Source organism: Pseudomonas vranovensis DSM 16006, from assembly GCF_000425805.1.
Classification (GTDB): domain Bacteria; phylum Pseudomonadota; class Gammaproteobacteria; order Pseudomonadales; family Pseudomonadaceae; genus Aquipseudomonas; species Aquipseudomonas vranovensis.
This window is the reverse complement of record NZ_AUED01000022.1, coordinates 57,672-115,342: the sequence shown is the minus strand read 5'-3', so window position 1 is coordinate 115,342 and position 57,671 is coordinate 57,672. Positions and strand designations below refer to the sequence as shown.

The following is a 57,671-nucleotide window of genomic DNA, read 5'->3' as shown; positions in this document are numbered from 1 at the left end:
AAGCGGAACGAGGGGTGCGGATGGATCACCAGATTCTGGTCGAGCAGATTGAGCTTTCCGTCGCGTTCGAGAATGCGCTGAATGACAAACATGACATCCGGGCGGCCAGCGTCGTATTCGTCGAAGATCAGCGCCATGGGCCGGCGCAGTGCCCAGGGCAAAATGCCTTCCTGGAACTCGGTGACTTGCTTGCCGTCGCGAAGAACGATGCCGTCTTTGCCGATCAGGTCCAGGCGGCTGATGTGTCCGTCCAGGTTGACTCGCGTGCACGGCCAGTTGAGCCTTGCCGCGACCTGTTCGATATGCGTCGACTTGCCGCTGCCGTGCAGGCCTTGAAGCATTACCCGGCGATTACGGGTAAAACCCGCGAGAATCGCCAGGGTGACCTCCGGATTGAAACGATAGGCCGTGTCGATCTCCGGCACATGTTCGTTCGGCGTGAGGAACGTCGGTACGCGCATGTTGGAGTCGATACCGAACAACTCCCGGACAGGGACCAGGCGGCTGGCAGGTTCGAAGTTCAGGTCGGTCATGAATATCGCCTTTGAGGGCCGGAAAGGAAGTCTTGATTCTAGGAGGGGCTCTGGGGCGGGGGAGGGGCCAGTTAGCGCAACTCAATGCGGCCAGGCGTGGCTGGCACCATGTTCAGGTGAAGGCTGGCCCTATGGTCCAGGAACAAGGCGGCCAAGGATGGTCCCGTTAGTCAATCGCCTGGCGGTTGCCGCCAAACAACTTCGAGAGGTCTACCTGATGTCCGCCGATACCCTGACGATCACCCTGGATCCGCAACTTCTTGAACTGTTTCGCCGTTATCAGGTGCACACCCAGGTCACCCCGGCGTATTACATCGACGAATTGCTGGCCCGGACCCGGCCAACCCTGCAGGCGGTGGTCGAGGCACTGGACGAAGCCGCTGGAGATCCCGAGGCGTTGGCCCAGCTGTTTGGTCGCAGGATGGCCAACTTGATGCAGCCGTCGAGTGATCAGGCCAGTGCCTGAAAGCCAATAGCCGACGCCTGCTTGAAGGGGTAGCAAAGCCTGGGCTCGTCAGAAGTTGCTAGCTTCTGCGAGCCTCAGCGAACGTGAGGGGTCAGTTGTCGATGATCTCGTTCAACGCCTGTTCAAGCGTGCTGACCGTGCGCTCGATGTTGTGCAGCTTTTCGAGCCCGAACAACCCAATGCGAAAGGTCTGGAAGTCGACAGGTTCGTCGCATTGCAGCGGCACGCCGGCAGCAACCTGCAGGTTGTGCGAGGCAAACTTCTTGCCGCTTTTTATCTCGGCATCGTCGGTATAGCTGACCACCACGCCGGGGGCCTGGAAGCCGTCTGCAGCGACACTCTTGATACCCTTGCTGGTCAACAAGGCGCGAACTCGGTCACCCAGTGCCTGCTGTTCGTCGCGGACCTTGTCGAAGCCGTAGGCTTGGGTTTCTTTCATCACTTCGTTGAAATGCGCCAGGGCATCGCTGGGCATGGTTGCGTGGTAGGCATGCCCGCCCTGTTCGTAGGCCTGCATGATCTGCAGCCATTTTTTCAGGTCGCAGGCAAAGCTGCTGCTCTGGGTATGCTCGATGCGTTCGAGGGCCAGGGGGCTGAACATCACCAAGGCGCAGCAAGGTGATGCACTCCAGCCTTTTTGCGGCGCACTGATCAGCAGGTCGATCGCGCACTTGTGCATATCGAGCCAGAGCGCGCCCGAGGCGATGCAGTCCACCACGAACAATCCCCCCACGGCATGGACTGCGTCACCGACGGCGCGCAAGTAGTCATCGGGCAGGATGATCCCCGAGGACGTCTCGACGTGAGGCGCGAAGACAATCTGCGGTTTCTGCGCCTCGATGGCTGCCAGTACTTCCTCGAGCGGTGGCGGGGCGAAGGCGGCCTGGCGGCCGGATTCGACCGGTCGGGCCTTGAGCACCGTGGTAGCCGCCGGGATGTTTCCCATCTCAAGAATTTGGCTCCAGCGATAACTGAACCAGCCGTTGCGTATCACCAGGCATTGCTGGCCGCTGGCAAACTGCCGCGCCACTGCTTCCATGCCGAAGGTGCCGCTGCCGGGAACCACGGCAACAGCCTGGGCGTTGTACACCTGCTTCAAGGTAGTGGAAATGTTGTTCATCACCCCTTGGAACATCTGCGACATGTGGTTGAGCGAGCGGTCGGTGTAGACCACCGAGTACTCGACCAGCCCCTCGGGGTCGATGCTGGGATAAAGCTTTGACATGGATGACTCCTGCGGCAGATAAGTCAGTGTAAAGCCCTTCCCGCAATGGGTCGGGCGATGCGCCGAGTGTAGCGGCTCAGCGTGTATTCAGGAGGTGGGGGTCGGCGCCGGACTGAATTCGCCCTTCATCTGTTCACCTTTGCGCGCGCCGATCCACCAGGCGCAGTAAGCACTGACCGCGCCGGCGATCAGCACATACAAACAGGTCGTCCATGGCTGCCCAGCGCTGCTGCGCATCAATGCGGTGGCGATCATCGGGGTCAGGCCGCTGGCGAAGATGCCGGAGAATTGATAGACGAACGAGATGCCGGTATAGCGCACTTTGGCGTCGAACAGCTCACAGAACATTGCCGCCTCAGGGCCGTAGACCGCCGCATAGAGAATGCCGAAGGGCACTACGATCGCAATCCACACCATGAACATGTCGCCATTGCTGACCAACATCATCCAGAAGGCTGGAAAGGCAGACAGAGCGGTAATCAGTGATCCCCAGAAGTACACGCGAGTCCGGCCGATACGATCGGACAAGGCGCCGAACATCGGGATGGTGAAGCACATCACCACCGCCGCCACCATTACCCCGATCAATGCCTGGGAGCGTGGCAGGTTGAGCGTCTGGGTCAGGTAGCTGAGTGAAAAAACCCCGAAAACATTGAAAAATACGCCATCGATGTAACGTGCGCCCATACCGGCCAGGACGTTTTTCGGGTAACGCTTCATCATGTCCACGAACGGGATGGCGGCTTCGGCATTGGCTGTTTTGACTTTGGCGAATTCGGGGCTTTCCATCACATTCAGACGGATCCAGGTGCCGACGAACACCAGCAAGGCGCTGAGCAGAAATGCGATACGCCAGCCCCAATCGAGAAACTGAGTGTCGCTCAGGACATAGGACAGCAGCCCTACCACCCCGGAGGCCAGGCACAAACCGATGGCCAGGCCAATCTGTGGCAAGCTGGCGTAGAAGCCGCGCTTGTGTTTTGGCGCGTACTCGAAGGCCATCAGCACCGCGCCTCCCCATTCGCCTCCCAGGCCGATGCCCTGTACGACGCGCAGCAGTAGCAGCAGGATCGGCGCCCAGATGCCGATAGTGTTGTAACTGGGTACCAGACCAATGAGGAAGGTGGCCACGCCCATGATCATCATGGTCATGATCAGCATGCTTTTTCGCCCGATCTTGTCGCCGAAGTGACCGAAAATCACTCCGCCGATCGGGCGGCTGAGAAAGCCGACAGCGAAGGTGCCGTAGGCCAACATGGTCGATACCAGGGGGTCATCGCTTGGAAAGTACAACTGGTTGAACACAACGCCGGCGACGACGCCGTAAAGGAAGAAGTCGTACCATTCGATGGTAGCGCCTATAACACTGGCAATAACCACCTTGCGCACAGGGCTGGCCGTGGACATGTCATTGTTCCTATTGTTGTATTTATAAGGAAGGTGAGCGCATTTGCGCGCTGCCTTGAATGTTCCATCAGGATGCGTAGGTGCTCAGTTCCGGCATCGCTGGCGCGACGCAATGCGGCGTGCGAACGCTGGGCCGCTGACAATCTTCAAGAATCATTGTCGAGGCCTTTTCGGCGATCATTACCACCGGCACGTTGGTGTTGCCCGAGACCAGGGTCGGCATGATCGAGCAGTCGACCACTCGCAGCCCCTGCACGCCATGAACACGCAGGCGTGAATCCACCACTGCGAGCGGATCGTTACCCATCTTGCAGGTCCCGGAGGGATGAAAGATGGTCGCCCCGTACTGACGGCAGAACTCGAGAATCTGCTCATCGCTCTGGGTTTCGCTGCCGGGGCGGAACTCACGGCAAATCAGCTGCTTGAGCGGCCCGGTCTCGGCCAGCTTGCGGGTGTAGCGCACGGCGGCGATTACCGTTTTGCGATCCAGTTCGGTCGACAGGTAATTGGGCTGCATCGACGGGGGTTGCATAGGATCGGTGGAGGTAATGCGTACATAGCCACGGCTTTCGGGGCGCAATTGGCAAACCGACATGGTGAAGCCGGAGAAGGGGTGCACACTGCCGCCGGCAGAGTCGGCACTGAGCGTACCGAAGTGGTACTGGATGTCGGGGGTGGCGCTTTGCTCCAGCACCCGTGTGAACAATCCGCCCTGGTTGATACCGATGGCCAGTGGCCCGCTGCGGGTCAATAACCACTGCAGGCCCATGCGCAGTTTACGCAAGGGTGAACGCAGGTCATCGTTGGTGGTGATCGGCCTTGTGCACTCGTAGATCAAGCGAATCTGCAGATGGTCCTGCAGGTTTTCACCCACGCCCGGCAGCGCATGCACTGCGGCGATATTGAATTTTTTCAACAGTTGCGAAGGACCGACACCGGAGAGTTGCAAGAGCTGCGGTGATTGCAGCGCACCGGCACTGAGGATCACTTCGCGTCTAGCCTTGACGCTCAGCGACTGGCCGTTCTGACGGTACTGAACGCCAACTGCACGGGTGCCGTCAAAGAGTATCTTCTCGGCGTGGGCAAGCGACGCTATGGTCAGGTTTGCACGCCGCTTGGCGGGGTGCAGATAAGCCACCGCGGTGCTGCAGCGCAAACCCTTGCGGGTGGTCAGTTGGTAGTAACCGACGCCCTCCTGGTCACCGCTGTTGAAATCCTCGACATGGGGCACGCCGAGTTCTTTGGCCGCGCCGATAAAGCCTTCGGTGAGGGGATGGCGCGCCTTGATGCTGGATGCCGACAAGGGCCCGTCTGTGCCGCGTGTGGGACCCGGGCCAAGGTCGTTGCACTCGGCACGACGGAAGTACGGCAATACATCGTCCCAGCCCCAACCCACATTGCCGGCGCTGGCCCAGGCATCGTAGTCGGCGCGCTGGCCACGAATGAAAATGAGCCCGTTGATTGAACTGCAGCCGCCGAACACCTTGCCGCGCGGCCAGTAGATGCGCCGGTCGTTCATGCCGGGATCAGGATCGGTGTAGAAGCCCCAGTTGTACACCGGGTGGAACATGGTCTTGGCATAGCCTATCGGGATGTGGATCCACGGATAGCGATCCGCAGGCCCCGCCTCGAGCAGGCAAACGCTGTATCGTCCATTCTCGCTGAGTCTATTGGCTAGAACACAGCCGGCTGAGCCGGCACCGACAATGACGAAGTCATAGGCACGTGACATCCGAAATCCTCTTCTTTTTATAGTTGTGAACCCGAATTGCACTTGCAAACTAGAACAATACATTCCATTTATATGGGGCCAGATTTAACGCGTTGATAAGTCCACTGGCTTTTTTGCACGCAACGTCGGCTTAATTCATTAATAATTAATGAATTAATTCGCCATGACATTTCATCGGGTGCTTGATAATGGAACATATCAAACCGAAATTTGCAGAGGACCAGCCCGAGCCGGTCAGCGGCGAGAACCCCGATCGCAGCCTGCGCGCCTTGCTGTTACTGGAAGTGCTGGCCAACGCGGATGCGCCGTTGTCGCTTGCACAGTTGTGCGACCGGCTTGCAGCGCCCAAGGCCACGCTGCTGCGTATGCTGGTCGCGTTGGAGCGACTGGGTTTTCTGCTACGCGAAGTGGACGACAAGACCTACCTGCTCGGTCCGCGCGCCAGCCGCCTGGGGCTGGCGCTGTTGCGTAACCAAGTGGTGCTGCAACGCAGTCGGCTCGTTTTGCAGGCACTGGTGCGGCAGTTGGGTGAAACCTGCAACCTGACGGCATTGGATGGCGACAGTGTGATTTACGTCGACCGCGTGGAAACCCACGAGCCCTTGCGCCTGCATGTCGAGCCCGGGACCCATGTGCCGTTGCATTGCACTGCCAGCGGCAAGTTGTTCCTCGCCGAAATGCCTGCGCACAGGCGCAGAGACATACTCAAGCAGCTTGAGCTTACGCCGAGCTCCGATCGCAGCATCACCGATTGCGATTTGCTGGAATCCGAGCTGGAGCGTATCCGCGCCCGGGGTGTAGGGATCGACAGTGAGGAGTTTGTCAGAGGCATGGTGGCGGTCGCGGTGCCAATCAGAGGTGCCGATGGCCAGTGCCTGGCAGCATTGGCCTGCCATGCGCCCACGGCACGCAAAAGTCTCAACGAGCTGATCGAATACATTCCGCAATTGCAGGCAGCCGCCGCGCAATTGGCGCTGTCACTGGCCTTGGATTCCTCTCGCGGCTGAGCCTTCAGTGCGCTCAGCCGCGCCTTCGAGCACTTATAGAAACAGGCCGCTCAAGGGCGAGGAAGCGTCCCCACTGAGCCGGCGCGGCATCCGTCCCGCCAGGTAAGCTTCGCGGCCGGCTTCGACCGCCTTGCGCATCGCCGAGGCCATGCGGATTGGCGCGCGCGCGCGGGCAATCGCGGTATTCATCAGTACTCCGTCGCAGCCCAGCTCCATGGCAATGGCGGCATCCGAGGCGGTGCCGACACCGGCATCGACGATCACCGGGACCTTGGCGTTTTCCACGATCAAGCGGATGTTGTAGGGATTACGAATACCCAGACCGGAACCGATCGGCGCGCCCAGGGGCATTACCGCTACGCAGCCAATTTCCTCGAGGCGCCGGGCTACCAGCGGGTCGTCGCTGGTGTAGACCATCACCTTGAAGCCCAGGTCGACCAACTGTTGAGCGGCGATCAGGGTTTCACCGATATCGGGGTACAGGGTCTGGCTGTCGCCGAGCACTTCCAGTTTGACCAGGTTGTGGCCGTCCAGCAGTTCACGTGCCAGCAAACAGGTGCGTACAGCATCCTTGGCCGTGTAGCAGCCGGCGGTATTGGGCAGCAGGGTGTAGCGTTGCGGGGAGACCACGTCGAGTAGATTGGGTTGATCGGCCTCCTGGCCAAGGTTGCTGCGGCGCACTGCAAAGGTAACGATCTGCGCCGCGCTGGTCTCGATTGCTGCGCCAGTCTCGGTCAGGTCTGCGTAGTGGCCTGTGCCCACCAGCAAGCGTGAGGCGTAGGGCTGGCCGGCAATGATCAGTGGGTCGGGGGCTGTGCCAGTGCTTGTCATAGAGGCTCCAGTTGGGAGAGGGATGGCGGGTTGAGGCGCAATCAACCGCCGCCGATGGCGTGGACGATTTCCACGCGGTCGCCCTGTTTCAGGCGCAGTTCGGCGTACTCGCTGCGTGGTACCACATCGAGGTTGTACTCAATGGCCAGGCGCCGCTCCTGCAACTGCAGGCGGATGAGCAGTTGCGCCAGATTGATGTCCGCGGGCAACCACTGGGCCACCCCGTTGATCTCCACTTCAATCATTCAGGTTCTCTTGAGATGAGGGTTCTGGTGCTCGCAGGGTGAGGGGATCGACACGCCGCTTTTAGAGCCAGTCACGGCTGCTGCGCTAGTCCAGTGCGGTGATTGAGGGCTGGCATCACGAATGGACAACAACTGGATCTAACTGCGCGCGCTGCTTGTTCTTAGTTTCTTCTCCAGGGGTGGATCGGGCAGTGCTGCATTGCGATGCCGAGTACTGCTCCTGCGTATGCGACTACCTGGAGCGTGTCTGCTGCCCGGTGAGCAACAATAAAAATGCACCAGTCGAGAGGTAAGCATGAAAACAACAGCGCACGAGTTCGATGCAGTCGAAGCACTGGCCAGTGACCGCGCTCACGTCTGGCATCACCTGTCCCAGCACAAACCGCTGGAACAGAACGATCCGCTGATGATCGTTGAAGGCAAAGGCATGCGGGTCCGCGACATCAAGGGCAACGAATACCTGGATGCGGTGTCTGGGGGCGTGTGGACCGTCAACGTTGGTTATGGCCGTGAGAGCATCGCTGACGCAGTGCGCGATCAGTTGGCGAAGATGAATTTCTTCGCAGGCTCCGCAGGCAGTGTTCCAGGCGCCTTGTTCGCCAAGAAACTGATCGAGAAGATGCCGGGCCTGAGCAGGGTGTACTACTCCAACTCAGGTTCCGAGGCCAACGAGAAGGCCTACAAGATCGTCCGGCAGATTGCGCACAAAAAGTACGGCGGCAAAAAGCACAAGATTCTGTTCCGCGAACGTGACTACCATGGCACCACCATCACAGCGCTGAGTTCTACCGGTCAGTTTGAGCGCAAGAACCAGTACGGTCCCTTCACCCCCGGTTTCGTCGAGTTTCCACATTGCTGCGAATACCGCTCGCAGTTCGGTGATGTGGCTGACTATGGCATACGCGCAGCCAAGGAAATGGAGCGCGTGATTCTCGCCGAAGGGCCGGATACCGTGGGTGCCGTGGTACTCGAACCGATCACCGCGGGGGGCGGCGTCATCACGCCGCCGGAAGGCTACTGGGAGGCCATTCAGGCGATCTGTAAAAAGTACGACATCCTCCTGCACATCGACGAAGTGGTTTGTGGTCTGGGCCGTACCGGCAAATGGTTCGGTTATCAGCACTACGGCATCAAGCCCGACATCGTCACCATGGCCAAGGGTGTGGCCAGCGGTTACGCGGCGATCTCCTGCACGGTGACCACCGAGGAAGTGTTCGACGCATTCAAGGGTGAAGCTGACGACCGCATGGGCTACTTCCGTGACATCAGCACCTTTGGTGGCTGCACTGCAGGCCCGGCGGCGGCGCTGGAGAACATGCGGATCATCGAAGACGAAGGCCTGCTGGAGAATGTCACCCACATGGGCGAGTACTTCATGGGGCGCCTGCGCGAACTGCAGGATAAGTATTCGATCATTGGTGATGTGCGCGGCAAGGGCCTGTTCTGTGGCATGGAGCTGGTCAAGGACCGCAAGACCAAGGAGCCGGTGGCCGAAAGCGTAGCCATCGCCATCGTTGCTGACTGCATGCGTCAGGGCGTGATGATCGGGCGTACCAACCGAAGCTTTGAACAATTTAACAATACCCTGTGTTTTAGCCCGGCATTGATCGCGACACAGCAGGACCTGGACGTGATTATCGTCGCCCTCGACGCTGCCTTTGGCCGTCTTGCAGCTAATCCATAACGTTTCGAACCATGAGCAGACCGGCCCCGAGTTACATTGACGGGCCGGTTTTGGCGTGTCTGCGGCGCTAATAGCGGCGCGCCGAATAGTCTTGTCGAGATGTTGTTGCTAGTCTGCTTGGCGATCGCTGCGTCAGCGGTTTGCTGGCAAGAGCATTCTGAAGTGACTGGCCGAGTGGTGTGCGGTACCAGTGCTTGTCGTCCGTTCAGTCGAGGCCGCTATGTTCCAGTTGTTCCATTTGTCCGCCGATAAATCCACCAACTTGCAGCAGCAACTGCGCGAGCAGATCGCTCAAGTCATTCTCAACGGCAATATTCCGCTCGACAGTCCCTTACCTTCAAGTCGCAAGCTGGCCAAACAGTTGAACATCGCGCGCAACACGGTAGTGCTTGCCTACGAACACTTGCTCGACGATGGCTACCTGCTGGCCCGTGAGCGCAGTGGCTACTATGTGAATCCGGACATTCTGGCGCGCAAGGTGGAGACGCCGCGTGTTCACCAGGATCAGTCGGTGACCACCAAGCAGGACTGGTCACAGCGGCTGGTGATGCAGCCGTCGCAGCAACGCAATATGAGCAAGCCACGGGATTGGCAGAATTACAAATACCCTTTTATCTACGGCCAGTTCGACCCGACGCTGTTTCCGACCGCCAACTGGCGTGAGTGCAATCGTGATGCGGTCAGCATCCCGGCGATTCGTGATTGGGCCTCGGATCGCTTCGATAACGATGATCCCTTGCTGATGGAGCAGATCAGAACTCGCCTGTTGCCGCGACGTGGTGTCTGGGCTTCGCCTGAGCAGATCTTGGTCACGGTTGGCGCCCAGCACGCGCTGTATATGTTGGCGCGTCTTCTGTTGCGCCCCGACAGTTTGATGGGCATTGAAGAGCCGGGTTATGTAGACGTGCGTAATATCGCCATGCTCAACCCTTCGCGGGTTCAGGCGCTGGCGGTGGACAACCAGGGGCTGATGCTCAGCGATGAGCTCAATGACTGCGACCTTATCTACACCACGCCCAGCCATCAGTGCCCGAGCACCGTGACCATGCCCCTGGAGCGTCGCTACGAGTTGTTGCAGCGGGCCAATGAACACGATTTTCTGATCATTGAAGACGACTACGAAAGCGAGACCAACTTCAAGGGCAGCCCGATCCCGGCACTCAAGAGCCTGGACAAGAATGATCGGGTGCTTTACGTCGGCAGCCTGTCCAAAACCCTGGCGCCGGGTTTGCGGGTTGGCTATCTGGTCGGGCCCGAAGCGCTGATCCGTGAGGCACGGGCGTTGCGGCGGTTGATGGTGCGCCATCCGGCGGCGAACAATCAGCGCTCGGTGGCGCTGTTCCTGGAGCGCGGCTACCACGATGCGTTGATCATGAGCCTGATGCGCGCGTACGAGGAGCGTCATGAGCAGATGGGCGCGGCCTTGCGAGAGTACCTGCCAGAGTCGTCCAAGGAGCCGAGCTTCGGCGGCTCCTGCTACTGGGTCAAGGGCCCCGAAAACCTCGACGCACGACGCCTGCAGAAAGTCGCCGCTGAACATGACATCTTGATCGAGCCCGGCGATATTCACTTCTTCGGCGAGCAACCGCCTCTCAACTACTTCCGTCTCGGATACTCGTCGATACCAGCCGAGCGCATCCGTCCGGGGATCAAACTGCTTGCCGAGCTCATACAGCAGATCAGCTAGGCGCTAACCCAACCACTGTCCTTGGTCACGTCACGTCGAACGCCGTTCGGCGGCGGCGTGGCGTGCCCGGTTTTTTTGTGCCCCTGCCAGGGCTGGCTTTGCGTGCTCACGCATCTGGACCCACTGGCTTAACAGGTGGCCCTCAACTGGTCCTATCTGCCGCTTCCTTTCGACTCCTACTCTAGCGCCAAGCCAGCCAGTCCTCGCCTCAACGCAAAGCACAGGCGGCTCGCTCGACCTGCCCCAAAACTCCATCACAACAACAATCGGAGAGATCGGCATGCTTAACGGAGCTAACCACCTCAAGCCCCGCGCATTACGCGCCGCCCCCTCGTACCTGGCCATCGGCCTGAGCATTCCGGCTGCACAGCGCACCTGTCTTGAAACCCATTCCTATGCAGCCGTCGCGCTGAAAGGCTGAGCCCCGAGTCATTGGCGGCGCAGCCGCCGTACCTTAAGTAACGAGAGGAAGATCGATATGCCACGCATGACCCCTAGCGAAGCAATGGTAGAAACACTGGTTGCCAATGGCGTCACCGACATCTTTGGCATCATGGGTTCGGCCTTCATGGATGCGATGGATATCTTCGCACCCGCCGGTATCCGTTTTATCCCGGTGGTCCACGAACAAGGTGCCGGGCACATGGCTGACGGCTTCTCGCGGGTCAGTGGGCGTCATGGTGTGTGCATTGCGCAGAACGGTCCTGGTATCACCAACTTTGTCACCGCTATCGCCGCCGCCTACTGGGCGCACAGCCCGGTAGTCGTCATTACGCCGGAAACTGGCTCCATGAGTCAGGGCCTGGGTGGCTTCCAGGAAGCCCAGCAACTGCCGTTCTTCGAGACCATCACCAAGTACCAGGCCCATGTGCCTAACCCTGCGCGCATGGCTGAATTGACCGGCCGCTGCTTCGATCGAGCGATGCAGGAAAATGGTCCGACCCAGCTGAACATTCCACGTGACTTCTTCTACGGCGATATCAACGTTGAAATCCCTACGCCGATTCGTATCGAGCGTAGCGCCGGTGGCGAACAAAGCCTGGCCGAAGCCGCCCAACTGCTGGCATCGGCAAAATTCCCGGTGATCATCTCTGGTGGCGGCGTGGTCATGGGCGATGCAGTCGAAGCCTGCCAGGCGCTCGCCGAATACCTCGGTGCGCCGGTGGTCAACAGCTACCTGCACAATGACTCCTTCCCGGCCAGTCACCAGCTGTGGTGCGGCCCGTTGGGCTACCAGGGCTCCAAGGCGGCAATGAAATTGCTGTCGCGCGCCGACGTGGTACTGGCCCTGGGTACCCGTCTGGGCCCATTCGGGACCTTGCCGCAGCACGGCCTGGATTACTGGCCAAAGCAGGCGAAAGTCATTCAGATCGACTGCGACTCGAAAATGCTCGGCCTGGTGAAAAAAATCAACGTCGGAATCTGCGGCGACGCCAAGGCTGCGGCGGTCAATCTGCTCGGTCGCCTGGAGAGCCTCGACGTGCTGTGCCTGGAAAACAAAGGTGCGCGCGCCGAGGAAATCGCCAAGGAAAAATATGATTGGGAAACCGAGCTGAGCGCCTGGATCCACGAGAAGGACGAGTTCTCGCTGGACATGATCAAGGAGCAAAGCGGTGAGGAAGGCAATTACCTGCACCCGCGCCAAGTGCTGCGCGAACTGGAAAAAGCCATGCCGGCCGATGCCATGGTTTCCACGGACATTGGCAACATCAATTCGGTCTCCAACAGCTACCTGCGTTTCGAGAAGCCTCGTTCATTCTTCGCCGCCATGAGCTTTGGCAACTGCGGTTATGCACTGCCGACCATCATCGGCGCCAAGGTCGCGGCACCTCACCGCACCGCCATCTCCTACGCCGGTGACGGTGCCTGGGGCATGTCGATGATGGAAATCATGACCTGCGTTCGCGAGAACATCCCGGTCACCTCGATTGTCTTCCACAACCGTCAGTGGGGCGCGGAGAAGAAGAACCAGGTGGACTTCTACAACCGTCGCTTCGTCGCGGGCGAGCTGGAAAACCAGAGCTTCGCCGGCATTGCGCGCTCGATGGGCGCCGAAGGCGTCACTGTCGACCGCCTCGAAGACGTTGGCCCGGCGCTGCAGGCAGCCTGTGAGGCACAGAAGGCTGGCAAGACCACAGTTATCGAAATCATGTGCACACGTGAACTGGGCGATCCGTTCCGCCGCGATGCGTTGTCCAAGCCGGTGCGTTTCCTTGAGAAGTACAAAGACTACGTCTAAGTCGCCGAAGTGACCGGTTGATACCGGACACCTGAAACACTGCCGCGGCGCCTTCGGGCGCTGTTGCATCTTCGACTGTGAACAATCAGGAATCCAAGCATGTTGAGCACTATTCCTCCGGAATGCCCGGCATTCCTGCTTGACCGCGCCAAGGCGCTGCCGCGCGTGGTCACTGCGGTGGTCAATCCCGTCAACCTGCTCAGCCTCAGCGGTGCCAAGCGGGCGTGCGATGAAGGGCTTATCGAGCCCGTGCTGGTCGGGGATCAGGGGCGCATTCGTGCCTTGGCCGATGTCCTGGGCTGGGATCTGCATGACCTGCGCATACAGCATGTCAGTGACGAGGCGCAGTGCGCTGAAGCCGCCAGCATGCTGGCTGGATCGGGTACTGCGCAGGCACTGATGAAGGGGCATCTGCACACCGATGAATTGCTGCGTGCAGTGCTGAAACGAGAGTTCGGGCTGCGTTCGGCCAGCCGTCTCAGTCATGTGTTCCATATGACGTTGCCGGGCAGCGACAAGGCATTGTCGATCACCGATGCGGTGATCAACGTACAGCCAACGATCGTCGACAAGATTCATATCGCACGCAATGCCATCGAGCTGATGCATGCCTTAGGTTATGAAAAGCCGCGCATGGCGGTGTTGTCGGGTACCGAAGAAGTGGTGCCTAGCATGCCGTCCAGCAAGGATGCCGCGGAGCTTGCCAAACTGGCGGCGATCGGTGCCTTGGGCGACGCCTGCGTCGAAGGTCCTCTGGCCTTCGACAACGCGGTATCGCTGGAAGCTGCGCGAATCAAGGGGATCGGCGGTGAGGTCGCGGGTAATGCCGATATCTTGTTGGTACCGAACCTGGAAGCCGGCAATTTTCTGTTCAAACAGATGGTCTACTTCATGAGCGCCACGGCCGCCGGCCTGGTGCTGGGCGCGCGGGTGCCGATCATTCTCACCTCGCGAGCCGACCCGTTGGAGGCGCGCCTGGCGTCGTGTGCGCTGTCGTCCATTTTTATCGACTATCGTCGTCAGATGCGCAACCACCTGCAGGCTGCCAGCTAAGCAACTTCAAGACACCAGGAGATCGATGATGGCTGTGCAACGTTATGGTTTTATCTTCAAGGCACCCGGCATGCAGTTCCTCACCCACAACGGGCGACTGGAATCCGATGCCTTCGCGGCGACCGTGTGTGGTGTTGCCAGCATCGAGGAAGCGGTACTGGTGGCCCAGGAGTTATTGACCCGGCATGTTCAATTGATCGAAGTGTGCGGCGCATTCACCGAGGCCGACGTCGAGCAGATCCGCAGTGCCATTGATGATCGGGTTCCCGTGGCCGCGGTGCAATACAGTGCCGAAACACGCCAGCGCCTGCAGCAGTTATCCAATTGAGTTGTACACCCCCCAATGCGCCGCAGGCCTCAACCTGACGCATCGCAAGAACGTCCCCCGGTTACCCACTGACCGTGCCTGCATCAGGCATTGCAGGCGTGGTAACTGCGGCCATGAGTAACGCAAAGCCAGGCGGCGCGAGGCTTTGCGTGCAGCTGCCGACTGGCCCCTAAGACGGTGTCGACGTGGTCCTAATGAGAGGAAGTTGATTTCTCTAGCATCAAAACCCAGTGATTCCACAACCACAGGGTGTAGCTGACACAATGAAAACAAAACAGCATCACACAATTCCCCCTATGCCCAGCCAGTCGTTCGACACGGCCCAGCCCTCGATGTCGTGGTTGGCACGTCGGCAGCAGAAACTCAGCCTGTTGTTGCCGGGTATTCTTGCCTCGGTTGTCGTTGCCGCCAGCGCCACTTTCCTTTCTGAACATTACGGTGCGCCGGTGATGTTGATGGCCCTGCTGCTGGGCATGGCATTGGGGTTTCTCTCCGAGGAGGGGCGGGCGGTCGCCGGTATTCGCTTCACCTCCAGCACCATCCTGCGCTGTGGCGTGGCGCTGCTGGGCATGCGCATTACCGTGGAGCAGATCCTCTCGCTGGGCGGTACGTTGATGGCGGTGGTGATCGGTGCCGTGTTCCTGACCATCAGTTTCGGCATCCTCTTGTCTCGACTGCTTGGCCAGTCGCGTGACTTCGGTATTCTCAGCGGTGGCAGTGTGGGCATCTGTGGCGCGTCGGCGGCGTTGGCCATTTCTGCGGTACTGCCGCAGGACAAGAACAGCGAGCGCAACATCATTTTCACGGTGATCAGTGTGACTGCACTGAGCACCATCGCCATGATTGCCTACCCACCGATTGCTCAATGGATCGGCCTGGACGCCCATCAGGCCGGGATATTTCTTGGCGCAACTATTCATGACGTGGCCCAGGTAGTGGGCGCTGGCTACAGCATGTCGGAGGAGACCGGCGATACCGCAACCGTGGTCAAGCTGTTGCGCGTGGCCATGCTGGTACCCATCGTTTTCAGCCTGTCCCTGCTGTTGCGCAAGCGCGGCGATGGCGGGCCGCGCCCGGCCTTGCCGCTGCCCTTGTTCATCATCTTCTTTGTCGTATTTGTGGCTATCAACAGCAGCGGCATCGCCTCGACGCAGATTCAGGCCTTTGCCGGCGATGTGTCGCGTTGGTGCCTGGTGACCGCCATCGCCGCGCTGGGCATGAAAACCTCATTGAAGGCACTGCTGGAAGTCGGTTGGCGTCCAGCGACCCTACTGGTCAGTGAAACGCTATTTCTCGCGGCCTTGATTCTGATTGCGGTCAAATGGCTGGCATGAGCCTGCACCATGGGTGATGCCCATCACCCCCGCCTGATCTCCCGACTGCCGCCGCCACAGAAACTGTGCGGCGGCAGTCTGGCTTAACCAGCAATGGAGGCGGTATGAGCCTGCAAGTGCATCTGATTTTTCTGTGTTGTGTGGCCCTGGCAACTGTTGCCCAGAGCCTGACCGGTTTTGCCTTTGGCCTGATTCTGATGGGGTTGATTGCCTCTTTGCACATGGTGCCGCTGACTGAAGTGGCGGTGGTGATCAGCATCCTCACCCTGGGCAATGCCATGGCCACGCTTGGCGGGCCGAAGCCGCAGCTGGACCGGGCGGTACTGATGCCGGTACTGATCAGCAGCCTGCTTGGCGTCAGCCTGGGGATATGGGGGCTCGGTGCGTTGAGCGGCAGTCAGATAACCTGGCTGCGGGTTCTGCTCGGCGTACTGATCGTCGCGGCCAGCTTCATGCTGGTGGTGCAGAACAAGCCCAGGGCACGACTGTCACAACAGCCTTCGTTCTGGCTGGCCGGGGGGCTATGTGGCCTGCTCAATGGTTTGTTTTCCAGTGGCGGGCCGCCGATTGTTTTCCACCTGTATCGCCAGCCCCTGGGTTACGAAATTATCCGCAATACCCTGGTCACCGTGTTCGCCGCCAATGCGGCGGCGCGTCTGGGCCTGGTTGTCGCCCAAGGACAGATGCACATGTCCACGCTGCTATTGAGCGCCGAAGCATTGCCGTTGGTGCTGCTGGTCAGTTGGCTGGTGCGGCGCTATCCGCCGAAGTTGTCGCCGCGGACGGTGCGCTGGATAGTCTTTGTGCTGATGGCGCTAGCAGGCATCAGTTTGATCTGGGGTTCGTTGCCGGGGCTTCTGGCGCAAACATCGGCATGAACACTGACCCCGACACGGCTTACTGATCCAGTATGAAAGCGGAAAGGGTCTGCAGGTGCTGCGCGCTCAACTGCGGGTAAGGCGGCATAGGCGTTTGCCCCCATTTCCCGGTACCTCCCTGCTGAATACTGGCGGCTACCTTGGTCATTGCCTGCGGATCATTTGCATACTTTGCAGCGACCTCGTGATACGCCGGGCCTACGACCTTGTGATCGATTGCGTGGCAGGACAGGCATGCATTGTTCTGTAGCAGCGCTGTTGCATCGACTTTCGCGACAGTCGCCTGGACCTTCGGCGAACTGGCAGCCTGCACCTCGGCATCGCTTGCCTGGGCACTGCCGTAGGTCACAGCCAGGTAGGCTCCGATAATGCTCACATCCTGATCGCTGATGGGAGCACCGTACACGTGCTGCATCTTGCTGGCTTCTGCAGTCCACTGCGCCAACGTCATTCCGGGAGGCTGGAAACTGATGTAATCGGCGGAATGGCAGGTCGAGCATTTTTGCTGGGCCAACTGATAACCGGGCAGGGTGCTGGGCTTGAGCGCAGCGGTTTCGGGCGGCAAGGTGATCGACAGCGGCGCCGCGCTGGCAATGGCAGCCAGACAGGCCTGCGCCGTACACAGCAAAGTGATCAGACGTTTCATGCAAGCTCCTTCAGGCGACAGTGACGTAGCTGGTTTCGACTACGTGGCGGCGGTAGCCACCGGGGTTCCAGTCGGCTCGCAGCGGCTGCACCTCGCCTGCCCGGTTAGTGGCGCGCACCATCAACTGTGTGGCGCCCTTGTGGGGGAAGGTGACGGGCAGCGTCCATTCACGAAAGGAAAAACGGCCCAGGTCCTGGCCAAGCTGAGCTTCACGCCAGCTTTCGCCACCGTCGACAGAGAGCTGCACCTTGTTGATCCCGTCGCCACCATCAAAGGCGATGCCCTTGAGCACCACGCTTGTATTGAGCGGCAACACATCGCCTTGCTTTACGCTGGTAATGAAACTACGGACCGGCATCTTCGAAATCGGCTTGGTTTGCGCCGCCGTGGTCCCGGGGGCGATACACAAACAGTCGTTGTCCGGCACGCGGTAACCTTTGGCCATAAAGAATCCGTCATAGGTGTGATCGACCACTTCGATCTCGCTCAGGTGCTTGACCCAGTAGGTACCGAAATAGCCGGGCACCACCAGACGGATCGGGTAACCGTTGAGGAAGGGCAGGTCGGTGCCGTTCATTGACCAGGCGATCATCGGCTCACCGCCCAGGGCATGACTGATATCCAGGGCCTTGATGAACTCCGGGGTGCTCGCAAGCACGGGTTTATCCAGCCCGCGAAAGGTCACCTGCCTGGCGCCGGCCTTGACGCCTGCCTTTTCCAGCACCGCCTTGAGTGGAACTCCCAGCCAACGGGCATTACCCATTGAGCCATTACCCAACTGCGCGCCGAACACACGAGGCATCGAGAAACCACGGCTGTTTCCCGAACACTGATTAACGGCTATCACCTCCACCGGCTCGGCGAGTGATTTGAGCTCAGCGAGAGATAGCGACAGCGGCGTTTCCACCGAGCCCTTGATCGTCAGGCGGTAGGTGTCTGGATCGATGCTGGTAGGGAAGTTGGCCAAGTGATAGCGCACAAAAAACGCATCATTGGGCGTGATGGGGCCTTCGCTGAACACCCCGAACGGCGTTTCCAGATGCGGCGGACGCGTGGTCACCAAGGTCAACGGCCGTTTCTGCGGGTATTGCACCAGCGGCCGCGGGCCGGCGGCGAAGGTCACCTCTTCGGTACTGGGGGCGGTTGATCCGGCTTTGCCGGCTGCGTTGACCAGACTCGCCAACGGCGAGGCCGCCAACGCCAGGGTGATGGCGTCGCGCAACACGCGTCGACGGCTTGGCTTGGTGTTGTCTATAAAACTGAACTTCATTCTGCACGCTCTGGGCCAAGTTGGGTTCAGGAGTAATGGCTCGCAAGCCTATGGTCGGGCGCCCATGCGGGGAGGGGTAGGTCCAATTCGTGGTTGGCTGTTGGGCCTCGGCGTTCATTGACCCGTGAAGTGAGCGCGACTATGATGCGCGCAACCTACCGACCGGTAGGTAGTAATTGATTTGCGGATTGAAATTGATGAACACCGTGCAATCTGAACAGGTGCCAATGAAGTTGGCGATTGGCTTGGGAGTAGTGGGCGCCTTGGGCCCTTCGGCTGTCGACATGTACCTTTCAAGCCTTCCCGAAATTGCCCGTGACTACCACGCAAGCTTTACTGGCGCCCAGCTCACCCTGACGTTTTTCCTGCTTGCCATGGGCGCAGGACAGCTGTTGTTTGGGCCGTTCGTAGATGCCTACGGGCGCAGACGGCCCCTACTGATTGGCCTTGCGCTGTTTATCCTGTGCTCACTTGGCTCGGCGTGGGCACCGACACTCCACACCTTGATTGGCTTTCGCTTTGTACAAGGCCTGGGCTCTGCGCTGACATTGGTCGTGATCATGAGCATGGTTCGAGATGTTAGCCAGGGAGCGACAGCGACCAAACTGTTTGCGTTGTTGATGACCATCGAGGGCGTGGCACCCATTCTTGCCCCGGCGCTGGGTGGCTTTATCGACACCTGGTTTGGCTGGCGCGCAGTCATGCTGACCCTTGCGATCCTGGGCACAGCGGTACTGCTGAACAGCTGGCTGAACCTTCCCGAAACACTGGCAATGGATAAGCGTGAGCCGCTGAAACTGACTTCGGCGTGCCGTATTTACCTGAAAATCGCCAAGGATCAGCACTTCCTGTTACCTGCACTTGCGGTCGCCGCAGTGTTCTTTTTCCTGTTCGCCTACATCGGCGGCGCAACGCTGGTTTATCAAGAAACCTATGGGCTGAGCGCGCAGTCGTTTGGCATCCTGTTTGGCGTGACAGGCTTTGCCATCTTGTTTGGCGCCATGCTCGCCGGCAGACTCATCACCACCTTGGGCATGAACCGGCTGACCTTACTGGGTGTCGGCTGCATGGCGAGCGGCGCCCTCATCACTTTGCTGGCAACCGCCACGGACATCGGGTTACCCGGCATTGCGGTGGGCATGGCCTTGGCGCTGTTTGGCTTGGGCATCGCCGAATCGACGCTGATGTCGCTGGTAATGTCCTCCCAGGAACGTGCGCTGGGCTCCACTGCCGCCTTGTTGGGCGCCATTCAACTGTCCATCTCCTCGGGTGCCACCCCCCTATCGGCAGTCGTTCTAAACTACGGACCACTTGCCTGGACGAGCTTCCTGGTACTAAGTGCACTGCTTGTGTGCTTGCTGACCTGGCTAAGCCTTCCCAAGGGCAGGAACGCCACATTCAGCCTTGCCGGCCACTGACAAGAGCCATTGATGACCACGACAACCCTGACACCAGCAGCTGGACGCATCGTTCAACTTGCCCTGCAACACTTTGCCGATCGCGGCTACGACGCAGCCTCGCTGAACGACATCGCCGTCAGCGCTGGAATCAAAAAAGCCTCGCTGTACGCGCATTTCGCAAGCAAAGATGACCTGTACACCGCTGTACTGAATCATGCGTTGAAAAGCGAGCAGGACTATGTAAGCGCACAATTTGCTGTGCCACCAAACGGCCAGGCGCCGGGCGAGCGGTACATCGACAACCTGCAGCGTCGCTACAGCGACAGCTGCGCGTTGCGCTTTTTACTGCGCGCGGCGTTTTATCCACCGGCGACGATCGAGCAGAGCGTCAAATCGGGTTTTGAGGAATATTTGGCGGGTATTCGCGCGCGCTTTCAGACGTCGCTTGAGAGTGCTTATCCGGTTGTGGGGCAGAATGTCGATCTACTTGCAGAGGCGTACTTGGCTTTGATTGACAGCCTGCATGTTGAGCTGATCTATGGGAATGATGAGGGGTATTTGCGTCGTCTTGATGCGCTACGGCAATTGATCAAGGTCGTGGGAGTGCCTTTGCTTACGGGTGTGTCCCGTGGGGTAATCAGGTTGGCTGATCGAGTGTGAGCGTGCGCGGTGTGGGCGGTTTGCAGGCATGTCGCGATTGTTGGCGATTTTTTGTGAATGCTAGAAAGCACAAAGCCCCGAATTATCGAGGCTTTGTGTGGAATTGGTGGGCCGGGGTAATCTGAAATAAGTCGGTATCTATCTGTTTCGGCTAATGAATAATTGTTTTTCCAACTTGCCTGGAATACCAGTTGGAACGCTGCGTGGCCCGGATTCCGATGGACAGTGATTTTTGAGCTTAGCCAAGCGACTCATCAAAGTAGTCGCTGTCGAGCCTTGGCACCTTGTAAAGCTGCGAGCTGACTCCGACCTCGTGATCCAACATCAGATTGACCAAGCGTTTACCGTCGACCAGTACAAGCCCTTCGACCGATAGAGCGAACTCAACTGCTTGGGCGGTGAAGCCAGAGGTAGTTATGAATACGCCGCGTTTGGCTTTCTGTCCTGCCAGGGCGCCATAGAACGCCTGCAAATCGGGGCGGCCTACTGTGTTCTGCCAGCGCTTGGCCTGCACGTAGACTTTCTCCAGACCCAGCGCGTCGAGCGAGATCACGCCGTCGATTCCGCCGTCACCACTACCGCCGACCTGCTGCAGTGCCTGACGGTTCGCTCCGTAGCCCAAGCTGTGCAGGACGTCGAGTACGATGTGCTCGAAGCGCGTCGGGCTAGCTTGCAACAGGCTGTCCAGCAGATCGCCCGCGACGCTGGTGCGCAGTTCTAAGATGGCTTGATTCAGGCGCTCCTGCGGGCTGCTAGTTGCGAGGTCAGTCTTGGTAATAGGCGCTGGAGCGTCATTGCCTTCATCCAGCGAGGCGGCATCCGGCGCTGTCTTCAGCTTTACGCTCATGAAGTTCACTGCTAGATGCTCGATCTGCTCTGGGCTCAACGGGGCAGGGTTGGCTTGGGCGAATGCGCGGCCGGTGTCAGTTAGCTGCCAGTAGCCACGCTTTGCGCTGCTGGAATAGCCAGCGCGCTTGAGCCGATCATGCGCCCAGCCGGAGCGGTTCTTGTAAGTAGCCTGGCCGCTGGCGATGGTCTCCTGCCGCTGTGCCTCGCTCAGACCAAGTGTCAAGGCAGCTGCTTCATGTGCCTCGCCCGCGATGGCACCCTCCGAGTGGGCGGCGAGAAAACGCAGGATGGGCTCGATGAACTGGTCGTAGGTCGGGACAGGCATGGTTCGCTTCTTCCTGATAAAAGGCTTAGCTCGGCGTCGCAGTTCGACGCCTGTGCTTGGCCTCGGGCGCGGCAGTGCGCTGGGTTTTGCTGCGTTTCCAGTAAAGCGCTGGCGAATTCGTCGTTCGGGTCTTGGGGAGGGGCAATTCACCGCGGAAGGCTTTGGCCAAGATACTTTGAGTCAGCTGGTACACTCTAAGCGCTTATCCCGCACTGCGGATGCCTAAGCGGAGGTAGCTTAACCAAGGTGAGGCGGTTTTGGCCATCGCAGGAGGCCATTTCGAGAGACGGTTGTATTCAAGCCTGGATGTTCCGCCTTGCAGGTCGCGACTGTTCTTGGTTCCTTCTTGGGCAAAACCATTGGAAGCGGCTATCACATGCTCTTCAACCCTAAGCCTGCCCTGCAGGTAACTTGAGCAAAAGCTTTGCCTTGGAGGTGGCTTTTTGGAATCATGTTGCGTGATCGCTGACGAACCTCTTGCAGTGAGAAAGAAGAGCGAGTCAACCGCATCGCCGTACTTTTCCTCTCTGTTGCCTAGAGCTGTAATTTTGGCTAATTGCTTGATGAAGAGGAAAAATATGATTTCAGTTCAACGTGGTTAGGAGTGAGTCTCGTGGGGAAAGCTTTGGAAGTCGCTAACATAGTTTCGTCTGTTGCAACCGCCGTTGTGGCAGCGTTGGCGCTCTCTTTTAGTGTGTGGCAGTTTAACGAGGGTCAAAAGCTGGCGCAAGAAAACTTGGATAGTGAGAGGGAGGCAAAGGCTGTAGAACTATTTATTAAATTCAATGAAATGAAAGAGGAAATGGAAAGTAAGTCGACTGCAAGTTCGGCAGGTGTTGTTTTTTGGCGTGAAAATTCTCTTCTTGGTATTACAGAGTCGCTGTATAACTTGACTCAAGGCAATGATAAGTGGGGGTCTACCATTGACTGGATGCTGGGGATGCAAAAGGATTTCTTGCAGGAACGTGGGATAAACTGCAATACCTACTCCTCCGAGTTTATAGAGTTTTTGAAGTCCGGTGGTCCAGTAAAGTGCTCATAACTTTATGAGTTAATGACTCGGTTAGCCCATCGGCGGAAGGAGTCATCGAAGAGAGTTGGCGTCGAATGAGCGCCTACGACGCCAAACAGAGGATCAGGTGGGTGTAGAGCAATTGTGCGAAATTATTCTGCTCGTTGTGACTCCGCTACGGTTGGATCGATGAACCGATGACCTTCAACCGCCCGGTTGCGAGCTCTAGCAGTCGAAAGCTTTCGTGGGTGCTCGCAAATCAAAAGCGGTCAGGCACGCCGTTTAGCAAAACAGCCGCCATACCATCCAGCCGCTTTTTGGTCTTTTCCCATTGCGGCATCACCTGCTGCATAAGCCGATAGAACCGCTCACTGTGGTTGTGCTCGGCGATGTGGCAAAGCTCATGCAAGATCACATAGTCTATGCACTCGCGAGATGCTTTAACCAAGTGGGGATTGAGCGTGATGCGGCCAGCAGGGGAACAACTGCCCCACTGCGTTTGCATGCTGAGGATGCGCAGTGGGGGCTTGGATGCAACCCACAGTGCTTGTTGCAAGGCAGCTTCTAGACGTCGATCAAATACCTCACGGGCGCGCGTTTTATACCAGGTGTGCAGGAGCTCGCGAATTTTCTCTGCCGACTTCACCTGGACAGACACCTCTAGCTTGCCTCGCAACAGGCGCACCTGCTGGAGCTCATCAGGCGCTTCTATAACCTTGAGCACGTACTGCTTGCCTAGGTAGTAGTGACTTTCCCCGCTGATGTACAGCCTTGGGCGGACGTGTGTGAGCTGCGCACGAAACTCACGAAGCTGCTCATAGATCCAGCGGCCGCGTTGCTTCAGCGCGGCCAATACCTGTTCGTCGCTAGCCCCATCGGGCGCACTGACGCGTACGCGACAGTCGGGGTCAACCTTGATCAGTATGCGTGAAACCTCGCGCGCCCTTCGCGATCTCTCAACCTGAATCAGCTCGTCGGCATAGTAGAAGCTCAGCCAGCTCGATACTGCGGAGGCAGAAGGAGCACTCATGACGATGGGCACACTCATAAGCCGGACAAGCCTACCCGCGTGATTTGCACCACCCACTCAACCATGGCCTTCGCCTGATCCATACCAGCGCCCACCGCTTTGCATTCCTTAAAGAGCAACGGCAGTAGCTTCTTACGAATATCGCTTTCGATGTTCTGTGGGTTGATTGAATGTTCGGCCACGGAGGTCATGACCATTTTATCCAGGCTGAAAGCCAGTTTTACCCAGTGTTCCTGTACCTGCTCATCAGCTGAAGTGAGGGCGTCAGGAAGGCTTTTCTTGAAAATACCGAAGTACGCCTGGGCATGCCGGTTACCCGCAAAAACATCAGGCAGCTCATCAAGCTTACGGGCCTGCACCTGCTGCTCAAATTCGTGGAATAGCAGGTACTGCTTGAGCGGGTGATCAAATAGCTTTGCCGTCTCTTCGATGGCCTGGCGCAGCAGTTTGGAAAACGCTTCCTGAGCATAGGGATCGTCACGAAGCTCCTGCTCAATCATCTTGCTGACACGGGTCTTGATGATGTCGGTTTCGTTGCGCGTCTTGTCTTCACTCCACTGCTCGGGCTTCTGTTGCCCCATCTTGCCAACTTCGTAAACGCCGCCAGGGTCTTTTACCTCCACGCCTACCACGTGCTTATTCAGCAGCTTGCGCACCTGTTCGGCGTACTGGTCATAGTTCACCGTTTCGCCGGCATCCTGTCTGGCCAGTTGGCGCAGGCTGGAGAACTGCTTGAGGGTTTCCTTGTAATGGGTGCGGTCGGCATCGCTGAAACTGGTGTCTTCAAAGAACGACGCGGACTGCAAAGCAACTTTTAGGCAGCTGGCGAACTCGGTTAGCGCCTCGTAGAAGTCATCGCGCACCTTGAGATTTACATCAACCAACTCGCCGTCGCACTCCTGCATCTTGGGCACCAGTACCTGGCGCAACTGCTCGATATCCCCTTTGTTTTTCACATCGGAGAAAATTGCCCAGAGGTTTTTGTGCAGCTGAGGTAGCCGTTTGTACTCGCTGCTCATCTGGTTGTAGAGCCCAGCGATGTCATTGATGTCGTAGCCGCCCTGGGTGCGCGAAGCCAGATCCTGATACTTCTGGATCGTGGTATCCAGCTCCGACAGAATGCCCCTGTAGTCGATCAGCAGACCGAATTTCTTTAGCGGATGTAGGCGGTTTACTCGAGCAATCGCCTGGATCAGGTTGTGCTCCTTAAGTGGCTTGTCGATGTAAAGCACGGTGTTTTTCGGCTCATCGAAACCCGTCAGCAGTTTGTCCACCACGATCAAAAGCTTGAGCGATTCATCCTTGTCGAAACGCTCGATCAGCTGCTTGGTGTAGGTTTGCTCATCGGTGCTGCCAACGTTTTTCTTCCACCATTGGGTTACCTCAGGTGAGGATGCTTCATCCACGTCGGTGTTACCCTCACGGCTATCCGGTGGGCTCATCACCACGGCGCTTTCGAACAACCCTGTCTCATCCAGATACTGTTTGTACTTGATTGCTGAGGCCTTACTGTCACAAGCCAGTTGGCCTTTGAGGCCCTCGTCGATGTTCTTCACGAAGTGGCTGGCGATATCCAGAGCAATCAGACGAATACGGTCATCAGCGCTGTAGATCTGGCCTTTCTTGGCGAACTTGCGTTTGAGGTCGGCCTTCTGTTGCTCGTTTAGCCCTTCAGTAATGCGCTCAAACCAACTATCGATAGCGCGCGCATTCACATCCAGATCGGGAATGCGCTCCTCATAGAGCAAGGGCGTCACGGCCTGATCTTCCACCGCGCGCTGCATGGTGTAGGCATGCACGATGGGACCAAACTTGTTCGTCGTCTTGTCATCCTTGAGCAGCGGCGTGCCGGTAAACGCGACAAAGGCCGCATTGGGTAGCGCCTGCTTCATACGGATATGGTTTTCACCGCCTTGGCTACGGTGGCCCTCATCGATAAGCACGATGATGTCGGCGCTGGTATTCACGCACTGTGGCAGCTTGGTAGCGCTGTTGAACTTCTGGATCAGCGAAAAAATAATGCGCTCGTTGCCCTTACCGATTTGTTCAGCCAAGCGCGTGCCAGAAGTGGCCATGGCCGCCTCGCGGTCCTTCTTGCCAGCCAGCTCGCCACCGGAAGCAAACGTCTTGCTCAGTTGGCTTTCCAGATCAACACGGTCAGTGACCACTACAATGCGGCACTGCTTGAGTGAGTCATGCAGGATCAGCGCCTTGCTCAGAAAAACCATAGTGAATGATTTGCCCGAGCCAGTCGTGTGCCAGATCACCCCGCCCTCACGGCCGCCATCTTTGCGCTTGTGGCTAATCCGCTCGATCAACCGCTTGATACCGAAAACCTGCTGGTAACGGGCAACGATCTTGCCGGCCTTCTTATCGAACAGCGTGAAGTAGCGAGTCATCTCCAGTAGTCGGGCAGGGGAGAGCAGGCTGATAAGCAACTGATCCTGGCCAGTCAGCGCCAGCTCACCACCGGCTATCAGGGTTTCATACCAGTCCAGGTCATGAGAAGGGCGGTGGCTAAAGATTGAGGTTTTCTGCGCTGCGGTTAGTTGGCGATTCTTCAATGCAAACAATTCAGCAGTGGCGATATCTTCCTCACGCCAGGCTGCCCAGAATTTCGCAGGCGTACCACAGGTGGCGTAGCGCCCATCGCTACCATTGATCGACAGCAACAATTGACTGTACGCGAACAGCCTGGGGATTTCATCGTGACGCTGGTTGCGCAAACTCTGCGAAACGCCTTCGTCGATGCTCGGGCCTTTCTGCGCATTGCTATCGGGACGCTTGGCCTCGATTACTGCTAACGGGATACCGTTGACGAAGCAAACAATATCCGGCCTCCGCGACTCCATACCACCGCTACGCAGCACGCGAAACTCTTCGGTGACGATGAAGCTGTTATTCGCGGGGTTGTGCCAGTCGATCAATGCCACGGTCGGGTTAGCTTTTTTACCATCCACGAACTCCGTCACCGAGATGCCATACAGCAAATGGTTGTACAACCGCTCGTTGGCAGCCTGTAGCCCTTCGTTAAGCGCCGGGCTGCATATTTCACTGATCAGGTTGTCGATGGCTTTGGCCGATAGTGGATATTCATTCCCACCAAACAAGAAACGCCGCTTGTTCAGTTGCTCGCGCAATACATCACGCAAAACCACTTCGTCACTTTTGCTGCCCCTTTTTGTAAATGCCTGCTCGGGCGAGAGGAACTGCCAGCCGAGGTTGCACAGAAGAGCCAGAGCCGGAAGTTTCGCACTGTATTCTTCCTGGAATTTAGGTGTTGGTATCATCCGCCGTAGTTCTCCAAGCCGCCCGCCAGCTATGCTGGTACCAATCAGCTCATGAATTCATTTACTGTACGGGTCATTGACCCACTCATGGTCGAGCATCAATTCCGCACAGGGTGAGCTGTGCAAGACCATCATCTCGGTAGAGAATCAGGTTGCTACCTGTAATGTCAGCCATTAGCCTCTGCGATTGCGCGATCCGATACCACCTTGTCGATCATTGCCTTCACGGCGCGATCAATAGCCGAACCATCAGTGTAATCGGCAGTGGTCGCCAGGTTGGTACGCCCTTCCTTGACCAGCATGAGTGCCTTTTCGCGGGCACCGCGTTTGCCCTTACCGTACACGGCAATCGAATGACCGCCCTGATTCTTGACCAAGCGCATGGAGGGAATATCGGTCTCGCCGTCGCCGATAAAAACCATATTACTGAACGGCACAGGCCGCTCGGCTGGCTCGACGAACTTGTTGATCACCGAGTTATCGTGTACATCCAGGCTGCCCTTATTAATGCGGAACAGGTACTGGGTTTTGGTGGTGTAGTTCACCGCCAATGCTGGCCAGTGTGCGACGTCGTTATGGTCGTACATAAAACCCGAGGCATAGACACGAGTGAAATGCTTGTTGATCGGGGTTCCCTCGATCATCTCGCGCAGCCCCGACGAGATGATGAAGTGTTCGACCTTTACGCCCTTGGCACGGCCATATTCAGTGATGCGTTTGAACCAGTCTTGTACACCTGGAAACAGCTGGATATGGGCCCCGAAATCGGCAAAATTCTTTTTGCGCACCGGCACCCGGGCGGCCTGAGCCTTCTCGATCATCAGCCGCATATAAGCCAGAATCTCGTCAGCCTGCTGCTCCTGAGCCATAGTCTTGGCATCGCGCCAGAACTCAACGGGCTTGATGCCCAATGCCGGCACAAAGTTGTACTCCTGCATATTACCGGGTGATAGGGTGCCGTCGAAGTCATAGGCAATCACAAAGGGAATGTGCTTCTTGGCCATCAGGCAAACTCTTGTTGATTGACTTTCAGTCGGCGCCTGCCTGTCAGCAGTTGCTGCATAAGTGCTTTTTTCTCTTGATTTAAACAGGAGAGTTTGGTTCTTAGGGCTTCTATTTCTTGATCAGCGCTGAAGAGTATCTGGGCAATTCTCTGTTGCTCAATCAGAGTTGGCGGAACGCTAGCCTTGTATGATTTTAGATAACTAGTTGTAACGCGTTTTTGTCCCGCGGATCCCTGCATATTAGCTTCGCCTCGCACCCTGAACTCCCGTGTATTAGTAAGGAAATAAATGAACTGAGAGCAATTTCCTTGCTTTGCCCGGAGTACGTGAAATTCAGTGCTACCAAATCCTATGTCATTTTTCAGTCCAAATGCATAAGCACCTTTGCCATTTTCAAAGCAGGGGGTTATCTTCGCCACTAGTACGTCATGATTTTGGAATGATGTAAACCCGGCCGAAACTTCAGAATATTTTCTGATCTCGCTTTTTAGGATTTTTGCATCCTCTGACACCGAGTCCATTGAAATAAACGATGCGAGGCCATCAGTCGGCTCAGATGGCTTGGGCGGATTAATGCTGCAGATATCTGCCAACCGCTTTGTTTTCCATTTACCGGAGCATCCGGGAAGGCGCTTGTTGCCGCTTAGCAACTGCTGCATCAGCGCTTTTTTCTGTTGTTGGCTATTTTTCAGTAGCTGTTCTGTTTTCTTTAAAGCATGGTCCCAGGTCAAAAGGACTTTAGCGATTCTTTTTTGTTCAGCGATACAGGGTAGACTTGCAGGGATTTTTTTGAAATCGTTGAAATACAATCGTAGGCGATCATTCGTAATTCCATACGAATAGGCCCAGAAAAAATAAATCATCTTTGTTGTATTGAAAAGATATTCAGCATACTTGCTATCTACATCTTTTTTTGCACGCAGGACCACGTAAGCGGGGCTTACAATCCCATCGCTATCGGCCCTGCCTAAGGCCCCCTGCCAGACACGCATCATGTTGTAAGCAATATCACCTTTTCTTACCAAAAGATGCTCTTCAGGGGTGATTTTGGTTTCGGTTTTCCGTTCGAGATCATTTCGCTGAACAATCCCATTATTAAGAGTCACCGATAGCAGTGGCAGCCCGACCTTCCCTTTTTCCCTGCTAGAAGTGAAATAATCTCCGAGGCAAGTCTGTTCCTTAGGAGCCATATCCTAGCTCCTTCAAGTAACCATCCATTTCTACTTCCAATTCTGCCAGTTGCGCTTTGAGTTGTTCGCGTTCCTTTCGAACTGTCAGCAAATCAACTTCTTCCTCTTCCTCGAAGATGTCAACATAGCGTGGGATATTAAGATTGTAATCGTTGTCGCGGACTTCCTGCAGGCTGGCGCGGTGGCTATATTTGTCCGAATTGATGCGATGACGATAGGTGATAAGGACATTTTTGATCTGTTCATCACCTAGAATGTTCTGATTTTTACCGACTTTGAAATCGCGACTAGCGTCGATGAACAGCACGTTTTCATCAGCCTTGGTTTTGTTGAACACCAAAATCGCTGCCGGAATGCCGGTGCCGTAGAAGAGTTTTTCCGGCAGTCCGATAACGGCATCCAGTAGGTTTTCTTCAATCAGCTGCTGGCGAATCTTGCCTTCGCTGGAGCCACGGAACAGCACTCCGTGGGGCACTATCACTGCCATGCGCCCAGTCTTGGCTTTTAGGGTTTCGATCATATGTAGGATAAAGGCGAAGTCACCCTTGGTTTTCGGCGGGATGCCACGTTTGAAGCGGCCAAAATGATCGTGCTCGGCTTCTTCATGGCCCCACTTATCCAGCGAAAACGGCGGGTTGGCGGTAACAATATCGAATTTGAGTAGCTGCCCATTGGAGTCAAGCAGCTTGGGGTTGCGCAGGGTGTCGCCCCATTCGATCTTATGGTTGTCCTCCCCGTGGAGAAACATGTTCATCTTGGCCAACGACCAAGTCGAGCCGATGGCTTCTTGACCATAGAGGGCATACTGCTTGCTGTTGTGATGTTCGCGTACTTTGCGCCCGCATTTCATCAACAGTGAGGCCGAACCGCAGGCCGGGTCGCAAATGGTGTCGCCCGGTTGCGGGTCCAGAAGCTCGGCGATCAGCTCGGAAACTTCCGGCGGGGTATAGAACTCACCGGCTTTCTGGCCGCCGCTGGCGGCGAAGTTCTTGATTAGGTACTCGTAAGCGTTGCCGATCACATCCAGGCTGCCGACGCGGGACGGCTTGAGGTTGAGTTCTGGCCCGGCAAAATTTTCGAGTAGGTGGCGCAGTATAGTGTTCTTCTGCTTTTCTTCGCCGAGCTTGTCGGTGTTAAAAGAAATGTCCTGAAACACACTCTTACCGGCATCTTTGAGTTTGGTGCCATTAGCTTCCTCGATGGCGTGTAGCGCCTGGTCAATGCGCTCACCGTTACCTGGCTCGTGGCGATGCTCATAGAGGGAATAGAAACTGGCTTTACGCGACAGTACGAAACGCTCGTTCTTGAGCATTTCCTCGATTAGCTCCGGCTCGTCACCGTATTCCTTCTTATAGTTATCGTAGTGATCCTGCCAGACATCGCTGATGTACTTGAGGAACAGCATGGTAAGGATGAAATCTTTGTAGGTGTCCGCACTGATGGTGCCGCGGAAGATGTCGCATGCTGCCCACAGCGCCTTGTTGATATCGTCCTGGTTCACTTTGTCGTTCATGGCTTAAGCCTTAATAAGATGCTGGTAAATGCCTTGCAGCATGTGCTCTCTGTTCTTTTGCAGGCGCGCGATCAGTTCATCCTCTTCATCCCATACTCTTTGTAGGGCAAGCAGTTTCTGCTGGATCACGAGCGGTGGTAAGGGGATCTGCATGTCCATTAGGGACGCTTTGCCGATGGCTTGAATCGCACTGCCGCTGCGCTCAAGGCTGCGTTGGCTCTGCGGCAAGTTGATCAGCCAGCACAGGTATGCCGGCAGTATTTTTGATCGTTTAGCCGTAACAATAAAAAACTGGCTGGTCGCTACAACCGACTGCTCGCCTACGTAGAGTACGGCCTTGTTGGTATCACCACGGGCGATCACGGTGATATCGCCTGGCTGAAGCAGGGGGGGAGCGGTACGAGCGTCCCATGCAACAGCAATCAGTGTATTCGGATCAATCGATGCGTTTTGGCGCAAATCCTTGATTTGCAACACGCGAACATCGCCAGAAGGGTCATGCTCCAGCGCACCACGGAAGGTGTATCCGGAGCGGACATCAGCCAGTTCGCTCAACTTGAATAACTGGGTTGACATAAATAACTCTGAGAAAAGGCGCCATCCTTGGCGCAACAAGAGTGATCAGACTTCGCAGCGCTGGTACTGGTTCTGCAGCCATTTGGCTTGCTCGGCCGCCAGTCCATACCATGCTGCGTCGCCCTTAAGACGGGTTACAAGCAAGCCGTCATCGGCATCCATTACTGCTTTAAGGTTATCCCTCACCTGAGCTGCAGTTTGGGTCGTGGCAACAATCCAGGCGGACTCCAGCGGCCGGCACCACGTGCCGTAGGCTTTGATGCGCTCATACAAGGATTGGTAATCACGTTTCTTACGCAGGTCATAGGTAATTTGGTACAGTTTCATAGCTCTAGCTCTCCTAACGAGTCAGTTATTGCATTAGCGGCAGGCTGCAACCTGCCGCGCCTCATTTTTTCTCCGTACAAGACGTACTGAGTAGATGGCGAGAGCAATATCTCCTCGTTTGCTTCTGCTGTCAAATTCTTTTTTCTCAGTAGAGCCTCTATGGAGTAGGGGTCGCGCTGAGATAGCCATCCGTACTAGCGTGGAAATCGTGGTGACTGGGGGGTGCTATACATCTTCGTCATGCGATCCACCAGTGTGTCGCCTAGCGCTGGTAAGGCGCTTTCCATCTCGTCGCCGCTTGCAACCTGCCGGCAGCGCGGTCTCAGTTTTTCTTGCTTCTTTCTTGTGTAAGCCCAGGTTTACCCAGCCGCTTTATAATCAACCACTCGGTTAGCTGGTAGTAGTACCTCGTCGCAGGGCTGCGGGACTTCAGGTGTTGCTCCTCAAACCACCGGAAATGCTTAAGCTGCCAACGCCACGGATTGTCTCGACCGAAGCGCTTCCAAATGGCCTTTTGTATTGTTTGGGCCTGCCTAATGTGGCGCTGGCGCGTAGCATGGGAACCGGTGAGTACGGCTTCAAGGAAAAGCCTCATGTCGAAGGACTTAGTCATCGCCGTCCTCCTATGTAGGCTGCGATCACGTCAGTGCGGTTATGGCCTAGCTACAGACTGATTTGCTGGCGTGCTGTTAGGTCGGGCTCACGGTTTTCCTGAAAGCAGGTGCTATCGTTGATCGGCGCTGCATAGCCAGTAAGTTGTTTGTAACGTTCGCAGGCGTATGCGGCGCGCAATTCGTGGAAGCCTTTCAAGTCATGTAGGTGCAGGATCTCGCGTGTCGGTTTCACAGTTTGCTGCAGGAAGGTCCTGTAGCTTTCGTCTTGGGCGAGCAGGTTGTTGCTGCCAGTGGGCGAGGCGTTACGGGCTGCCAGCAGTGCGCCCCGCACGTTCTTAGTCGCTGTTATCCATCTTGGCGCATATGCACCTGAACGACCTCCCTTGGTGCCGTCTTGGATGTTGATGCGGCCGAGTCGCTCGGCTTCGCGATGCAAACGTTGCAGGTTGGCTAGAATCGCTTCGCGCAGACGCATGCCAGTGGCACGTGCCAATTGTGCGATGGCGGCGACACGCGGATGCTTTTCGCGGAGCGCGTTGACGATGCGTATCATCTGCTCGTGATCTTGGCCCTGAGGATTTGTCGTGCGCACGGTGCTGCGCTGCGTTCCCAACGCCTTGCTCGGACTCGGCACTTTCACATAGTGATCACCGCGAAGCGCGGCCATCGTCCGGTTGACGCTGGACAATCGGTTTTGCGCGGTGGCGATGGTGAGCTCACCTTGGTCAACTTGCAGGCGCAGATGCCCGGCGTAGTCAAGCAAGGTCTGCCGATCAATTTGTCGCGCATCGTTAAAACCCGGCCCATTCTCCGACCGACACCAGCGCACAAATGCTTGCCACCGATCACTATGTGCTTTGACGGTCCCGTAATGCCCACCGTCAAACAGATCTTTCAGTGCTTGCGGTCCGGCATAACTCAATTGCCGGCCATAGCCAAAATTCCGTCCATCCCGTCTGCCTACCAACGCCATGATCAAACTCCTCTCGAAGCCAACCTTTGAAACCGACCCCACGTCATCCCGCCAAGAATGCTGAGTGTTATCAGGGATCAAGGCCCCTGCGACCTGTGGGGAATGTCCACTACGCGGGACTGACGGCTCCTTACAACCGGGAGCAAGGGCCTCTCATGATCTGGCCTCCTGAGCACCGTAACCGGTGGGCGGGTGCAGGCAGTGCTGGCTGACGAAACCAGCACCTGAAGATCCCGAGCCGGGTGAACGCAGCAATGCGATGACCGGGGCATGCCTGACTGTCAGTCAGGTGCAGTCCATTCCCTGGTCTGCGGCACCATCATCTACATGGCCGTCGCTGGTGGCATCGGCGTTTGTCACGCCGATTGTCACGATGGGGAATGCCGCAAAGCCACGTGCGATAAGAGCTGCAGCAGTGGTAGAAGCGCCCGTCTCTTTCCACAGAAAGAGACGGGCACAGGTTGGCGCAATAGTCGGCCAAGCGGATAGCTTGCTGCAGGGCAGCGAGGTAAGGTGTATCTGGCCCACGAGGGCCATATGTGTAAGAGCATCCATCACCGGGGAGGTGACCGGGCGAGCTGCCGGATGCGAATCGCCCTTGGGGAGAACCACCGCGGGAGCGGCGTGACCTTTAAGGCTCGGGTCACCTGGAGTGCTGTCATCGACAGCCTTTGCACGGCCAGTTCTACGCCTGTGGATAAACCCGGTCAAGGGCCGAAATTCAGTGCTCTTGAGGACGTGAAAAGCGGTTATCCATCGGTGGAATTCCGTGGTAAATCCTGGACAACGTCGTGGCTGTTAGCTCTTCAAAGTGAGGTCCATCCAAACAGGGCGGCTTTGCAGCCCTGTTTGGATGGACCCGCGCTGACATGCGGATAAACGAGGCTGCTTTCTCTAAATCTTGAACGCTCAATTGTTGTTGCTGCCGTTGATGCGCCTGCATAGCGCTAGCGTATCGGCACCACGTTCTTGTCTCTGACTTGGCCGTACGCTGAGGCGAGCAGGCTGCCGGTGGCGGCCTTCTGGATGTACTCACTCCACCAGGCCATCATCGGTCGCCTGCGTTCGATGTAGTCTGCTCGGTTGTAGGCGCTGCGCACCTCATCCTTGTCGACATGCGCCAGTGCGACCTCAATGAGTTCCGGGTCCCAGCCATGTTCATTCAAGATGGTGCTGGCCATCGAGCGCATACCGTGGCTGACCAATCGATCCTGAAAGCCCATGCGTTTCAATGCCATGTTGGCGGTCTGGCTATTGGCGTGGGTGCGTGGATTTCTATCGGCCGGGAAGACGTATTCGCGATGGCCGCTGTGAGTCTTCAGTGACTCCAATAGTGCGACAGCATGATCACTCAACGGGATGCTGTGTGGACGGCGCTTCTTCATACGCTCCGGTGGGATAGTCCAGACACGCCTTTCAAAGTCGATGTCTGCCCAGCGAGTGGTCGCCGCCTCGGCGGGGCGAGTCATCGTGTGCAACTGCCACTCGATCAGGCAGCGGGTGGTGCGTTTGATGCTGGCGTTCGCGATCTCCAGCATGAGCTCGGGGAGCTCTTCGAGCGGAAGCGCAGCCATGTTCTCTTTCTTGGGTTTCTTGAAGACTGCCCTGATGCCGCTGAGCGGGTTGGCGAAGATCAGGCCTGAGTTTACGCCGTAGGTCATGATCTCGTTTAGTCGCTGGCTGAGACGCTTGACCGTCTCCAGGCTGCCTTTCGCTTCGATTGGACGAAGCAATGCGATCACCATCGGCGCGGTGATCTTCGTCAGTGGCGTCGTCTTCAAATCGGGGAACACGTGCAGCGTGAGCGACCGCCAGATGTCCTCGGCGTAGGCCGGGGTCACCGAGTCTTTCTTGAGCTCGAACCAGGCGGTGGCCACGTTCTCGAAGGTATGTTCCGTTTCTGCGCGCTTGGCTTCATTCAAAGTGTTGCGCTGCACCTTGGGATCAATGCCCTGTGCGAGTAGCTCACGCGCTTCGACTGCCTTCTTTCGTGCGTTCGCCAGTGACAGTTCGGGGTAGGTCCCGAAGCCGATGTTGATGCGCTTCTTGGTCACCGGTTCGCGGTAGTTGAAATTCCACAGCAACGAGCCGTTGCTGCGTACGCGGAGCTGCAAACCGTCACCGTCCGTGAGGACGTAATCCTTGGACGCGGGTTTGACTCCCTTGAGCTGTCGATCGGAGAGGCGGAGGTTTTGAGCAGGCATGAGATTGTCCTCAAGCACTGATTCGGTATTCCAAAGATTAGCACCGGGTGAGCTGGAATACCGCCTGGAATACCCGAATGGCTGGAACTCAAAAACTCTTGAAAGACCACAAAAGCGCTGGATGCCGCGTATTTACTGGGTTTAAGGCACAAAAAAGACGTCCGCGGACGTCTTTTTTTGATCATTTGGTGGAGCCGGGGGGATTTGAACCCCCGTCCGCCAGTGCTCCGCTTTCGGTACTACATGCTTAGCCGTGTCTATTGAGTTAATCCGCAGCCGCCCGACGGGCAGGGTGCTTTGGACGAGTTGTGTAAGTTTTAGCTGCTTCGTCCACAACGTACTACGCAGCGATCCTGTTCTGTATGACAATCACTTCGGGTTTACAGGCATCCCCTAGTGATTGCTGGAGCCGAAGCTACCAGGAGAGCGGGCTCAGCTGCTTACGCAGCGAGAGCGTAACCCTCGTAGTTTTCGTCATTGGCAACTATAGAAAGTTGCAACAGTGGATTTACGAGTTCTGTTACCAACTCGGCATGCACCTAGAGTTTCACTACCGGCGTCGAATCCTAATCGGCCCCATTTTCAGCTCTAGAAGCGTTTTTCAACGCTTGGGTCGGAGTATACGCCAATGGTCGGGCGACGTCGACTACGGTTCCTGTCGCCCGATTCGCCATTACTGGCCGTTGCCACCTTTTTCCGCTTTTTCCATGCGTTCGACCACTTTGCTGGTGATGGCGATGCATTCCTTGTCGTTGCCCGCCGCCTGGGCTTTCTTGGCTTCTTCGACATGTTTGGCGATGGCATCGTCCATGCCTTCGGAGGTGGCGCCTGCCGTAGCCATGTTGTCGCTGATTTTCTGCAGGTTGGCATTGCACAGGTCGTCGGCCGCGAACACAGGTGAGGCAAGCAGTGCGGCGGCAATGAACAGTCCGGAAATCGCAGTACGCTTCATGTGAGTCTCCTTGGCGGGTAAGGCCTCGAATGAGGCGCTTATCTGGATGGACTGTACGGGTTTGCAGGGGTTCAGATGGATGTGATGGCTGGTGGCCTTGTGGCGGGTGCAAGTCCGTTTGCATGTGTGTGGCGCGGTGTTGCTGGCGATACGGCCAGGGCAATCTATGCCTTCGCGGGTTTCTGGGTTACGACCCTTGCGCGGTCGATCGTAGGCTGGCGCCAGCGGCTACGGGGGTGTACGTGCGTCACCCCCTGTAGCAGGCTCAGATTACTCGGGGCCGAGTCACACGGTCGACCAGGTAGACCAGGCCGTGATAGTCAATTCCGCCATGGTTGGACAGGCCGATCTCGCAGGTGCGGCTGGTGGATATCCCTTCGCTGCAGTACTGCACCGCCTCCTTGAGGCTGCGCAGCGAGTGGGCGTTGAGCTCCGGTGTGGTGAAGCCCTTGTCGCCGGCAAAGCCACAGCAATGGATGCCCTCGGGAATCACCACCTGCTTGCTGCACAGTCGGGCCACGTCGATCAGCGCCTGGCTTTCACCCAGGTGCTGGGTACTGCAGGTCACGTGTACGGCGATCGGTTCGTCCTGGGGGGTGAACTCCAGTTTGTCGAGCAGGTGGGTGCGGATGAAGCGCACCGGGTCGTAGAGGTCCAGGCGGGTTTCGGCCAGGTCCTGGACCAGGCGCAGGGTGCAGGGGCTGGTGTCGCAGTAGATCGGGTCCAGGCCGCCGCGGCTGGCGTGGAGCAGGGCGTTGATCAGTTCCTGGCGCTTGTGTTCGGCCTGTTCGGCGTAGCCCTTGGAGGCGAAGGGCTGGCCGCAGCACAAGTTGTCCTGGTTGTCGGGGAACACCACCTGGTAACCGGCCTTTTCCAGCAGGGCGCGGGTTTTGTCGAGCAATGACGTTTGTTCGCGGTCGGCCGCAGCTGGGCCCATCACCCGCGAAACGCATGCCGCCAGGTACACCACCCGTGGTCGCGCATCGTGGCTCGCCGGGTTGAACTGGATGGCCTTGAGCGGTTGCGGCATGGCCGGTGTCCACTGCGGCAGCCGGCCGTGGCTGAGTTTCGACAGGTGGGCGCTGAAGCGGCTCAAGCGCGGTGCCCCAAGCAATCGGCGCGCGCCATTGGCCGCTTGCAGGGTAAAGCGTGCGCCACTGAGTGCGGTATGGAAGTTGTCTGCCAGCCAGTCGGCTGTTTTCACGTGGTCGGCGCCCTGGTCGCGCAGCTTCTTCACCAGTTCGCCGGTGTTGATGCCCACCGGGCAGCGCTGGGCGCACAAGCCGGTGGCTGCGCAGGTGTCGATGCCCTGGTACTGGTAGTCGCGCTCCAGCTCGCGGGTATCAATGCCGGCGCGCTTTTTCGCCTGGATATCGCGCCACATGACGATGCGCTGGCGCGGGCTGAGGGTCAGTCCCTTGGACGGGCAGACCGGCTCGCAGAAGCCGCACTCGATGCATTTGTCGACGATCTCGTCGGCGGCTGGCAGCGGCTTGAGGTTCTTCAGGTGCAGCTGTGGATCGTCCGTCAGCACCACCCCGGGATTGAGGATGCCGGCAGGGTCGAGCAGGCGCTTGAGTTGCCACATCAGCTGATAGGCGTCGTGACCCCATTCCAGTTCCACAAAGGGGGCCATGTTGCGGCCCGTGCCATGTTCGGCCTTGAGCGAGCCGCCGTATTCCACGGCAACCAGGTGTGCCACGTCGTCCATGAAGGCGGAGTAACGCGCCACTTGTTCCGGTGAGTCGAAGCCCTGGGTGAAGACGAAGTGCAGGTTGCCCTCCAGGGCATGGCCGAACAGGATCGCTTCGTCGTAGCCGTGCTTGTCGAACAGAGCGATCAGGCGATTGACGCCTTCGGCCAGTTTCTCGACGGGAAAGGTGACGTCTTCGATGATCACCGTGGTGCCAGTCTCGCGCACGGCACCGACGGCGGGGAAGGTGTCTTTGCGAATGCGCCAGAGCTGGTTGTAGACCACCGGGTCTTCGCTGAAGTCGACCTGCTTTTCTACTGGGAATCCGGCAATGGAGGCACTGATGTGCGCCAGTTGTTCGTGCAGCAGCGACTGGGTGGCCGCGCGGGATTCGATCAGTAGCGCACAGGCACTGTCGGACAGGCTTTTCACCCATTCCGGCATGCCTTTCATGTTTTCTACCGAGCGCAGGCTGCGGCGGTCGAGCAGTTCTACCGCCGACACCGGTTGCTGCTTGAGCACCGGTACGGCGTTGCAGCAGGTCTCGACGTCCGGGAAGACGATCAGCGCACTGGCCTTGTGCGGGTGGTCTGGCACGGTGTTGTAGGTGACCGCGCTGATAAAGCCCAGGGTACCTTCGGAACCGACCATCAGGTGGGTGAGGATATCCAGCGGCTCGTCATAGTCGACGAGCGCATTGAGGGACAGCCCGGTGGTGTTCTTCAGGCGGTACTTGTGGCGGATTTTCGCGGCCAGTTCGGTATTGGCGCGGGTCTGCCGACCCAGTTCGCCAAGGCCTGCGAGCAGTGCGTCGTGATGTTCACGGAAGGCGGCAATGCTCGCCGGGCTTTCGCTGTCGAGCAGGGTGCCGTCGGCCAGCAGCAGGCGCATGCCGGCGAGGGTGTGGTAACTGTTCTGCGCCGTACCGCAGCACATGCCGCTGGCGTTGTTGGCAACGATGCCGCCGATCTTGCAGGCGTTGATCGAGGCCGGGTCGGGGCCGATCTTGCGGCCGAAGGGGGCAAGCCAGGCGTTGGCTTGGGCACCGATCACGCCGGGTTGCAGGCGGATCTGGGTGCCGCCGTCGCGTATCTCTCGACCGTTCCAGTTGTCCCCCAGCACCAACAGCACCGAGTCGCTCACGGCCTGGCCAGACAAACTGGTACCGGCAGCGCGGAAGGTGACCGCAACCTGCTGGGCGTGTGCGGCCTTGAGCAGGGTGGCGACCTCGTCTTCGCTCTCGACGCGGATCACGAGTTTGGGAATCAGGCGGTAGAAGCTGGCATCGGTACCGAAGGCCAGGGTCGAGAGCGGGTCGTCGAAGCGCCGCTCGCGGGGGATCAGGTGTTCAACCGTGTCGAGGAACGCGGCGGGCAGACTCATGCAAACTCCTCGCGGGGCCGTGGCATCTGTTGCGCCACGTGCCCCGGTCAATCAGGCGGTGATTCGTGAGGGCGCGGTAATCAGGCGCCCAGTTCGCGTACCAGCGAGTCGCGGGTGATTTCGCTGATGGACTTGGCGCCGGTGAGCACCATGGCTACGCGCATTTCTTTCTCGAACAGGTCCAGCAGGTTCTTCACCCCGGCTTCGCCTGCGGTGGCCAGGGCATACAGGAACGCGCGGCCAATCAGCACGGTGTCGGCGCCCAGGGCGATCATGCGCACCACGTCCAGGCCGCTGCGAATGCCGGAGTCGGCGAGGATCTTCAGGTCGCCTTTGACCGCATCGGCAATCGCCGGCAGGGCGCGAGCGCTGGACAGCACGCCGTCAAGCTGACGGCCACCATGGTTGGAAACGACGATGCCGTCGGCACCGAATTTCACCGCGTCCTTGGCGTCCTCGGGGTCGAGAATGCCCTTGATCACCATCGGGCCATCCCAGAACTCGCGGATCCACTCCAGGTCTTTCCAGGAAATCGAAGGGTCGAAGTTGTTGCCCAGCCAGCCGATGTAGTCGGCAAGGCCGGTGGGGCTGCCACGGTAGGTGGAGATGTTGCCCAAGTCGTGGGGCTTGCCCAGCAAACCGACATCCAGGGCCCACTGCGGGTGGGTCATGGCCTGCCACACTCGGCGCAGGGGGGCCTTCGGGCCGCTCATGCCGGAGTGGGCATCACGGTAGCGGGCGCCCGGCACCGGCATGTCCACGGTGAACACCAGGGTGGTGACGCCGGCGGCCTTGGCGCGCTCCAGGGCGTTGCGCATGAAGCCGCGGTCCTTGAGCACGTAGAGCTGGAACCACATGGGGCGGTTGATGGCCGGCGCCACTTCTTCGATCGGGCACACCGACACGGTCGACATAGTGAACGGAATGCCTTTGGCGGCTGCCGCACGGGCTGCCTGCACTTCGCCGCGCCGCGCGTACATACCGGTCAGGCCTACCGGGGCCAGTGCCACCGGCATGCTCAAGGTTTCATTGAACAGGCGGGTCTCGAGGCTCAGCTCGGACATGTTCTTCAGCACCCGCTGGCGCAGGGCGATACCGGCCAGGTCTTCGACGTTGCGGCGCAGCGTGTATTCGGCGTAGGCGCCACCGTCGGCATAGTGGAACAGGAACGGCGGCAGCTTGCGTTGTGCTGCTGCGCGGTAGTCGGTAGAGGCAGAAATGATCATGTGATCTCGCAGCGTAAGTTGAAAGAGGCGGTTGCCGGGCGCGTTGCAGCGCGCCCGGCCTCTGTCACTTTAGTGAACCAGCATGCCGGTCAGCCAGTAAGCCTGGACCAGGGTGATCAGGCCGACGATGGTGGCGAAGAACAGGCTGTGCTTGAGGGTGAAGCGGAACAGGTCCGATTCCTTGCCGACCAGGCCGGTGGCCGCACAGGCAACGGCGATGGACTGCGGCGAAATCATTTTGCCGGTAACGCCGCCGCTGGTGTTGGCCGCGACCAGCAGGGTGTCGCTGACCCCGATCTGGTGGGCGGTGGTGGCCTGCAGCGAGCTGAACAGGGCGTTGGACGAGGTGTCGGAACCGGTCAGGAAAACGCCCAGCCAGCCGAGGAACGGCGAGAAGAACGGGAACGCGGCGCCAGTGCCGGCCAATACCAGGGCCATGGTCGAGGACATGCCCGAGTAGTTGGTGACGAAGGCGAAGGCTAGCACCATGCCGATGGACAGGATCGGCCAGCGCAGCTCGAAGAAGGTTTCTTTCAAAGTGGTCAGACCAGTTTTGAAATTGATCTTCAGGACCAGCATCGAGATCAGTGCCGAGAAGAAAATCGCGGTACCGGTCGCGGAAATCGGATCGAGCTTGAACACGGCCGGCAGTGCGGTCGGGGTGGCAACGATCGGGGCGGTCTTGATCACCAGTTGGTCAAGGTGCGGGATGGCGAAGTTGAACACCCAGTTGTACATCGAACCGCCCGCGGCAAACGCGGCCTTGAATGGCTTGAGGGTCCAGATGGTGACCAGCACGGTGAGGATCAGGAACGGCGACCAGGCCTTGAAGATCTCGCCGAGGCTGTAGGGCGAAGGCTGGCTGCCACCGGCATTGACCACGGCGGCACCGACGCTGCCGGTGGCGGTGGTGAACGAGCGCTTGGGCTGCCAGACCTTGAGGAACAGGGTCAGGGAAATCAGGCTGGCCAGGGCCGAGGTGATGTCCGGCAGTTCCGGGCCGATGAAGTTCGAGGTGAAGTACTGGGTCACGGCGAAGCTCAGGCCGGCAACCAGTGCGGCTGGCCAGGTCTCTTTGACGCCGCGCAGGCCGTCCATCATGAACACCAGCCAGAACGGCACGAACAGCGACAGCAGCGGCAGTTGGCGACCGGTCATGGCGCCGATCTTGAACGCGTCGATGCCGGTTACCTGGCCGGCAACGATGATCGGGATGCCCAGGGCACCGAAGGCCACAGGTGCAGTGTTGGCAATCAGGCACAGGCCGGCGGCGTACAGCGGATTGAAGCCCAGGCCCACCAGCAGCGCGGCGGTGATGGCCACGGGGGCGCCGAAACCGGCTGCACCTTCGAGGAACGCACCGAAGCAGAAACCGATCAGCAGCACCTGCAGGCGCTGGTCATCGGTGATTGACAGCACGGAGCTGCGGATGACTTCGAACTGGCCGCTCTTGACCGTCAGTTTGTAGAGGAACACCGCGGCAACGATGATCCAGGCGATAGGCCACAGGCCGTAGGCAAAACCGTAGCCGGCGGCGGCAATCGCCATGTCGGCAGGCATCTGGAAGGCGAAGATCGCGACCAGGATCGACAGGCCCAGCGTGATGCTGCCGGCCACATGACCCTTGAGGCGGAACACCGCCAGCGCGAGGAAGAAGAATACGATCGGGATGACTGCCGCGAGCGCGGACAGGCCAAGACTACCAAGCGGACTGTAGATCTGTTGCCAGGTTTGCATATGGGGTGGCCCCTAATTGTTGTTGGTGGCACTGGCATTGGATAATTGGTAAGACCAATTTACAATGTCGAGGCGCTAGGTTAAAAGCCTCTTTGAGGGTGTGTCAATTTGTCCCTGCAAAACTTTCGTCGGATGGGAGTCGGGAGGAGGGGCTGAGCGGCAAGGAAATTTCCCAACTGATGGGTGTCGGCGGGCGGCGGATGCGCCAGAATAGACAGCCCCGAACGCACTCGGGAATGTGGAGAGCATGTGATGGTTTTTGATCAGGTCCGCCAACGCCGTTTGTCCGACGATATCGTCGAGCGGCTTGAGGGGATGATTCTTGAGGGCACCTTGACGGCCGGTCAGCGGCTGCCTGCCGAACGAACATTGTCGGAACAGTTCGGGGTGTCGCGACCGTCACTGCGTGAAGCGATCCAGAAGTTGGTGGCCAAGGGCTTGCTGGTCAGTCGCCAAGGGGGCGGCAACTACGTGGCCGAGTCACTGGGCGCGACCTTCAGCGATCCGTTGCTGCAACTGCTCGAAAGTAACCCTGAAGCCCAGCGCGACCTGCTGGAGTTCCGACATACGCTGGAGGCGTCCTGCGCCTATTACGCGGCGGCCCGTGCGACAGAGCCTGATCGCCAGCGCCTGAAAGAGGCGTTCGATGCTCTGCAGGACTGTTACACCCGTCAGGATGAAGTCAGCCGGGCAGAGGAAGGTGCTGCCGATGCGCGTTTTCACCTGGCCATCGCCGAGGCCAGTCACAATGCAGTGTTGCTCCATACCATCCGCGGCCTGTTCGATTTGCTCAAGCGCAACGTGGTGACCAATATCGGCGGCATGTACAAGCAGCGCTCCGAAACCCGCGACATGCTCATCAGTCAGCACCGCGAGCTGTACCTGGCGATTGTCGAGGGGCGGGCCGACGACGCGCGCGAAGTCTCCAGCCGGCACATTCTGTATGTGCAGGAAGTGCTCGATGAAGTGCGTCAGGAGGTTCAGCGGATGGCGCGTGCGGAGCGGCGTAGCGGGCACTGATATACAAATCGCGGGGCAAGCCCGCTCCCACCGTAGGAGCGGGCTTGCCCCGCAATCAGGCTTTCTGGGACTGAATCAGTCTTCCTTGCCCTTGTTGCGAACTGCGCGCTGCAGCTCGCGATCGGAATCGCGTTCGCGCTGGGTATCGCGCTTGTCGTATTCCTTCTTGCCCTTGCCCAGTGCGATCTCGCACTTGATCAGGTGCTTGCTCCAATAGATCGACAAGGCCACGCAGGTGTAGCCCTTCTGCTGGACGGCCGCATGCAGGCGCTCCAGCTCTCGACGGTTGAGCAGCAGTTTGCGGGTACGTGTCGGGTCGGCGATGACGTGAGTACTGGCGGCGGTCAGCGGCGTGATATGGCTGCCCATCAGCCAGGCCTCGCCATCCTTGAGCACCACGTAACTGTCGGTCAGGTGCGCCTTGCCGGCACGCAGACTTTTTACTTCCCAACCGGACAGGACCAATCCGGCCTCGAACTTATGTTCGATGAAGTAATCGTGACGCGCCTTTTTGTTCTGCGCGATTGTCCCTGTCGGATGTTTCTTTTGTTTAGCCATAGGGGCGGCATTATAGGCAGTCGTCGCGCTGTCGGCTACGGGGTAGCAGTGAGCTTGAGCCCTTGGAGTGAATCCCGGACAATGCGCGCTCTTTTTTTCCACAGTTGAGCGTGTTGATGTCGACGGACAAGGTTTCTGTCCATGGTGGCTGGGCCAGTCGCTGGGTATTCGTACTGGCGGCCACCGGTGCTGCGGTGGGGTTGGGAAGTATCTGGAAATTCCCCTACATGGTCGGCGTCTATGGCGGCGGTGCCTTTGTTCTGGTGTTCCTGGCCTGCATTGCCTTGATCGGTATCCCGGTGATGCTTGCCGAGACGCTGATCGGCCGCCGCACCCGGCAAAGTCCGGCCAATGCCCTGCGCGACCTCGCCCTGGAGGCGGGGCATTCGCCGCGCTGGTCGTGGTGGGCCTTCGCCGGGATGATCACGGCGCTGTTGATCCTGTCGTTCTACAGCGTGGTCGGCGGCTGGTCGTTCGACTACATCATCAACATGGGCAAGGGTGACTTCCAGGGCGTGACAGCCGATCAGGTCGGCGGCTACTTCAATGGCGTGATCAGCGACCCCTGGCGCCTGGTGCTGTGGCACAGCCTGTTCATGCTGCTGTCGGCATTGGTGATTGCCCGTGGCGTGGTGGCGGGGCTTGAGAAGAGCCTGCGTATCATGATGCCGCTGCTGTTCCTGCTGCTGGTGATCCTGTTGGGCTACAGCCTGACCACCGGGCACTTCATGCAGGGCCTGCATTTCATGTTCGACTTCGACACCTCGCGCCTGCTCGACGGGTTGTTGCCGGCCATGGGGCATGCGTTTTTCTCCCTGAGCGTGGGCGTGGGTTCGTTGCTGATCTATGGCGCCTACATGCCCAAGCAATCCTCCATCGGCGGCACGATTGTCGCCGTGGCCCTGCTCGACACCTTTGTCTCGCTGCTGGCCGGCATGGCCCTGTTCCCGATTGTGTTCGCCGCCGGCCTGAACCCCAGCGAGGGCCCGGGCCTGATGTTCGTGGCCTTGCCATTTGCTTTTGGCAATGTGGCGTTTGGCCAGTTGATGGGCGTCGTATTCTTTGTTCTAGTGGCCGTCGCGGCCTGGAGTTCGGCGATTTCTTTGCTGGAGCCGATGGTCGCTTACCTGGTGGAGCGTACGGGCGTGCGGCGTGGCTGGATCACCACCTGGCTGGCTTTCAGTTGCTGGCTGGTGGGGCTGGGCACAGTGTTTTCGTTCAATATCTGGCAGCAGGCACGCTTTTTCGTGAACGACGAGAGCGGTTTTCAGCTCTACCAGTGGGGCGCAACAGGCGGTCTGGATTTCTTCGGAGTGATCGACTTTTTCACTTCGCGGATCATGCTGCCGCTGGGTGGTTTGTGCTTTGTGATATTCGCAGGTTGGATCATGGGGCGTGAGGCGGTGCGCGACGAGCTAGCGATGCGCAGCCCGCTGCTGTTTGCTCTGACCTTCTTCTTGATGCGCTATGTGGCGCCCCTCGGCATTCTGGTTGTGTTTGCCGCTCAGCTTTGGAAGTGACACCTGGATGACTACCCATATTCAACGTTCGGCCCTGCTGCCTTATCCCGCCCAGGCACTGTACGACCTGGTCAACGATGTAGCACGGTATCCGGAGTTCCTGCCCTGGTGCTCATCCAGCACTGTGCTGGAGGTCAGTGACACGCTGATGCGTGCCAGCCTGGAAGTGGCCAAGGGCGGTATGAGCCAGAAGTTCGTCACCCGTAATGTGCTGGTGCCCGGGCAGTCCATCGAAATGAACCTGGAGGAGGGGCCGTTCAATCAACTGCACGGCTTGTGGATCTTCAAGCCGTTGGGTGAGAAGGCCTGCAAGATCAGCCTGGACTTGTCCTTCGACTATGCCGGGCCGTTGGTACGGGCCACCTTGGGGCCATTGTTCAATCAGGCTGCCAACACCCTGGTCGATGCCTTCTGCCAGCGGGCAAAGCAACTCAATGCCTGACATGCTGCAGATTGAAGTGGTCTATGCCACCGCTGAGCAGCAGTGGCTGCTGGCCGTCGAGGTGCCCTTGGGCGCCACCTTGCGCGAGGCCGTGCGCCTGTCAGGGATCGCTGAGCAAGTACCAGGGCTCGATGTCGAGGCTTGCCCGCTTGGAATCTTTGGCAAGGTTGTCAGTGACGCTGTGCAGCAGACGGTTGCCGAGGGGGATCGGATCGAGTTGTACAGGCCGTTGCTGATCGATCCCAAGGAGGTCCGCAAGCAGCGCGCTGACAAAGTGGCGCGGGTGTTCAAGAAGGCCAAGCGCTAGCGCACAAATCGCAGGCACAAAAAAGCCCGGAATGTCCGGGCTTTTGTTTGCCAGCAGTAGTTACTGTGGCGAGGTTTCCAGTGGGGCAGGGGTCGGTACCGGGATGGTTTCGATGGTATCGACTTCGCGCTGGATCTTCTCTTCCAGGGAACCTGGCTTGGCCGGGGTTTCCTTGACCTGTTCAGCTGGCGCGGTGGTAGTACCTGGCTGGACGGGCGTGACGCTGGTGTCGCCGCTGCCGCCGAGAATTTCCTGATCGCGGCTCACGCCTGGCATGAAATCGCCAGACAGGCTGACCAGTTGGTCGCTTTCGTTGAAGAAAATGCTCATGCGCTCTTGCTGGCGTTGGCCGCCACCAGGCTGCAGGCTGTACAGGTAATCCCAGCGATTGGTGTGAAAGGTGTCCTGGATCAGCGGATTGCCCATGATAAACCTTACTTGCCGACGGGTCATTCCGGGGCGCAATTGGTCTATCATGTCTTGCGTGACGACATTGCCCTGCTGGATGTCGATTTTGTAAACCCCGGGGAACGAGCAACCGGCGAGTGCGAGCAGTCCCACGAAGGTGAGGCTGGTTAGCAAGAGCTTGGTGTTTTGCATCGGTGGGCGACTTCCACTATCTTGGCTGGACAACGTAAACCCCGATCATACCCGTATTCAGAGAAGCTGCGAAGCAGCATCGGCGAGAAAGCTGACCATGGTTGAAAATAGCGAACTGCGCAAAGCCGGTCTCAAGGTGACACTGCCTCGAGTGAAGATTCTACAGATGCTCGACTCTACCGAGCAGCGTCACATGAGTGCTGAAGATGTCTACAAGGCGCTGATGGAGGCAGGTGAGGACGTCGGTCTGGCCACGGTCTACCGTGTTCTGACCCAGTTCGAAGCTGCTGGCCTGGTTGTGCGCCATAACTTCGACGGCGGTCACGCCGTGTTCGAATTGGCCGACGGTGGCCACCACGACCATATGGTCAACGTGGAGTCGGGCGAGGTTATCGAGTTCTTCGACAGCGAGATTGAAAAGCGTCAGAAGGAAATCGTTGCCGAGCACGGTTTCGAACTGGTTGACCATAATCTGGTCCTGTACGTGCGCAAGAAAAAGTAAGCAATAGTTTCTTGTTGCACAGCATCAAAGGCGACCCTGGGGTCGCCTTTGTGCTTTCTGGGATAAGGCATCAGGCCTTGCTGGTAACCACCATCTTGCGGGCGTGGGCCAGGGACTCCTTGGTCAGGTCGATACCGCCCAGCATCCGAGCGACCTCTTCGATGCGCTCGCGCTTGCCCAGGTTGGCAACGGCAGTATGGGTAGCGTCACTGTTGCGCACTTTATGCACAAACAGATGGTGATGGCCTTGCGCTGCAACCTGCGGCAGGTGGGTCACGGTCAGTACCTGGCCGCGCTCGCCCAGGCGGCGCAGCAGCTGGCCGACAATCTCTGCCGTCGGGCCACCGATACCCACGTCCACTTCGTCGAACACCAGGGTAGGAATGCGCGAGGTTTGCGCAGTGATCACCTGGATTGCGAGGCTGATCCGCGACAGCTCGCCCCCGGAGGCGACCTTGGCCAGGGCCTTGAGAGGCTGGCCCGGGTTGGCGCTGACCAGTAGCTCTACATGCTCACGGCCGTTAGGGGAGAGGTCTTCACTGGTGTGGCTGTGCAGCTCGATGCTGAAGCGACCACCGGGCATGCCCAGGCGCTGGATCTCTTGCTCGACCGCGCCGGCCAACTGGTTGGCGGCCTGGTGGCGCAGGGCGCTAAGCTCGCCTGCCTTGTCCTGGTAGTGGCGGGCGAAGGCTGCCAGTTCGTCACCCAGGCGCTCGATGGATTCGTCGTTGGCGTTAAGGCTTTCGAGCTCTTCCATCAGGCGCTGCTGAAGGTTGGCCAACTCGGTTGGGTGTACACGGTGCTTTCGAGCCAGGGTATAGATGCTGTCCAGGCGCTCTTCGAGTTGCTGCAGGCGAGCCGGGTCCGCGTCGAAGTTATCAAGGAAGCGATTGAGCTCGCCGACGGCTTCCTCCACCTGGATCTGTGCGCTGGCGATCATGTTGGCGGCCTCGCCCAGTGCCCTGGGTGCGTTCTGCACTGCAGTCAATCGATTGAGACTGGCAGTGAGGGCATTGAGGACGTTGCCCGAATCGTTCTCGCTGCAATGATCGATGACCTGGCGGCAGATGCCGAACAGCGCTTCGGCGTTGGTCAGGTTCTTGTGCTCCTGCTCCAGTTGCTCCAGCTCGTTTTCACCCAGGCCCAGGTTGTCGAGTTCCTCGAGTTGATAGCTGAGCAGCTGATGCTGCGCCCGTTGTTCGTCGCCGGAGTTGGACAGTCGCTCCAGTTCTTGCCGCGTTTGCCGCCAGCGCTGGGCGGCCAGCTGGACCTGGCGCGCCAGGTCGGTGGCGCCTGCGTACTCGTCGAGCAGGCGACGATGGGTGTCGGCTTTCAGCAACGACTGGTGTTCATGCTGGCTATGGATGTCGATGAGCAGCTCGCCCAGGGCCTTGAGGTCGCCGAGCGGGCAGGGCGTGCCATTGATGTAGCCGCGGCTGCGGCCCTCGGCGGTGATGACCCGGCGCAGGATGCACGGGCCGTCGCTGTCCAGGTCGCGTTCGGCAAGCCAGGCACGGGCTTCGGGAATGTCCGAGAGATCAAAGGTGGCGAGGATGTCGGCCTTGTCGGCGCCGGGACGTACCACGCCGCTGTCGGCACGATCACCCAGGGTCAGGCCCAGGGCGTCGAGCATGATCGATTTGCCGGCCCCGGTTTCACCGGTGATGACGCTCATCCCGCGGGCGAGTTCGAGGTCCAGGTGTTCGACGATGGCATAGTTGTGTACGGACAGGTGCACCAGCATTGGGGCGGCTCCCAGGCGTTAAGTCTGGTTATTTATACAGTGTTTTTTGATCCGCTGACAATGGCTGTGCTTAGCTCGATTTGGTTGCGTGGGTGTCGTTCTGAGTGCGTCGGGTTATGAGGGAAACGGTCGGCTGTATTCCTTTGCCCCTTGAACCTGGGTTTTACGACCCCATATAGCCGGCAGAAGCGCGAGTACAGCTCGCTGACACTATTCGAGAGGAGAGATTTTATGGCTGACGAACAGCTGGATGAACAGAATCTGAACGCCGAGGCAGCCGGCGCGCAAGAGCTGAACGCCCGCGTGCAGGTGCTCGAAGAGCAGCTGGCGGCGGCCCAGGATCAATCCCTGCGCACCGCTGCGGACCTTCAGAACGTACGCCGTCGCGCCGAGCAGGATGTCGAGAAGGCACACAAGTTCGCCCTGGAGAAATTCGCTGGCGACCTGCTGCCAGTCATCGACAGCCTGGAACGTGGCCTGGAGCTGTCCAGTGCCGAGGACGAGAGCATTCGTCCGATGCGTGAAGGCATTGAACTGACCCTGAAGATGTTCCACGACACCCTCAAGCGCTACAACCTCGAGGCCATTGATCCGCACGGCGAACCCTTCAACGCCGAGCACCATCAAGCCATGGCCATGCAGGAAAGTGCCGAGGTCGAGCCGAACAGCGTGCTCAAGGTGTTCCAGAAGGGCTACCAGCTCAATGGCCGCCTGCTGCGCCCTGCGATGGTCGTGGTCAGCAAGGCCCCTGCTGCGGTTTCGCCGTCGATTGACGAGCAGGCTTGAAATCGTTCCGGGCGCCCCCATTTAGGTGTCAAGCATTCAAGTATTACCGCAGTTAGCCACCACTGCTGCGGCAACAAAATTCAAGTTTCGGGAGAGTGAACATGGGCAAAATCATCGGTATCGACCTGGGGACTACCAACTCCTGCGTCTCCATTCTGGAAAACGGCAACGTCAAGGTTATTGAAAACGCTGAAGGCGCGCGTACTACGCCGTCGATCATCGCGTACGCCAATGACGGCGAAATCCTGGTTGGCCAGTCGGCCAAGCGTCAGGCCGTTACCAATCCGCACAACACCCTGTACGCAGTAAAGCGTCTGATCGGTCGTCGCTTTGACGAAGATGTCGTGCAAAAAGACATCCAGATGGTTCCGTACAAAATCGTCAAGGCTGACAACAACGACGCCTGGGTCGAAGTGAACGGCCAGAAAATGGCACCGCCTCAGATTTCGGCTGAAATTCTGAAGAAGATGAAGAAGACCGCCGAAGACTACCTCGGCGAGCCTGTCACCGAAGCGGTCATCACCGTTCCGGCCTACTTCAACGACAGCCAGCGTCAGGCCACCAAGGATGCCGGTCGCATCGCCGGCCTGGACGTAAAACGTATCATCAACGAACCAACCGCAGCTGCGCTGGCTTACGGTATGGACAAGGCCAAAGGCGATCACACCGTGATCGTTTATGACCTGGGTGGCGGTACCTTCGACGTTTCGGTTATCGAAATTGCCGAAGTCGATGGCGAGCATCAGTTTGAAGTTCTGGCCACCAACGGTGACACTTTCCTCGGTGGTGAAGACTTCGACATTCGCCTGATCGACTACCTCGTCGACGAGTTCAAGAAAGAAAGCGGCATGAACCTCAAGGGTGACCCGCTGGCCATGCAGCGCCTGAAAGAAGCTGCTGAAAAAGCCAAGATCGAGCTGTCCTCGAGCCAGCAGACCGACGTCAACCTGCCGTACATCACTGCAGATGCCACCGGTCCTAAGCACCTGAACGTGAAGATCTCCCGCGCCAAGCTGGAGTCGCTGGTGGAAGACCTGGTTCAGCGCACCATCGAGCCATGCCGTATCGCCATGAAGGATGCCGGTATCGACGTCAGCAAGATCGACGACGTGATCCTGGTTGGCGGTCAGACCCGTATGCCGCTGGTACAGAAAGCGGTTACCGATTTCTTCGGTAAAGAAGCACGCAAGGACGTCAACCCGGACGAAGCTGTTGCCATGGGTGCTGCCATCCAGGGTGCGGTACTGGCTGGTGACGTGAAAGACGTGCTGCTGCTGGACGTCAGCCCGCTGACCCTGGGTATCGAAACCATGGGTGGCGTGATGACTGCGCTGATCGAGAAGAACACCACTATCCCGACCAAAAAGTCGCAAGTGTTCTCGACTGCAGACGACAACCAGAGCGCCGTGACCATTCACGTGCTGCAAGGTGAGCGTAAGCAGGCTGCTCAGAACAAATCCCTGGGCAAGTTCGACCTGGCCGAGATCCCACCTGCACCACGTGGCGTGCCACAGATCGAAGTAACCTTCGACATCGACGCCAACGGCATTCTGCACGTAGGCGCCAAGGACAAGGCTACTGGCAAGACTCAGTCGATCGTGATCAAGGCCAACTCCGGCCTGTCTGATGAAGAAATTCAGCAGATGATCCGCGACGCTGAAGCGAACTCGGAAGAAGACCGCAAGTTCGAAGAACTGGCCGCTGCCCGCAACCAGGGCGATGCACTGGTTCACTCGACTCGCAAGATGGTCGCTGATGCCGGTGACAAGGTCACTGCCGAAGAGAAGGCTGCGATCGAGGCCGCTGTGGTTGCCCTGGAAGCCGCTATCAAAGGCGACGACAAGGCTGCCATCGATGCCAAGGTTGAAGAACTGTCGAAAGTGTCGGCTCCAGTTGCTCAGAAGATGTACGCCGAGCAGCAGGCCGAGCAGCCACAAGCTGGCGCGCAGCAGGCTGAAGAGCCCAAGCACGACGACGTCGTCGACGCTGAGTTCGAAGAAGTCAAAGACAACAAGTAATTGCTGCATGTTGTCGGCCAGTTGACTGCTTTCTAGTGGTTGGCTGGTAGGATGTCGCCGCGCGGGGGCTTGCTCCCGCGTTGGCGTGTCTGGAATACCCGAATTTTTACAGCATCTGTCATGCCTCCTGGAGGGAATGAGGCAGGTGCTGGCGGCACAGCGCGAAATGCGCAGAGGTTTGCCGAACGTCCTCAAGAGTGCAAAGACTTATGGCAAAGCGTGACTATTACGAAGTTCTGGGAGTTGAGCGCGGCTCCAGTGAAGCGGACCTGAAGAAGGCGTATCGCCGCCTGGCGATGAAGCATCACCCGGACCGTAATCCTGATGACAAAGAGTCGGAAGAGAAATTCAAGGAAGCCAACGAGGCTTATGAAGTGCTCTCCGACGCCAGCAAGCGCGCGGCCTACGACCAGTATGGTCATGCCGGCGTCGACCCTAGCATGGGTGGCGGCGGTGCCGGATTTGGTGGCGCGAACTTCTCCGACATTTTCGGTGATGTGTTCAGCGATTTCTTTGGCGGCGGCCGTGGCGGTTCGCGTGGCGGTGCCCAGCGCGGCAGCGACCTGCGTTATACCCTCGAGCTGAACCTGGAAGAGGCTGTACGCGGCACCACTGTCAACATTCGCGTGCCGACTCTGGTCAACTGCGAGCCGTGCGACGGTTCCGGTGCCAAGAAAGGCTCGTCGCCTTCGACCTGTCCGACCTGTGGTGGTATTGGCCAGGTGCGCATGCAGCAGGGCTTCTTCTCTGTCCAGCAGACCTGCCCGCGTTGCCATGGTCAGGGCAAGATCATTACTGATCCTTGCAACTCCTGCCACGGCGAAGGCCGTATCGAAGAGTACAAGACCCTCTCGGTCAAGGTGCCGGCCGGTGTCGATACCGGTGATCGCATTCGTCTTTCGGGCGAAGGCGAGGCGGGTTCCCATGGCGGCCCGACCGGTGATCTGTACGTCGTGATCAATGTGCGTGAGCACGCGATTTTCCAGCGTGACGGCAAGCACCTGTACTGCGAAGTACCGATCAGCTACACCGATGCTGCCCTGGGTGGCGAGCTTGAAGTGCCGACCCTGGATGGCCGGGTAAAGCTGAAGATCCCGGAAGGCACCCAGACCGGCAAGCAGTTCCGCCTGCGTGGCAAGGGCGTTGCCCCGGTTCGCGGTGGTGGTGCTGGTGACCTGATGTGTCGGGTCGCGGTTGAAACCCCGGTCAATCTCAGTCGTCGCCAGCGCGAGCTGCTCGAAGAGCTGCGCGATTCGCTGGAAGGTGACAGTTCCCATTCGCCCAAGGCCAATGGCTGGTTTGAAGGCGTAAAGCGCTTCTTCGGCGACTTGTAAGAAGGAATAGGGCATGCGACGTATAGCGGTAATGGGCGCGGCAGGGCGCATGGGCAAGACCCTGATCGAAGCTATCCAGCAAACCCCGGGTGCAGGGCTGACGGCTGCGATTGATCGTCCTGACAGCACCCTGGTTGGCGCGGATGCGGGCGAGTTGGCGGCCCTGGGTCGAATCGGTGTGCTGCTGTCCGATGACCTGGCCAAGGTAGTCGATGAATTCGACGTGCTGATCGACTTCACGCATCCGTCGGTGACCCTGAAGAACCTGGCGTTCTGCCGCAAGGCAGGCAAGGCCATGATCATCGGGACCACCGGTTTCAGTGTCGAAGAAAAGCAGTTGCTGGCCGAGGCGGGCAAGGAAATCCCGATTGTCTTCGCGGCCAACTTCAGCGTTGGGGTGAACCTCAGCCTGAAGCTGCTGGACATGGCTGCGCGCGTGCTGGGTGATGACGTCGACATCGAGATCATCGAAGCCCACCATCGTCACAAGGTCGATGCACCGTCGGGTACCGCGTTGCGCATGGGTGAGGTGGTTGCCCAGGCACTGGGGCGCGACCTGCAGGAAGTGGCGGTCTATGGTCGTGAAGGCCAGACCGGTACCCGTGATCGTCAGACCATCGGCTTTGCCACTGTGCGTGCCGGTGACGTGGTTGGTGATCACACCGTTCTGTTCGCTGCCGAAGGTGAGCGCCTGGAGATCACCCATAAGGCCTCCAGTCGCATGACCTTTGCCAAGGGGGCGGTCCGTGCTGCTCTCTGGTTGGACGGTCGCGAGCCGGGCCTTTACGACATGCAAGACGTGCTCGACCTGCGTTAAGCGCCCTCCTGTCGCTATCCTGCGGTTTTTAGGCACTTCAGCGGTAGACCAAAAAAGCGTTTTTCTGTAAGCTACAGCTTTAGTGTGTCCACTAAAAGCGCGCAGATAATTCGACGAAGAAAGCGGGGTGACGTGTCTATACGTCATTCCGCTTTTTTGCAACCTGCGATCGCCCCTTCAGGCTTGATTTACGGGAGGTCTTCTTGACTAAGCCAGCCATACTCGCCCTTGCCGATGGCAGCATTTTTCGCGGTGAAGCCATTGGAGCCGACGGTCAGACCGTTGGTGAGGTGGTGTTTAACACCGCAATGACCGGCTATCAGGAAATCCTGACTGACCCTTCCTATGCGCAGCAAATCGTTACCCTGACTTACCCTCACATCGGCAACACCGGCACTACGCCGGAAGACGCCGAGTCCGACCGTGTCTGGTCGGCCGGCCTGGTCATTCGTGACCTGCCTCTGATCGCAAGCAACTGGCGCAACAAACAGTCGCTGCCTGATTACCTCAAAGCCAACAACGTGGTTGCCATCGCCGGGATCGACACCCGTCGCCTGACGCGCATCCTGCGTGAGAAGGGCGCGCAGAACGGCTGCATCCTGGCCGGCGACAACATCAGCGAAGAGGCTGCAATCGCCGCTGCTCGCGGTTTCCCGGGCCTGAAGGGCATGGACCTGGCAAAAGTCGTCAGCACCAAGAGCAGCTACGAATGGCGCTCCAGCGTCTGGGAACTGAAAACCGACAGCCACGCGACCATCGACGCCGCCGAGCTGCCGTACCACGTGGTCGCCTACGATTTCGGCGTCAAGCTGAACATCCTGCGCATGCTGGTTGCCCGCGGCTGCCGCCTGACTGTCGTGCCGGCGCAGACCCCGGCCAACGAAGTCCTGGCACTCAATCCTGATGGTGTGTTCCTGTCCAACGGCCCAGGTGATCCGGAGCCTTGCGACTACGCGATCCAGGCGATCAAGGACATCCTCGAGACCGAGATCCCGGTGTTCGGTATTTGCCTGGGGCACCAACTGCTGGCTTTGGCCTCCGGTGCCAAGACCGTGAAAATGGGCCATGGTCACCATGGTGCCAACCACCCGGTCCAGGACCTGGACACCGGCGTGGTCATGATCACCAGCCAGAACCACGGCTTTGCGGTAGACGAAGCGACGCTGCCAGGCAACGTTCGCGCCATCCACAAGTCGCTGTTCGACGGTACCCTGCAGGGTATCGAGCGCACCGACAAGAGCGCTTTCAGCTTCCAGGGTCACCCTGAAGCCAGCCCTGGCCCGACTGATGTCGCGCCTCTGTTCGACCGCTTCATCGATGCCATGGCCAAGCGCCGCTGAGCACCTGGCGAGAAGGCCCTGGACCGGTGCAAGCCGCGTTCAGGCGCCGCCCCCACGATTGTTCAATGCGGCTTGCCGACTGACCTGCGGAATTGAGTGACAACCCATGCCAAAACGTACAGACATTAAAAGCATCCTGATTCTTGGCGCTGGCCCGATCGTGATCGGCCAGGCCTGCGAATTCGACTACTCCGGCGCCCAGGCCTGCAAAGCCCTGCGCGAGGAAGGCTATCGCGTCATCCTGGTGAACTCCAACCCAGCCACCATCATGACCGACCCGGCCATGGCCGATGCCACTTACATCGAGCCGATCAAATGGCAGACAGTGGCCAAGATCATCGAGAAAGAGCGTCCGGATGCACTGCTGCCAACCATGGGTGGCCAGACTGCACTGAACTGCGCCCTGGACCTGGAGCGCGAAGGCGTCCTGGAAAAGTTCGGCGTGGAAATGATCGGCGCCAACGCCGACACCATCGACAAAGCCGAAGACCGCTCGCGCTTCGATACCGCCATGAAGGCCATCGGCCTTGAGTGCCCGCGCTCCGGCATCGCGCACAGCATGGAAGAAGCCAACGCCGTGCTCGAGAAGCTGGGCTTCCCGTGCATCATCCGTCCGTCCTTCACCATGGGCGGCACCGGTGGCGGTATTGCCTACAACCGTGAAGAGTTCGAAGAAATCTGCGCCCGTGGCCTGGACCTGTCGCCAACCAAGGAACTGCTGATCGACGAATCGCTGATCGGCTGGAAAGAGTACGAGATGGAAGTGGTCCGCGACAAAAAGGATAACTGCATCATCGTCTGCTCGATCGAGAACTTCGATCCGATGGGAGTGCATACCGGTGACTCGATCACTGTTGCTCCAGCACAGACCCTGACCGACAAGGAATACCAGATCATGCGCAACGCCTCGCTGGCGGTGCTGCGTGAAATCGGTGTCGAGACCGGCGGTTCCAACGTGCAGTTCGGTATTTGCCCGGACACTGGCCGTATGGTCGTGATCGAGATGAACCCGCGTGTATCGCGTTCGTCGGCGCTGGCTTCCAAGGCTACTGGCTTCCCGATTGCCAAGATCGCTGCCAAGCTGGCGGTCGGCTACACCCTCGACGAGCTGCAGAACGATATCACCGGCGGCCGTACCCCAGCTTCGTTCGAGCCTTCGATCGACTACGTCGTCACCAAGCTGCCGCGCTTTGCCTTCGAAAAATTCCCGAAAGCCGACGCCCGCCTGACCACCCAGATGAAATCCGTGGGTGAAGTCATGGCCATCGGCCGCACCTTCCAGGAGTCCCTGCAGAAGGCTCTGCGGGGCCTGGAAGTCGGCGTTTGCGGTCTGGATCCTAAAGTCGACCTGGCAAGTCCTGAAGCCTCGAGCATCCTCAAGCGCGAGCTGACCGTGCCGGGCGCCGAGCGTATCTGGTACGTGGCCGATGCCATGCGCGCCGGCATGACCTGCGACGAAATCTTCGACCTGACCGGTATCGACCACTGGTTCCTGGTGCAGATGGAAGACCTGATCAAGGAAGAAGAGAAGGTCAAGACCCTGGCCCTGTCGGCTATCGACAAGGACCTGATGCTGCGCCTGAAGCGCAAAGGCTTCTCCGACCAGCGTCTGGCCAAGCTGCTGGGTATCACCGACAAGAACTTGCGTCGTCATCGTCACAAGCTCGAAGTGTTCCCGGTCTACAAGCGCGTCGACACCTGCGCTGCCGAGTTCGCCACCGACACCGCCTACCTGTACTCGACCTATGAGGAAGAGTGCGAGGCCAACCCGTCGACCCGCGACAAGATCATGATCCTGGGTGGCGGACCGAACCGTATCGGCCAAGGTATCGAGTTCGACTACTGCTGCGTACACGCCGCACTGGCACTGCGCGAAGACGGTTACGAGACCATCATGGTCAACTGCAACCCGGAAACCGTCTCCACCGATTACGATACGTCCGACCGCCTGTACTTCGAGCCGCTGACCCTGGAAGACGTGCTGGAAGTGGTGCGTGTCGAGAAGCCGAAAGGTGTGATTGTCCACTACGGCGGCCAGACCCCGCTGAAATTGGCTCGCGCCCTGGAAGAAGCCGGTGTGCCGATCATCGGTACCAGCCCTGACGCTATCGACCGTGCTGAAGACCGTGAGCGCTTCCAGCAGATGGTTCAGCGCCTGAA

The 57,671-nt window shown here is 58.5% G+C and carries 50 protein-coding genes and 1 other RNA gene (2 of these 51 cut by a window edge); 24 read left to right on the top strand and 27 right to left on the bottom strand.

Annotation, left to right across the window (positions count from 1 at the left end; genetic code table 11):
• A protein-coding gene (locus H621_RS0117135) for an AAA family ATPase (RefSeq protein ID WP_028944581.1) crosses the window boundary here: on the bottom strand, positions 1-533 show its 5' portion. Its footprint begins 448 nt before the window's first position; only the first 533 of its 981 coding nucleotides appear in the window; its start codon is at positions 531-533; its stop codon lies beyond the left edge, outside the window.
• A 157-nt stretch (positions 534-690) separates the two neighbouring features.
• Between H621_RS0117135 and H621_RS0117130 the strand changes: the two genes are divergently transcribed.
• Positions 691-999: a hypothetical protein gene (locus tag H621_RS0117130; RefSeq protein WP_245219087.1), complete on the top strand. Its 309-nt coding sequence runs from the start codon at positions 691-693 to the stop codon at positions 997-999.
• Between the two features lie 91 nt (positions 1,000-1,090).
• Here the strand turns inward: H621_RS0117130 and H621_RS0117125 are convergent, their stop codons facing one another.
• The 3 genes from H621_RS0117125 to H621_RS0117115 form a co-directional block, all read right to left on the bottom strand.
• Positions 1,091-2,224, bottom strand: a complete 1,134-nt coding sequence (locus H621_RS0117125; protein ID WP_028944579.1) for a pyridoxal-phosphate-dependent aminotransferase family protein — start codon at positions 2,222-2,224, stop codon at positions 1,091-1,093.
• Between the two features lie 87 nt (positions 2,225-2,311).
• Positions 2,312-3,631: an MFS transporter gene (locus tag H621_RS0117120; RefSeq protein ID WP_028944578.1), complete on the bottom strand. Its 1,320-nt coding sequence runs from the start codon at positions 3,629-3,631 to the stop codon at positions 2,312-2,314.
• A gap of 67 nt (positions 3,632-3,698) precedes the next feature.
• Positions 3,699-5,363 carry a GMC family oxidoreductase gene (locus H621_RS0117115; RefSeq protein WP_028944577.1) on the bottom strand — a complete coding sequence of 555 codons (1,665 nt, stop codon included), beginning with the start codon at positions 5,361-5,363 and terminating at the stop codon, positions 3,699-3,701.
• 188 nt (positions 5,364-5,551) lie between these two features.
• On the opposite strand from H621_RS0117115, the gene H621_RS0117110 reads away from it, so the two are divergent.
• The gene (locus tag H621_RS0117110) at positions 5,552-6,370 is read left to right on the top strand and encodes an IclR family transcriptional regulator (protein ID WP_028944576.1); all 819 of its coding nucleotides are present in this window, start codon (positions 5,552-5,554) and stop codon (positions 6,368-6,370) included.
• A gap of 33 nt (positions 6,371-6,403) precedes the next feature.
• Here the strand turns inward: H621_RS0117110 and H621_RS0117105 are convergent, their stop codons facing one another.
• Together H621_RS0117105 and thiS are read right to left on the bottom strand one after the other, a co-directional pair.
• The gene (locus H621_RS0117105; protein WP_028944575.1) at positions 6,404-7,201 is read right to left on the bottom strand and encodes a thiazole synthase; all 798 of its coding nucleotides are present in this window, start codon (positions 7,199-7,201) and stop codon (positions 6,404-6,406) included.
• A gap of 41 nt (positions 7,202-7,242) precedes the next feature.
• Entirely contained in the window at positions 7,243-7,443 is a 201-nt protein-coding gene (gene thiS / locus H621_RS0117100; protein WP_028944574.1) for a sulfur carrier protein ThiS, read from the bottom strand.
• Between the two features lie 298 nt (positions 7,444-7,741).
• Between thiS and H621_RS0117095 the strand changes: the two genes are divergently transcribed.
• The 8 genes from H621_RS0117095 (at position 7,742) to H621_RS0117060 (ending at position 16,649) form a co-directional block, all read left to right on the top strand.
• Positions 7,742-9,130, top strand: coding sequence for an aminotransferase family protein (locus H621_RS0117095; protein WP_028944573.1), 1,389 nt, complete (start codon positions 7,742-7,744; stop codon positions 9,128-9,130).
• Between the two features lie 220 nt (positions 9,131-9,350).
• A complete protein-coding gene (pdxR, locus tag H621_RS0117090) occupies positions 9,351-10,817 on the top strand; it encodes a MocR-like pyridoxine biosynthesis transcription factor PdxR (RefSeq protein WP_028944572.1) in 1,467 nt (488 codons plus the stop codon).
• Positions 10,818-11,097: 280 nt separating this feature from the next.
• A complete protein-coding gene (locus tag H621_RS28485) occupies positions 11,098-11,238 on the top strand; it encodes a hypothetical protein (protein WP_156905617.1) in 141 nt (46 codons plus the stop codon).
• Positions 11,239-11,295: 57 nt separating this feature from the next.
• Positions 11,296-13,056 carry a sulfoacetaldehyde acetyltransferase gene (xsc, locus tag H621_RS0117080; protein ID WP_051270569.1) on the top strand — a complete coding sequence of 587 codons (1,761 nt, stop codon included), beginning with the start codon at positions 11,296-11,298 and terminating at the stop codon, positions 13,054-13,056.
• 99 nt (positions 13,057-13,155) lie between these two features.
• Positions 13,156-14,109, top strand: coding sequence for a bifunctional enoyl-CoA hydratase/phosphate acetyltransferase (locus tag H621_RS0117075; RefSeq protein ID WP_028944569.1), 954 nt, complete (start codon positions 13,156-13,158; stop codon positions 14,107-14,109).
• Between the two features lie 28 nt (positions 14,110-14,137).
• Positions 14,138-14,437 (top strand): DUF6506 family protein, encoded by a 300-nt coding sequence (locus H621_RS0117070; RefSeq protein WP_028944568.1) that lies wholly within the window; start codon positions 14,138-14,140, stop codon positions 14,435-14,437.
• 296 nt (positions 14,438-14,733) lie between these two features.
• Positions 14,734-15,771, top strand: coding sequence for a YeiH family protein (locus H621_RS0117065; protein WP_028944567.1), 1,038 nt, complete (start codon positions 14,734-14,736; stop codon positions 15,769-15,771).
• A gap of 104 nt (positions 15,772-15,875) precedes the next feature.
• Positions 15,876-16,649: a TSUP family transporter gene (locus H621_RS0117060; protein ID WP_028944566.1), complete on the top strand. Its 774-nt coding sequence runs from the start codon at positions 15,876-15,878 to the stop codon at positions 16,647-16,649.
• Between the two features lie 19 nt (positions 16,650-16,668).
• Here H621_RS0117060 and sorB read toward each other — a convergent pair whose 3' ends face one another.
• Positions 16,669-17,295, bottom strand: coding sequence for a SorB family sulfite dehydrogenase c-type cytochrome subunit (sorB, locus tag H621_RS0117055; RefSeq protein ID WP_028944565.1), 627 nt, complete (start codon positions 17,293-17,295; stop codon positions 16,669-16,671).
• 10 nt (positions 17,296-17,305) lie between these two features.
• The gene (sorA, locus tag H621_RS0117050) at positions 17,306-18,565 is read right to left on the bottom strand and encodes a SorA family sulfite dehydrogenase catalytic subunit (protein WP_028944564.1); all 1,260 of its coding nucleotides are present in this window, start codon (positions 18,563-18,565) and stop codon (positions 17,306-17,308) included.
• A gap of 197 nt (positions 18,566-18,762) precedes the next feature.
• Here sorA and H621_RS0117045 point away from each other — a divergent pair, with 197 nt between their 5' ends.
• The gene (locus H621_RS0117045; protein ID WP_028944563.1) at positions 18,763-19,983 is read left to right on the top strand and encodes a multidrug effflux MFS transporter; all 1,221 of its coding nucleotides are present in this window, start codon (positions 18,763-18,765) and stop codon (positions 19,981-19,983) included.
• Positions 19,984-19,995: 12 nt separating this feature from the next.
• Positions 19,996-20,625 (top strand): TetR/AcrR family transcriptional regulator, encoded by a 630-nt coding sequence (locus tag H621_RS0117040; protein WP_028944562.1) that lies wholly within the window; start codon positions 19,996-19,998, stop codon positions 20,623-20,625.
• Between the two features lie 238 nt (positions 20,626-20,863).
• Here H621_RS0117040 and H621_RS0117035 read toward each other — a convergent pair whose 3' ends face one another.
• Entirely contained in the window at positions 20,864-21,799 is a 936-nt protein-coding gene (locus H621_RS0117035) for a restriction endonuclease (protein ID WP_028944561.1), read from the bottom strand.
• 613 nt (positions 21,800-22,412) lie between these two features.
• Here H621_RS0117035 and H621_RS0117030 point away from each other — a divergent pair.
• A complete protein-coding gene (locus tag H621_RS0117030) occupies positions 22,413-22,841 on the top strand; it encodes a hypothetical protein (protein WP_028944560.1) in 429 nt (142 codons plus the stop codon).
• Between the two features lie 229 nt (positions 22,842-23,070).
• On the opposite strand, the gene H621_RS0117025 is transcribed toward H621_RS0117030, so the two are convergent.
• From H621_RS0117025 to H621_RS0116955, 15 genes are all read right to left on the bottom strand, one after another.
• Entirely contained in the window at positions 23,071-23,859 is a 789-nt protein-coding gene (locus tag H621_RS0117025) for a M48 family metallopeptidase (protein WP_028944559.1), read from the bottom strand.
• Entirely contained in the window at positions 23,856-27,131 is a 3,276-nt protein-coding gene (locus H621_RS0117020; RefSeq protein WP_028944558.1) for a type I restriction endonuclease subunit R, read from the bottom strand. The genes H621_RS0117025 and H621_RS0117020 overlap by 4 nt, the downstream gene beginning before the upstream one ends.
• Before the next feature lie 167 nt (positions 27,132-27,298).
• On the bottom strand, positions 27,299-28,135 hold the full coding sequence (locus tag H621_RS0117015; protein WP_028944557.1) for an HAD family hydrolase: 837 nt from the start codon (positions 28,133-28,135) through the stop codon (positions 27,299-27,301).
• Positions 28,135-29,325 (bottom strand): restriction endonuclease subunit S, encoded by a 1,191-nt coding sequence (locus tag H621_RS27760; RefSeq protein ID WP_051270567.1) that lies wholly within the window; start codon positions 29,323-29,325, stop codon positions 28,135-28,137. Before H621_RS27760 ends, H621_RS0117015 begins: the two co-directional genes overlap by 1 nt.
• Positions 29,315-30,838 carry a type I restriction-modification system subunit M gene (locus tag H621_RS0117005; RefSeq protein WP_028944556.1) on the bottom strand — a complete coding sequence of 508 codons (1,524 nt, stop codon included), beginning with the start codon at positions 30,836-30,838 and terminating at the stop codon, positions 29,315-29,317. The genes H621_RS27760 and H621_RS0117005 overlap by 11 nt, the downstream gene beginning before the upstream one ends.
• A gap of 3 nt (positions 30,839-30,841) precedes the next feature.
• Positions 30,842-31,414, bottom strand: coding sequence for a restriction endonuclease subunit S (locus tag H621_RS0117000; RefSeq protein ID WP_028944555.1), 573 nt, complete (start codon positions 31,412-31,414; stop codon positions 30,842-30,844).
• A 45-nt stretch (positions 31,415-31,459) separates the two neighbouring features.
• Positions 31,460-31,741, bottom strand: coding sequence for a hypothetical protein (locus H621_RS0116995; protein WP_028944554.1), 282 nt, complete (start codon positions 31,739-31,741; stop codon positions 31,460-31,462).
• 322 nt (positions 31,742-32,063) lie between these two features.
• Complete coding sequence (locus H621_RS0116990; protein ID WP_028944553.1) at positions 32,064-32,354, bottom strand: hypothetical protein; 291 nt, start codon at positions 32,352-32,354, stop codon at positions 32,064-32,066.
• A 50-nt stretch (positions 32,355-32,404) separates the two neighbouring features.
• Positions 32,405-33,328 carry an integrase domain-containing protein gene (locus tag H621_RS27175; RefSeq protein ID WP_051270565.1) on the bottom strand — a complete coding sequence of 308 codons (924 nt, stop codon included), beginning with the start codon at positions 33,326-33,328 and terminating at the stop codon, positions 32,405-32,407.
• 947 nt (positions 33,329-34,275) lie between these two features.
• Complete coding sequence (locus H621_RS0116975) at positions 34,276-35,532, bottom strand: integrase domain-containing protein (protein ID WP_028944552.1); 1,257 nt, start codon at positions 35,530-35,532, stop codon at positions 34,276-34,278.
• Between the two features lie 186 nt (positions 35,533-35,718).
• Positions 35,719-36,110: a transfer-messenger RNA gene (ssrA, locus tag H621_RS28100) on the bottom strand.
• A gap of 95 nt (positions 36,111-36,205) precedes the next feature.
• Entirely contained in the window at positions 36,206-36,484 is a 279-nt protein-coding gene (locus H621_RS0116970) for a hypothetical protein (RefSeq protein ID WP_028944551.1), read from the bottom strand.
• A 265-nt stretch (positions 36,485-36,749) separates the two neighbouring features.
• Positions 36,750-39,560 (bottom strand): FAD-binding and (Fe-S)-binding domain-containing protein, encoded by a 2,811-nt coding sequence (locus H621_RS0116965; RefSeq protein WP_028944550.1) that lies wholly within the window; start codon positions 39,558-39,560, stop codon positions 36,750-36,752.
• An 80-nt stretch (positions 39,561-39,640) separates the two neighbouring features.
• On the bottom strand, positions 39,641-40,786 hold the full coding sequence (gene lldD, locus H621_RS0116960) for an FMN-dependent L-lactate dehydrogenase LldD (RefSeq protein ID WP_028944549.1): 1,146 nt from the start codon (positions 40,784-40,786) through the stop codon (positions 39,641-39,643).
• Between the two features lie 69 nt (positions 40,787-40,855).
• Positions 40,856-42,523 carry a lactate permease LctP family transporter gene (locus H621_RS0116955; protein WP_028944548.1) on the bottom strand — a complete coding sequence of 556 codons (1,668 nt, stop codon included), beginning with the start codon at positions 42,521-42,523 and terminating at the stop codon, positions 40,856-40,858.
• Positions 42,524-42,775: 252 nt separating this feature from the next.
• Between H621_RS0116955 and H621_RS0116950 the strand changes: the two genes are divergently transcribed.
• A complete protein-coding gene (locus tag H621_RS0116950) occupies positions 42,776-43,543 on the top strand; it encodes an FCD domain-containing protein (protein WP_028944547.1) in 768 nt (255 codons plus the stop codon).
• 75 nt (positions 43,544-43,618) lie between these two features.
• Here H621_RS0116950 and smpB read toward each other — a convergent pair whose 3' ends face one another.
• Positions 43,619-44,101 (bottom strand): SsrA-binding protein SmpB, encoded by a 483-nt coding sequence (gene smpB, locus H621_RS0116945; protein ID WP_028944546.1) that lies wholly within the window; start codon positions 44,099-44,101, stop codon positions 43,619-43,621.
• 116 nt (positions 44,102-44,217) lie between these two features.
• Between smpB and H621_RS0116940 the strand changes: the two genes are divergently transcribed.
• The 3 genes from H621_RS0116940 to H621_RS0116930 are packed head-to-tail and all read left to right on the top strand — an operon-like array spanning position 44,218 to position 46,370.
• Positions 44,218-45,621 (top strand): sodium-dependent transporter, encoded by a 1,404-nt coding sequence (locus tag H621_RS0116940; protein ID WP_028944545.1) that lies wholly within the window; start codon positions 44,218-44,220, stop codon positions 45,619-45,621.
• Between the two features lie 7 nt (positions 45,622-45,628).
• A complete protein-coding gene (locus H621_RS0116935; protein WP_028944544.1) occupies positions 45,629-46,063 on the top strand; it encodes a type II toxin-antitoxin system RatA family toxin in 435 nt (144 codons plus the stop codon).
• 1 nt (position 46,064) lies between these two features.
• Positions 46,065-46,370, top strand: a complete 306-nt coding sequence (locus H621_RS0116930; protein ID WP_028944543.1) for an RnfH family protein — start codon at positions 46,065-46,067, stop codon at positions 46,368-46,370.
• A 60-nt stretch (positions 46,371-46,430) separates the two neighbouring features.
• Here H621_RS0116930 and H621_RS0116925 read toward each other — a convergent pair whose 3' ends face one another.
• Positions 46,431-46,970, bottom strand: a complete 540-nt coding sequence (locus H621_RS0116925) for an outer membrane protein assembly factor BamE (protein WP_028944542.1) — start codon at positions 46,968-46,970, stop codon at positions 46,431-46,433.
• 97 nt (positions 46,971-47,067) lie between these two features.
• Between H621_RS0116925 and fur the strand changes: the two genes are divergently transcribed.
• Entirely contained in the window at positions 47,068-47,472 is a 405-nt protein-coding gene (fur, locus tag H621_RS0116920; RefSeq protein WP_028944541.1) for a ferric iron uptake transcriptional regulator, read from the top strand.
• Between the two features lie 70 nt (positions 47,473-47,542).
• Here the strand turns inward: fur and recN are convergent, their stop codons facing one another.
• The gene (recN, locus tag H621_RS0116915; protein WP_028944540.1) at positions 47,543-49,216 is read right to left on the bottom strand and encodes a DNA repair protein RecN; all 1,674 of its coding nucleotides are present in this window, start codon (positions 49,214-49,216) and stop codon (positions 47,543-47,545) included.
• Positions 49,217-49,447: 231 nt separating this feature from the next.
• Between recN and grpE the strand changes: the two genes are divergently transcribed.
• The 6 genes from grpE to carB all read left to right on the top strand — a co-directional run.
• Positions 49,448-50,002, top strand: coding sequence for a nucleotide exchange factor GrpE (gene grpE / locus H621_RS0116910; RefSeq protein ID WP_028944539.1), 555 nt, complete (start codon positions 49,448-49,450; stop codon positions 50,000-50,002).
• 101 nt (positions 50,003-50,103) lie between these two features.
• Entirely contained in the window at positions 50,104-52,020 is a 1,917-nt protein-coding gene (gene dnaK / locus H621_RS0116905) for a molecular chaperone DnaK (RefSeq protein WP_028944538.1), read from the top strand.
• A gap of 209 nt (positions 52,021-52,229) precedes the next feature.
• A complete protein-coding gene (gene dnaJ / locus H621_RS0116900; RefSeq protein ID WP_028944537.1) occupies positions 52,230-53,354 on the top strand; it encodes a molecular chaperone DnaJ in 1,125 nt (374 codons plus the stop codon).
• A 13-nt stretch (positions 53,355-53,367) separates the two neighbouring features.
• Complete coding sequence (gene dapB / locus H621_RS0116895; protein WP_028944536.1) at positions 53,368-54,171, top strand: 4-hydroxy-tetrahydrodipicolinate reductase; 804 nt, start codon at positions 53,368-53,370, stop codon at positions 54,169-54,171.
• 203 nt (positions 54,172-54,374) lie between these two features.
• Positions 54,375-55,511, top strand: a complete 1,137-nt coding sequence (carA, locus tag H621_RS0116890) for a glutamine-hydrolyzing carbamoyl-phosphate synthase small subunit (protein ID WP_028944535.1) — start codon at positions 54,375-54,377, stop codon at positions 55,509-55,511.
• A gap of 106 nt (positions 55,512-55,617) precedes the next feature.
• Positions 55,618-57,671, top strand: the 5' portion of a protein-coding gene (gene carB / locus H621_RS0116885; RefSeq protein WP_028944534.1) for a carbamoyl-phosphate synthase large subunit. 1,168 nt of this gene lie beyond the right edge of the window; only the first 2,054 of its 3,222 coding nucleotides appear in the window; it begins with the start codon at positions 55,618-55,620; its stop codon lies beyond the right edge, outside the window.

Bases quoted from the DNA above. Each gene is read 5' to 3' on its own strand.
- H621_RS0116990 (WP_028944553.1), bottom strand. From the start codon at position 32,354: ATGACTAAGTCCTTCGACATGAGGCTTTTCCTTGAAGCCGTACTCACC.
- smpB (WP_028944546.1), bottom strand. From the start codon at position 44,101: ATGGCTAAACAAAAGAAACATCCGACAGGGACAATCGCGCAGAACAAA.
- dapB (WP_028944536.1), top strand. From the start codon at position 53,368: ATGCGACGTATAGCGGTAATGGGCGCGGCAGGGCGCATGGGCAAGACC.
- H621_RS27175 (WP_051270565.1), bottom strand. From the start codon at position 33,328: ATGGCGTTGGTAGGCAGACGGGATGGACGGAATTTTGGCTATGGCCGG.
- H621_RS27760 (WP_051270567.1), bottom strand. From the start codon at position 29,325: ATGGCTCCTAAGGAACAGACTTGCCTCGGAGATTATTTCACTTCTAGC.
- H621_RS0116950 (WP_028944547.1), top strand. From the start codon at position 42,776: ATGGTTTTTGATCAGGTCCGCCAACGCCGTTTGTCCGACGATATCGTC.
- sorA (WP_028944564.1), bottom strand. From the start codon at position 18,565: ATGAAGTTCAGTTTTATAGACAACACCAAGCCAAGCCGTCGACGCGTG.
- H621_RS0117065 (WP_028944567.1), top strand. From the start codon at position 14,734: ATGCCCAGCCAGTCGTTCGACACGGCCCAGCCCTCGATGTCGTGGTTG.
- H621_RS0117075 (WP_028944569.1), top strand. From the start codon at position 13,156: ATGTTGAGCACTATTCCTCCGGAATGCCCGGCATTCCTGCTTGACCGC.
- sorB (WP_028944565.1), bottom strand. From the start codon at position 17,295: ATGAAACGTCTGATCACTTTGCTGTGTACGGCGCAGGCCTGTCTGGCT.
- H621_RS0116935 (WP_028944544.1), top strand. From the start codon at position 45,629: ATGACTACCCATATTCAACGTTCGGCCCTGCTGCCTTATCCCGCCCAG.
- H621_RS0116955 (WP_028944548.1), bottom strand. From the start codon at position 42,523: ATGCAAACCTGGCAACAGATCTACAGTCCGCTTGGTAGTCTTGGCCTG.
- H621_RS0117020 (WP_028944558.1), bottom strand. From the start codon at position 27,131: ATGATACCAACACCTAAATTCCAGGAAGAATACAGTGCGAAACTTCCG.
- H621_RS0117060 (WP_028944566.1), top strand. From the start codon at position 15,876: ATGAGCCTGCAAGTGCATCTGATTTTTCTGTGTTGTGTGGCCCTGGCA.
- H621_RS0117070 (WP_028944568.1), top strand. From the start codon at position 14,138: ATGGCTGTGCAACGTTATGGTTTTATCTTCAAGGCACCCGGCATGCAG.
- H621_RS28485 (WP_156905617.1), top strand. From the start codon at position 11,098: ATGCTTAACGGAGCTAACCACCTCAAGCCCCGCGCATTACGCGCCGCC.
- dnaJ (WP_028944537.1), top strand. From the start codon at position 52,230: ATGGCAAAGCGTGACTATTACGAAGTTCTGGGAGTTGAGCGCGGCTCC.
- H621_RS0116930 (WP_028944543.1), top strand. From the start codon at position 46,065: ATGCTGCAGATTGAAGTGGTCTATGCCACCGCTGAGCAGCAGTGGCTG.
- lldD (WP_028944549.1), bottom strand. From the start codon at position 40,786: ATGATCATTTCTGCCTCTACCGACTACCGCGCAGCAGCACAACGCAAG.
- H621_RS0116965 (WP_028944550.1), bottom strand. From the start codon at position 39,560: ATGAGTCTGCCCGCCGCGTTCCTCGACACGGTTGAACACCTGATCCCC.
- H621_RS0116995 (WP_028944554.1), bottom strand. From the start codon at position 31,741: ATGAAACTGTACCAAATTACCTATGACCTGCGTAAGAAACGTGATTAC.
- H621_RS0117005 (WP_028944556.1), bottom strand. From the start codon at position 30,838: ATGAACGACAAAGTGAACCAGGACGATATCAACAAGGCGCTGTGGGCA.
- H621_RS0117105 (WP_028944575.1), bottom strand. From the start codon at position 7,201: ATGACAAGCACTGGCACAGCCCCCGACCCACTGATCATTGCCGGCCAG.
- H621_RS0116975 (WP_028944552.1), bottom strand. From the start codon at position 35,532: ATGCCTGCTCAAAACCTCCGCCTCTCCGATCGACAGCTCAAGGGAGTC.
- grpE (WP_028944539.1), top strand. From the start codon at position 49,448: ATGGCTGACGAACAGCTGGATGAACAGAATCTGAACGCCGAGGCAGCC.
- H621_RS0117025 (WP_028944559.1), bottom strand. From the start codon at position 23,859: ATGAGTGTGCCCATCGTCATGAGTGCTCCTTCTGCCTCCGCAGTATCG.
- H621_RS0117040 (WP_028944562.1), top strand. From the start codon at position 19,996: ATGACCACGACAACCCTGACACCAGCAGCTGGACGCATCGTTCAACTT.
- H621_RS0117110 (WP_028944576.1), top strand. From the start codon at position 5,552: ATGGAACATATCAAACCGAAATTTGCAGAGGACCAGCCCGAGCCGGTC.
- fur (WP_028944541.1), top strand. From the start codon at position 47,068: ATGGTTGAAAATAGCGAACTGCGCAAAGCCGGTCTCAAGGTGACACTG.
- H621_RS0116940 (WP_028944545.1), top strand. From the start codon at position 44,218: ATGTCGACGGACAAGGTTTCTGTCCATGGTGGCTGGGCCAGTCGCTGG.
- H621_RS0117015 (WP_028944557.1), bottom strand. From the start codon at position 28,135: ATGGCCAAGAAGCACATTCCCTTTGTGATTGCCTATGACTTCGACGGC.
- xsc (WP_051270569.1), top strand. From the start codon at position 11,296: ATGCCACGCATGACCCCTAGCGAAGCAATGGTAGAAACACTGGTTGCC.
- H621_RS0117000 (WP_028944555.1), bottom strand. From the start codon at position 31,414: ATGTCAACCCAGTTATTCAAGTTGAGCGAACTGGCTGATGTCCGCTCC.
- H621_RS0117095 (WP_028944573.1), top strand. From the start codon at position 7,742: ATGAAAACAACAGCGCACGAGTTCGATGCAGTCGAAGCACTGGCCAGT.
- H621_RS0117130 (WP_245219087.1), top strand. From the start codon at position 691: ATGGTCCCGTTAGTCAATCGCCTGGCGGTTGCCGCCAAACAACTTCGA.
- dnaK (WP_028944538.1), top strand. From the start codon at position 50,104: ATGGGCAAAATCATCGGTATCGACCTGGGGACTACCAACTCCTGCGTC.
- H621_RS0116925 (WP_028944542.1), bottom strand. From the start codon at position 46,970: ATGCAAAACACCAAGCTCTTGCTAACCAGCCTCACCTTCGTGGGACTG.
- H621_RS0117125 (WP_028944579.1), bottom strand. From the start codon at position 2,224: ATGTCAAAGCTTTATCCCAGCATCGACCCCGAGGGGCTGGTCGAGTAC.
- pdxR (WP_028944572.1), top strand. From the start codon at position 9,351: ATGTTCCAGTTGTTCCATTTGTCCGCCGATAAATCCACCAACTTGCAG.
- H621_RS0116970 (WP_028944551.1), bottom strand. From the start codon at position 36,484: ATGAAGCGTACTGCGATTTCCGGACTGTTCATTGCCGCCGCACTGCTT.
- recN (WP_028944540.1), bottom strand. From the start codon at position 49,216: ATGCTGGTGCACCTGTCCGTACACAACTATGCCATCGTCGAACACCTG.
- H621_RS0117045 (WP_028944563.1), top strand. From the start codon at position 18,763: ATGAACACCGTGCAATCTGAACAGGTGCCAATGAAGTTGGCGATTGGC.
- H621_RS0117115 (WP_028944577.1), bottom strand. From the start codon at position 5,363: ATGTCACGTGCCTATGACTTCGTCATTGTCGGTGCCGGCTCAGCCGGC.
- H621_RS0117035 (WP_028944561.1), bottom strand. From the start codon at position 21,799: ATGCCTGTCCCGACCTACGACCAGTTCATCGAGCCCATCCTGCGTTTT.
- H621_RS0117120 (WP_028944578.1), bottom strand. From the start codon at position 3,631: ATGTCCACGGCCAGCCCTGTGCGCAAGGTGGTTATTGCCAGTGTTATA.